Source organism: Alkalihalophilus lindianensis (assembly GCF_032843265.1).
Lineage (GTDB): Bacteria > Bacillota > Bacilli > Bacillales > Bacillaceae_D > Alkalihalophilus > Alkalihalophilus lindianensis.
Genome location: NZ_JAWJBA010000004.1, coordinates 1 through 57,671, shown reverse-complemented (window position 1 = coordinate 57,671; position 57,671 = coordinate 1). Strand labels below are relative to the sequence as shown.

General features: G+C 36.2%; 49 protein-coding genes, 3 pseudogenes and 2 riboswitches (1 of these 54 running past the window's edge). Of the genes and pseudogenes, 11 read left to right on the top strand and 41 right to left on the bottom strand.

Annotated elements, in window-relative coordinates; all coding sequences use genetic code 11:
* Positions 1–754, bottom strand: the 5' portion of a protein-coding gene (gene gnd, locus RYX56_RS12835) for a phosphogluconate dehydrogenase (NAD(+)-dependent, decarboxylating) (protein WP_317122445.1). Its footprint begins 149 nt before the window's first position; 754 of the gene's 903 nt are visible here — the first part of the coding sequence; it begins with the start codon at positions 752–754; its stop codon lies beyond the left edge, outside the window.
* Positions 755–947: 193 nt separating this feature from the next.
* Between gnd and RYX56_RS12830 the strand changes: the two genes are divergently transcribed.
* Together RYX56_RS12830 and RYX56_RS12825 are read left to right on the top strand one after the other, a co-directional pair.
* Positions 948–1,802, top strand: coding sequence for a MurR/RpiR family transcriptional regulator (locus RYX56_RS12830; RefSeq protein WP_317122444.1), 855 nt, complete (start codon positions 948–950; stop codon positions 1,800–1,802).
* A gap of 13 nt (positions 1,803–1,815) precedes the next feature.
* Complete coding sequence (locus tag RYX56_RS12825) at positions 1,816–3,351, top strand: gluconokinase (protein WP_317122443.1); 1,536 nt, start codon at positions 1,816–1,818, stop codon at positions 3,349–3,351.
* Positions 3,352–3,396: 45 nt separating this feature from the next.
* Here RYX56_RS12825 and aceA read toward each other — a convergent pair whose 3' ends face one another.
* The 11 genes from aceA to RYX56_RS12770 form a co-directional block, all read right to left on the bottom strand.
* Positions 3,397–4,689, bottom strand: a complete 1,293-nt coding sequence (gene aceA / locus RYX56_RS12820) for an isocitrate lyase (protein ID WP_047973790.1) — start codon at positions 4,687–4,689, stop codon at positions 3,397–3,399.
* Between the two features lie 401 nt (positions 4,690–5,090).
* Positions 5,091–5,624 carry a DUF4309 domain-containing protein gene (locus RYX56_RS12815; RefSeq protein ID WP_317122442.1) on the bottom strand — a complete coding sequence of 178 codons (534 nt, stop codon included), beginning with the start codon at positions 5,622–5,624 and terminating at the stop codon, positions 5,091–5,093.
* A 234-nt stretch (positions 5,625–5,858) separates the two neighbouring features.
* Entirely contained in the window at positions 5,859–7,070 is a 1,212-nt protein-coding gene (locus RYX56_RS12810; protein ID WP_317122441.1) for an MFS transporter, read from the bottom strand.
* Positions 7,071–7,247: 177 nt separating this feature from the next.
* Entirely contained in the window at positions 7,248–8,741 is a 1,494-nt protein-coding gene (locus tag RYX56_RS12805) for a glycine betaine uptake BCCT transporter (RefSeq protein ID WP_317122440.1), read from the bottom strand.
* Between the two features lie 134 nt (positions 8,742–8,875).
* Positions 8,876–10,027, bottom strand: coding sequence for a mechanosensitive ion channel family protein (locus RYX56_RS12800; RefSeq protein WP_317122439.1), 1,152 nt, complete (start codon positions 10,025–10,027; stop codon positions 8,876–8,878).
* 142 nt (positions 10,028–10,169) lie between these two features.
* Positions 10,170–10,505: a YtxH domain-containing protein gene (locus tag RYX56_RS12795; protein WP_317122438.1), complete on the bottom strand. Its 336-nt coding sequence runs from the start codon at positions 10,503–10,505 to the stop codon at positions 10,170–10,172.
* Between the two features lie 62 nt (positions 10,506–10,567).
* A complete protein-coding gene (gene bioB, locus RYX56_RS12790; RefSeq protein ID WP_317122437.1) occupies positions 10,568–11,569 on the bottom strand; it encodes a biotin synthase BioB in 1,002 nt (333 codons plus the stop codon).
* Between the two features lie 283 nt (positions 11,570–11,852).
* Entirely contained in the window at positions 11,853–13,097 is a 1,245-nt protein-coding gene (locus tag RYX56_RS12785) for a glutathionylspermidine synthase family protein (RefSeq protein ID WP_317122436.1), read from the bottom strand.
* Between the two features lie 20 nt (positions 13,098–13,117).
* Positions 13,118–13,534, bottom strand: coding sequence for a DUF350 domain-containing protein (locus RYX56_RS12780; protein WP_317122435.1), 417 nt, complete (start codon positions 13,532–13,534; stop codon positions 13,118–13,120).
* Positions 13,534–14,787 (bottom strand): glutathionylspermidine synthase family protein, encoded by a 1,254-nt coding sequence (locus RYX56_RS12775; protein ID WP_317122434.1) that lies wholly within the window; start codon positions 14,785–14,787, stop codon positions 13,534–13,536. Before RYX56_RS12775 ends, RYX56_RS12780 begins: the two co-directional genes overlap by 1 nt.
* Positions 14,777–15,256 (bottom strand): hypothetical protein, encoded by a 480-nt coding sequence (locus RYX56_RS12770; RefSeq protein ID WP_317122433.1) that lies wholly within the window; start codon positions 15,254–15,256, stop codon positions 14,777–14,779. Before RYX56_RS12770 ends, RYX56_RS12775 begins: the two co-directional genes overlap by 11 nt.
* Before the next feature lie 174 nt (positions 15,257–15,430).
* On the opposite strand from RYX56_RS12770, the gene RYX56_RS12765 reads away from it, so the two are divergent.
* Positions 15,431–15,856 (top strand): hypothetical protein, encoded by a 426-nt coding sequence (locus RYX56_RS12765; RefSeq protein WP_317122432.1) that lies wholly within the window; start codon positions 15,431–15,433, stop codon positions 15,854–15,856.
* Positions 15,857–15,883: 27 nt separating this feature from the next.
* Positions 15,884–16,150: pseudogene (locus RYX56_RS25825) on the top strand (GNAT family N-acetyltransferase); the annotation flags it as partial.
* On the opposite strand, the gene RYX56_RS12760 reads toward RYX56_RS25825, so the two are convergent.
* The 3 genes from RYX56_RS12760 to RYX56_RS12750 form a co-directional block, all read right to left on the bottom strand.
* A complete protein-coding gene (locus tag RYX56_RS12760; RefSeq protein ID WP_317122431.1) occupies positions 16,139–17,533 on the bottom strand; it encodes a cobyrinic acid a,c-diamide synthase CobB in 1,395 nt (464 codons plus the stop codon). The pseudogene RYX56_RS25825 and the gene RYX56_RS12760 sit on opposite strands and share 12 nt — an antisense overlap.
* 30 nt (positions 17,534–17,563) lie before the next feature.
* Positions 17,564–18,838, bottom strand: a complete 1,275-nt coding sequence (locus RYX56_RS12755) for an MFS transporter (protein WP_317122430.1) — start codon at positions 18,836–18,838, stop codon at positions 17,564–17,566.
* Positions 18,839–18,987: 149 nt separating this feature from the next.
* Complete coding sequence (locus RYX56_RS12750; protein ID WP_317122429.1) at positions 18,988–19,530, bottom strand: hypothetical protein; 543 nt, start codon at positions 19,528–19,530, stop codon at positions 18,988–18,990.
* A 231-nt stretch (positions 19,531–19,761) separates the two neighbouring features.
* On the opposite strand from RYX56_RS12750, the gene RYX56_RS12745 reads away from it, so the two are divergent.
* Positions 19,762–19,950, top strand: coding sequence for a hypothetical protein (locus RYX56_RS12745; RefSeq protein WP_317122428.1), 189 nt, complete (start codon positions 19,762–19,764; stop codon positions 19,948–19,950).
* A 47-nt stretch (positions 19,951–19,997) separates the two neighbouring features.
* On the opposite strand, the pseudogene RYX56_RS12740 reads toward RYX56_RS12745, so the two are convergent.
* From RYX56_RS12740 to gltC, 3 genes and pseudogenes are all read right to left on the bottom strand, one after another.
* Positions 19,998–20,639: pseudogene (locus RYX56_RS12740) on the bottom strand (MBL fold metallo-hydrolase); the annotation flags it as partial.
* 91 nt (positions 20,640–20,730) lie between these two features.
* Positions 20,731–22,917 (bottom strand): malate synthase G, encoded by a 2,187-nt coding sequence (locus tag RYX56_RS12735; RefSeq protein ID WP_317122427.1) that lies wholly within the window; start codon positions 22,915–22,917, stop codon positions 20,731–20,733.
* A 179-nt stretch (positions 22,918–23,096) separates the two neighbouring features.
* A complete protein-coding gene (gene gltC, locus RYX56_RS12730) occupies positions 23,097–24,002 on the bottom strand; it encodes a glutamate biosynthesis transcriptional regulator GltC (RefSeq protein WP_317122426.1) in 906 nt (301 codons plus the stop codon).
* Between the two features lie 161 nt (positions 24,003–24,163).
* Between gltC and gdhA the strand changes: the two genes are divergently transcribed.
* Together gdhA and RYX56_RS12720 are read left to right on the top strand one after the other, a co-directional pair.
* Positions 24,164–25,546 (top strand): NADP-specific glutamate dehydrogenase, encoded by a 1,383-nt coding sequence (gene gdhA / locus RYX56_RS12725; protein WP_317122425.1) that lies wholly within the window; start codon positions 24,164–24,166, stop codon positions 25,544–25,546.
* 218 nt (positions 25,547–25,764) lie between these two features.
* A pseudogene (locus tag RYX56_RS12720) lies at positions 25,765–26,053 on the top strand (BCCT family transporter); the annotation flags it as partial.
* Positions 26,054–26,697: 644 nt separating this feature from the next.
* Here the strand turns inward: RYX56_RS12720 and RYX56_RS12715 are convergent.
* The 18 genes from RYX56_RS12715 to RYX56_RS12630 all read right to left on the bottom strand — a co-directional run bounded on the left by RYX56_RS12715 (position 26,698) and on the right by RYX56_RS12630 (position 43,669).
* On the bottom strand, positions 26,698–27,705 hold the full coding sequence (locus RYX56_RS12715) for an ABC transporter substrate-binding protein (protein WP_317122424.1): 1,008 nt from the start codon (positions 27,703–27,705) through the stop codon (positions 26,698–26,700).
* Between the two features lie 18 nt (positions 27,706–27,723).
* On the bottom strand, positions 27,724–28,785 hold the full coding sequence (locus RYX56_RS12710) for a methyltransferase domain-containing protein (protein WP_317122423.1): 1,062 nt from the start codon (positions 28,783–28,785) through the stop codon (positions 27,724–27,726).
* 14 nt (positions 28,786–28,799) lie between these two features.
* Positions 28,800–29,615: an ABC transporter ATP-binding protein gene (locus RYX56_RS12705; RefSeq protein WP_317122422.1), complete on the bottom strand. Its 816-nt coding sequence runs from the start codon at positions 29,613–29,615 to the stop codon at positions 28,800–28,802.
* Positions 29,612–30,748 carry a FecCD family ABC transporter permease gene (locus RYX56_RS12700; protein WP_317122421.1) on the bottom strand — a complete coding sequence of 379 codons (1,137 nt, stop codon included), beginning with the start codon at positions 30,746–30,748 and terminating at the stop codon, positions 29,612–29,614. Before RYX56_RS12700 ends, RYX56_RS12705 begins: the two co-directional genes overlap by 4 nt.
* A 113-nt stretch (positions 30,749–30,861) precedes the next feature.
* Complete coding sequence (locus tag RYX56_RS12695) at positions 30,862–31,413, bottom strand: cob(I)yrinic acid a,c-diamide adenosyltransferase (RefSeq protein ID WP_317122420.1); 552 nt, start codon at positions 31,411–31,413, stop codon at positions 30,862–30,864.
* 108 nt (positions 31,414–31,521) lie between these two features.
* Positions 31,522–32,088 (bottom strand): nitroreductase family protein, encoded by a 567-nt coding sequence (locus RYX56_RS12690; protein ID WP_317122419.1) that lies wholly within the window; start codon positions 32,086–32,088, stop codon positions 31,522–31,524.
* Entirely contained in the window at positions 32,063–32,854 is a 792-nt protein-coding gene (cobA, locus tag RYX56_RS12685; protein ID WP_317122418.1) for a uroporphyrinogen-III C-methyltransferase, read from the bottom strand. The genes RYX56_RS12690 and cobA overlap by 26 nt, the downstream gene beginning before the upstream one ends.
* A gap of 66 nt (positions 32,855–32,920) precedes the next feature.
* The gene (locus RYX56_RS12680) at positions 32,921–34,297 is read right to left on the bottom strand and encodes a cobyrinic acid a,c-diamide synthase CobB (protein ID WP_317122417.1); all 1,377 of its coding nucleotides are present in this window, start codon (positions 34,295–34,297) and stop codon (positions 32,921–32,923) included.
* A gap of 14 nt (positions 34,298–34,311) precedes the next feature.
* Positions 34,312–35,436, bottom strand: a complete 1,125-nt coding sequence (locus RYX56_RS12675) for a cobalt-precorrin 5A hydrolase (RefSeq protein ID WP_317122416.1) — start codon at positions 35,434–35,436, stop codon at positions 34,312–34,314.
* Complete coding sequence (gene cobM / locus RYX56_RS12670; protein WP_317122415.1) at positions 35,433–36,206, bottom strand: precorrin-4 C(11)-methyltransferase; 774 nt, start codon at positions 36,204–36,206, stop codon at positions 35,433–35,435. The genes RYX56_RS12675 and cobM overlap by 4 nt, the downstream gene beginning before the upstream one ends.
* Complete coding sequence (cobI, locus tag RYX56_RS12665; RefSeq protein WP_317122414.1) at positions 36,206–36,907, bottom strand: precorrin-2 C(20)-methyltransferase; 702 nt, start codon at positions 36,905–36,907, stop codon at positions 36,206–36,208. Before cobI ends, cobM begins: the two co-directional genes overlap by 1 nt.
* Positions 36,907–38,118 carry a precorrin-6y C5,15-methyltransferase (decarboxylating) subunit CbiE gene (gene cbiE / locus RYX56_RS12660; protein WP_317122830.1) on the bottom strand — a complete coding sequence of 404 codons (1,212 nt, stop codon included), beginning with the start codon at positions 38,116–38,118 and terminating at the stop codon, positions 36,907–36,909. The genes cobI and cbiE overlap by 1 nt, the downstream gene beginning before the upstream one ends.
* Complete coding sequence (locus tag RYX56_RS12655; protein WP_317122413.1) at positions 38,108–39,223, bottom strand: cobalt-precorrin-5B (C(1))-methyltransferase; 1,116 nt, start codon at positions 39,221–39,223, stop codon at positions 38,108–38,110. The genes cbiE and RYX56_RS12655 overlap by 11 nt, the downstream gene beginning before the upstream one ends.
* Positions 39,224–39,225: 2 nt before the next feature.
* Entirely contained in the window at positions 39,226–39,873 is a 648-nt protein-coding gene (locus RYX56_RS12650; RefSeq protein WP_317122412.1) for a precorrin-8X methylmutase, read from the bottom strand.
* 21 nt (positions 39,874–39,894) lie between these two features.
* Positions 39,895–40,665, bottom strand: a complete 771-nt coding sequence (gene cobK / locus RYX56_RS12645; RefSeq protein WP_317122411.1) for a precorrin-6A reductase — start codon at positions 40,663–40,665, stop codon at positions 39,895–39,897.
* A gap of 5 nt (positions 40,666–40,670) precedes the next feature.
* Positions 40,671–41,555, bottom strand: coding sequence for a sirohydrochlorin chelatase (locus tag RYX56_RS12640; protein WP_317122410.1), 885 nt, complete (start codon positions 41,553–41,555; stop codon positions 40,671–40,673).
* A 21-nt stretch (positions 41,556–41,576) separates the two neighbouring features.
* Positions 41,577–43,160, bottom strand: coding sequence for a precorrin-3B C(17)-methyltransferase (gene cobJ / locus RYX56_RS12635; RefSeq protein WP_439108495.1), 1,584 nt, complete (start codon positions 43,158–43,160; stop codon positions 41,577–41,579).
* A gap of 119 nt (positions 43,161–43,279) precedes the next feature.
* The gene (locus RYX56_RS12630) at positions 43,280–43,669 is read right to left on the bottom strand and encodes a (2Fe-2S) ferredoxin domain-containing protein (protein WP_317122408.1); all 390 of its coding nucleotides are present in this window, start codon (positions 43,667–43,669) and stop codon (positions 43,280–43,282) included.
* 116 nt (positions 43,670–43,785) lie between these two features.
* A riboswitch (cobalamin riboswitch) is annotated at positions 43,786–43,969 on the bottom strand.
* Positions 43,970–44,083: 114 nt separating this feature from the next.
* Positions 44,084–44,274: riboswitch (cobalamin riboswitch) on the bottom strand.
* Between the two features lie 141 nt (positions 44,275–44,415).
* On the opposite strand from RYX56_RS12630, the gene RYX56_RS12625 reads away from it, so the two are divergent.
* Both RYX56_RS12625 and RYX56_RS12620 read left to right on the top strand, forming a co-directional pair.
* Positions 44,416–44,958: a cysteine hydrolase family protein gene (locus RYX56_RS12625; protein WP_317122407.1), complete on the top strand. Its 543-nt coding sequence runs from the start codon at positions 44,416–44,418 to the stop codon at positions 44,956–44,958.
* 177 nt (positions 44,959–45,135) lie between these two features.
* A complete protein-coding gene (locus RYX56_RS12620) occupies positions 45,136–45,546 on the top strand; it encodes a site-specific integrase (RefSeq protein WP_317122406.1) in 411 nt (136 codons plus the stop codon).
* Between the two features lie 907 nt (positions 45,547–46,453).
* On the opposite strand, the gene RYX56_RS12615 is transcribed toward RYX56_RS12620, so the two are convergent.
* The 5 genes from RYX56_RS12615 to RYX56_RS12595 form a co-directional block, all read right to left on the bottom strand.
* A complete protein-coding gene (locus RYX56_RS12615) occupies positions 46,454–47,122 on the bottom strand; it encodes a 4'-phosphopantetheinyl transferase family protein (RefSeq protein WP_317122405.1) in 669 nt (222 codons plus the stop codon).
* 82 nt (positions 47,123–47,204) lie between these two features.
* The gene (locus RYX56_RS12610) at positions 47,205–52,961 is read right to left on the bottom strand and encodes a non-ribosomal peptide synthetase (RefSeq protein ID WP_317122404.1); all 5,757 of its coding nucleotides are present in this window, start codon (positions 52,959–52,961) and stop codon (positions 47,205–47,207) included.
* Entirely contained in the window at positions 52,961–54,316 is a 1,356-nt protein-coding gene (locus RYX56_RS12605; protein ID WP_317122403.1) for a tryptophanase, read from the bottom strand. Before RYX56_RS12605 ends, RYX56_RS12610 begins: the two co-directional genes overlap by 1 nt.
* A gap of 20 nt (positions 54,317–54,336) precedes the next feature.
* On the bottom strand, positions 54,337–55,263 hold the full coding sequence (locus RYX56_RS12600; protein ID WP_439108491.1) for a DMT family transporter: 927 nt from the start codon (positions 55,261–55,263) through the stop codon (positions 54,337–54,339).
* Between the two features lie 150 nt (positions 55,264–55,413).
* Positions 55,414–56,253 (bottom strand): MBL fold metallo-hydrolase, encoded by an 840-nt coding sequence (locus RYX56_RS12595; RefSeq protein ID WP_317122401.1) that lies wholly within the window; start codon positions 56,251–56,253, stop codon positions 55,414–55,416.
* 220 nt (positions 56,254–56,473) lie between these two features.
* Here RYX56_RS12595 and RYX56_RS12590 point away from each other — a divergent pair, with 220 nt between their 5' ends.
* The gene (locus tag RYX56_RS12590) at positions 56,474–57,349 is read left to right on the top strand and encodes a helix-turn-helix domain-containing protein (protein ID WP_317122400.1); all 876 of its coding nucleotides are present in this window, start codon (positions 56,474–56,476) and stop codon (positions 57,347–57,349) included.
* Positions 57,350–57,479: 130 nt separating this feature from the next.
* The coding region (locus RYX56_RS12585; protein ID WP_317122399.1) for a hypothetical protein at positions 57,480–57,671 on the top strand (192 nt) is incomplete at its 3' end.

Here is a 57,671-nt window from a genome sequence, read left to right as displayed (position 1 = left end):
CCGTTTCTACTGTCCACTTACCTTCTCCTGATGAGTTCATTACACCACGAATCTCTGATAGCTTAGGATCTTTCTTAAAAGCATTCTCTGTTAATTCCATTAACCATGAACGAATAACAGATCCGTTATTCCACACCTTCGCTACCTCCTCATAGTTGTAATCAAAAGGACTCTTCTCCAAGATTTCGAAGCCTTCTGCAATCGCTTGCATCATTCCGTATTCAATCCCATTATGAATCATCTTAAGAAAATGACCACTTCCGACTTTACCACTTGCCAAATAGCCGTCTGTGACAGATATATCATTGAAAACCGGCTCTAAATAAGTAAGAACTTCCTTAGGTCCTCCAGCCATCATACATACACCATTTCTGGCACCTTCAACCCCACCGCTTGTTCCAACATCCACAAACGAAATTCCTTTTTCTGCTAATTTCTCTGCGCGAGTAAGTGTGTCCTTGTAGTTTGAATTGCCCCCATCAATCACAATATCTCCACTATCGAGCATATTTTCTAAACTAGATAATACATGCTCTGTTATTTCTCCTGCAGGAACCATTAACCAAATAACTCTAGGCTTCTTTAACTTTGAAACAAGCTCTTCTAATGAATAAGCAGGAATTGCTCCTTCGTTTTCAATTGAGCTCACTTGTGATAGATCGACATCATGAGCAACGACTTCATACTTGTGATCAAGTAAATTCAATACTAGGTTATAACCCATCTTGCCTAATCCAACCATTCCGATTTGCATGACTTCTCAGCTCCTAAAACTTTCAAGAAATTATTTTTCTTTTGTTTTATTGTTATTGAAACTTTATTCCCTTGGTTCTCATTATAGAATAAAATTTTTCTTTTACAATAAAAAATATGAAAAAATATTTTTTTGTTGTAAACTTTTATTATAATAGTTCTATAACCACTCATTTTTAGAGGAGCGTATTAGCATGACAAATGAATATATTCCATGTCTCACTAAAATACGAGCAACTTATTCATCTTTTAGTGAGAAAGAAAAACAAGTAGCCGATTACATCCTTTCAAATCCATCTGGCATGATTCATGCCACTATTAACCAAGTAGCTGAGGATCTTAGTGTAGCTGAAGCGACTGTATTTAGATTTTGTAAACGCCTTGGTTACACAGGGTTTCAAGCGATGAAAATCTCACTTGCATCTGAAGTCGTAACACCCATTCAAGACATTCATGAAACGATTAAAGAAGAAGATGATGAAAAAACGATTACTGAAAAAGTTTTCAAATCAAATATTCGAACATTAGAAGATACGTTACATGTCATTGAATCTGAGGCTTACAAAAAAGCTGTTCATGCTCTCGTTCATGCAAGAAGGATTGAATTTTATGGGAACGGTGGTTCTGGAATTATTGCGCTAGATGCTCATCATAAATTTTTGAGGACCGGTATCCCAACGGTTGCATACCAAGACTCTCACTTTCAAGTAATGTCTGCGTCACAGCTTACTAAAGAAGATGTTGTCGTTTTAATCTCTCATACAGGCACCAATCGAGATATGCTGCAAGTGCTTGATGTTGCTATAGAGCACGGTGCGACGACGATCTGCATCACGACACTTGGCAAATCACCTTTAAGTAAACAAGTAGATATCCCTTTATTCACCGTATCAAAAGAAACTGAATTTCGTTCTGAAGCACTTGCATCAAGACTAGCTCAATTAAGTATTATTGATGCCTTATACGTAAATGTTAGTATTGCTAGAAAAGAACAAATGAAAGATTCGCTTAGCCGAATGAGAAAAGCAATTTCAAATAAACGAATATAATGGAGTGTCAAACATGGAGTGTCAAACTAGTAAAGACTCAACATATGTTATGGGGATAGACATTGGGACTACTTCTGCAAAAGTAGTTTTATTTACAAGGTCGGGACATGTTGCCTCTGAAGCAGAAGCACCATATCCTACTTCATCACCTAAGCCTGATTACTCAGAACAAGATCCTCTATTAATTGAGGAGGCTATCGTACATTCTGTATCAGAAGTTATGAAAAAAAGTCGAATTAAACCTGACCAATTGTTATCAATTGGGTTCTCTGCTGCTATGCACTCGCTTATATGTGTAGACGACTCCAATAGACCGTTGTCTCCAATGATCACATGGGCAGATCGTCGAAGTATTAAGCAAGTTAATCATTACCTTAAGGAAGACCGTTCAGAGCTCGAGAAAAATGGCACACCACTTCATCCAATGTCGCCTCTATTCAAGCTGTTATGGATGAAGGAACATGCATATACACCTTACTTGAATGCTACTAAATTCGTTTCAATTAAAGAATTCTTTATCTCTCGTTGGTTTAATAGGTTTGTCGTTGATTACGGCGTGGCATCGGCTACAGGTTTATTCAATGTGCATACATTAGACTGGAATGAAACCGCTTTAAATATTGCGGGTATTACCCGTGATCAATTATCAACTCCTGTTTCTCCGACTTATGTATGTCAGGGACTTACTGAAGAATTTGCTCAACAATTAGGTATTCATCGCGATACACCTTTTGCTGTAGGATCAAGTGATGGTCCCCTCGCTAATATAGGGGTAGGTGCTATTAAAGAAGGAGATTTAACATTAACGATCGGGACAAGTGGCGCTATACGAAAGATCAGTTCTTCCCCAGCTCGCACATTAAAACAAATATTTTGCTACTCCATTTCAGAACGTCATTGGGTATTAGGCGGGCCTACTAATAACGGTGGAAATGTCTTACAATGGGCAATTGAAACCTTATCCCCTTCTAATTCAGATACTTCGTTAACTCGATTTGAGAACGCCTTAAGTCTTGCCCAAACTTCTCCACCTGGAGCAAACAGCCTTTTATTTTTACCTTACTTACACGGCGAACGCGCTCCACTTTGGAGAGCTGATGCGAGAGGAGCATGGTTAGGGATTAGTAGCACCCATACAAAAGCAGATTTCCTGCGTTCATGTATAGAAGGCATTGTCTTTAACCTCTATCAAATTAGTGCTATTGTCGAAAACGTTACAGGGGAAAATAAACGGATTTATGTTAATGGAGGTTTTGCTCGTTCACGATTCTGGTTACAACTTGTAGCTGATGTATTTGGTAAGAACTTGGAGATACCACTCACTCATCAAAGTGCCGCTTGGGGAGCTGCTTGGTTTAGCTTAATGGCGATCGGCGAAGAAGATAACCTTGAAAATATCGCTAATCATATCCCTATGGGGGATACCATTTACTTTAATCAAGAGAAACACAGCCTATACAAGGATCTCATTTCTTTATTTGTAGAAGCTCAAGCTTCACAAGAAGAGATTGCAGCTAAGCTATCAGCCTATCAAATTAAAACACCATAAAAAAAACGGTTCATCAGTTGATGAACCGTTTTTCAATTTGAGTGATTATTGTTTTTGGAATTGAGATTCTTCTGTTGAGCCTTTAAGTGCCGTTGTAGAAGATGTTCCGCCTGAAACTGCTTGTGAAATCTCATCAAAGTAACCAGTACCTACCTCACGTTGGTGACGAGTAGCTGTGTACCCTTTTGATTCACTTGCAAATTCAGCTTGTTGTAATTCTGAATATGCACCCATTCCACGTTTCTTGTAGCCATGAGCAAGCTCGAACATACTGTGGTTTAGAGCATGGAAGCCTGCAAGTGTAACGAATTGGAATTTGTAACCCATTTTCCCAAGTTCCACTTGATACGTTTCGATTGTTTCTTTATCAAGATTTGCTTCCCAGTTAAATGAAGGTGAACAGTTATAAGCAAGCATTTTACCTGGGAATTTAGCATGGATAGCATCTGCAAATGCTTGTGCTTCTTCAAGTGATGGTTTAGACGTTTCGCACCAGATAAGATCTGCATAAGGAGCATATGCAAGTCCACGAGCAATCGCTTGGTCTAGACCTGGATTTGTACGATAGAATCCTTCTGGAGTACGTTCACCAGTAATGAACGGATGATCAGCAGGATCAATATCACTTGTGATCAAATCAGCTGCATCTGCATCTGTTCTAGCAATTAATAATGTCGGCACGCCACTTACGTCAGCTGCAAGACGAGCAGAGATTAGGTTACGTACTGCTGTTTGAGTTGGAATAAGAACTTTACCGCCTAAGTGACCACACTTTTTCTCTGAAGCTAATTGATCTTCTAAGTGAACACCTGACGCTCCAGCTTCAATCATCCCTTTCATTAATTCAAATACGTTCAATTGTCCACCAAATCCTGCTTCAGCATCGGCTACAATCGGTGCGAAATAATCGATGTCACCCTCATCTTCCATATGTTGAATCTGATCAGCACGTTGAAGAGCTTGGTTAATGCGCTTTACAACACTCGGAACACTGTTTGCTGGATATAAACTTTGATCCGGATACATTTGCCCCGCTAAGTTAGCATCAGCTGCTACTTGCCATCCACTTAGATAAATCGCTTTCAAACCAGCTTTTACTTGTTGTACTGCTTGGTTTCCTGTAAGTGCACCTAGTGCATTAATGTAATCTTCTGTATGCAGATAGTCCCAAAGCTTTTCTGAACCACGCTTAGCTAATGTATGTTCAATTTGCACAGAACCTCTTAATTTAACAACTTCTTCTGCAGTATATGTACGTTCAATTCCTTGCCATCTTTTATCATTTTCCCATTGTGCTTGTAATTGTTCAGCTGCTAACTTTTTGTTTTCTTTTGTCATGATAATCTCTCCCTTTATTTAAGTTGATGTTGCTGTACGGAATGTACAAGATTCAGAAAAAACTTCTTTTCTCCCCTTCTGTTCAATAACAGAGTCTCCACTTGCACAAATGATTTCATTTGCTTTCCTTCAAACAGCTATGCACTTGATGTGTGATTACAGTTTCTCCCAATCTAACTCATCTTCACCATTCAACTTGTTAATTGCTCTGCTGCTTGTGCACTCTCACCCCTTCTGTTTTGACCCCTTTAACCTCTCTGTATTATTACAGTTTGTTTCTACGTGTTTTATAATATAACAGTATCAGAATAAAAACAACTGTTTTTTCTAATTTTTTTGAAAAATTATACTAATCATGCAAAAAAGCACTAACCTATAAGTTAGTGCTTCTGTTTCAACCTTTATTTACTTTTCATAAACCAAACAAATTCAAGCGAACTTCCTTCATCATGTGCTTCAAAATACAAAGTATAATCGTCTAATTCATAATGATACGTCCAATAACCGCTTAACTCGTCTATTTCACTTCGATCAGGTGTCCCTAAAGCACGCTTCATCTCATCTGCTGAAACCCTATAATCAGAAATATCCATTGTAATTGCTTCAAGTAAATCATCTTTCTTTGAGAAAATATACGTTGTACGGTCATATGCATAGAAATGACCACCTTCGTACGATCCTTTTTCATTTGGTTCACCCAATTGAGCCACTACTTCGGCTTGTGATTTTCCAATTGCTTGATCTGAAGGGGCAAATACACCGTTGAAGCCCTTCTCAATCCATGTGAAGGAAAGAAAAGATGGGGTCGCAGCAGAAACAACCGAACTTGGACGCTCCAATTCTTCAATATTCATTACAATTGAGTCACCTTGTCCACAACCTGCAAGAATGGATACCATATAGCCTATAAGAAAAAATTTAATAAATTTCATCATTCGCACACCTACCTTTAACCATTTAGAACGTTTAATTTAACGGGAACTATATCTATATATAGAGTTACCCTCCATTACCAGTTTTTAAAACGTTCTTTTGTTAAAAATAACTATTCGTGCGATTTTTTTGATTTCCTATCAAAACCTTTCTCATTTTTAAGACAGATATCTTCGTGGTCAGACACTAAATTTGCGATTAACTGTGTAAAATGTCGATACAATAACAATTAAGTCTTAATTTGCAGTGATTGAAGGAGATTCAACATGATCATTTACTTCAAGATGTTTCATATGGATGGTGATAATGGTTGTAATCATTAATACAATCATCGATCCTAAAACAACACCTAACCATCCAGCTCTCATCCAAAACCACCCTAAGTAGATCCCTCCAAGTCCTCCTCCAACGTAATAGGAAGTTAAATACAACCCTGAAGCACTTGCTTTAGCGACTGTAGAATATTTAGACACCCAGGCACTAGAGCAAGAGTGAGCAAAAAAGAAACCAAAACTTAATAACAATAAGCCAAGAACGATCATGAATAAATGAGAAATCAACGTAAAAGAAACTCCAATCGCCATAATGACGATACCAATTTTTAAACAGAATACTTGGGAATGCTTTTTTGAGAGCTTTCCAGCTAATGTAGAACTTACCGTGCCTGCCATATACGTGATAAAAATAAAACCAATCACAGTAGTAGATAAGGAAAACGGTTCTCCTAACAACAGAAATGCCACATAACTATAAAACCCTATAAAAAGTAGGAAGTGCAAACCACCTACAATGAAAGCTGGTTGTAATTGTTTATCAAGTAAATGATGCTTGTAATGACTAATGACAGACTTAAAATCAAACGATTGAGGCTCAAATTGCTTCGATTTTGGTAGTAAAATTAATACAAGAATGACTGAGACAACACTAATTAAACCCATAACCAAAAAGGCCATTCTCCAACTAGCCACATCAGTCACTACTCCACTCATAAAACGGCCTACCATACCACCAAAGCTATTTGCACTAATATATACACCAATAGCAACAGTCATTGCCTTTTTCGCATATTCTTCACTTATATAAGCTAAAGCGATGGTAGGTACTCCAGCTAGCGCTACTGCTTGTAGAGTACGAAGAACCAACAACCCTTCAAAGCTTGGAACGACTACTAACCCTAGTGAGATAATACAAGCAAAAACCATTGCAGTGTTCATTATCTTCTTGCGGCCTATCGTATCAGAAAGAGGACCATATACAAAAAAGGCAATGGCTAGGACAAATAATGGTACCGAAATGATGAGACTCACTACTACATCAGATACATGGAACTCGCTAGCGAGAACAGGTAAAATTGGTTGAGGAAAATGTAAGTTTGCAAAAATAAAAAAAGCAGCCACACTTAGAGCAAACGTTGTCCGCCGAAACTGCACGGTATTCTCTTCTATCATCGTTTCTCCACTCCTTAAAGTTGCCTAAAAACACATTCTTTTTCTCTTTCTCACCTCTATCCACCCATTATAAAGGATTCAGAATCATTTGAACATCTCAGAGCTTTTCTCACCTCACCACAATATACCTAAAAAAGCATAACTACGGATCAACGTAGCCATGCTTACATTTCATGATTATTTTTTTGTCGCCTTCATTTCTACCTTAAATACTTTTAACATACTGTAACTCATCGCTAACAATATAAACGTTAGTGGAAATGCGCTGACAATGATGGCTGTTTGGAGGGCATCAAGACCTCCAGATGCCATTAATACAACTGCTGAGGTACTTAGAATAAGCCCCCATGATATTTTTATCATAACAGATGGATTTAGGTTTCCTTCGGTCGTTTGCATACCTAGAACAAATGTAGCTGAATCAGCTGAAGTAATAAAGAACGTACTAATTAACAATAACGTAATAACAGACAAGACCCCACCCAATGGTAAGTAACGATACACATAAAAGAGACCCGTCTCGAGACTTTGTCCTGCTACATCTACCCCCTCGATTAAATCAAAGTAAATCCCAGTTCCACCGAATATTGCAAACCAAAAAGTACAAACCAAAGTTGGTACCACTAACACCGCGACGACAAACTCTCTTACAGTCCTTCCTTTTGAAACCCGCGCAATAAACATCCCAACAAAAGGAGACCACGATATCCACCATGCCCAATAAAAAATAGTCCAAGCTTGCGTCCACGCTGCACTCTCCTCATTAAAAGGTGAGATACGCAAACCCATCTGTGGTAAGTTTTGAATATATTGACCTAAAGTATGGGTAAACAAATTTAACAAAAACAAAGTAGGACCAACAATGACCATCATTAATAGAAGAAGAGTTGCTAAAATCATATTGGTGTTACTTAAATATTTAATTCCTTTTTTGATACCAGTTGTTGCGGATATAATAAACAACACCGTTATAATGCCAATAATGATGACCTGGACGGTGAAATTAATGGGAAGTCCTACTAAGTAATTCAATCCAGCATTGATTTGTTGAGCTCCCAAACCTAACGATGCACATACGCCAAATAAAGTTGCAAAAACCGCTACAATATCGATTGTATAACCTAATGGACCTCTCACTTTATCCCCAAATAACGGATAAAGCGTTGCACTCATCAAGCCAGGTGCTTCTTTTCTAAATTTATAATAAGCTAGAGATAAGGCAACGGTGGCATATATTGCCCAGGCATGAAACCCCCAGTGCAAGTATGTAAATCTAAGTGCAATCAATGCCGACTCCCTCGTCCTCTCCATACCAGGTCCACCATAAGGCGGTGCTGCATAATGAGAGATCGGCTCAGATACACCATAGAATAATAACCCAATTCCCATTCCAGCGCTAAATAACATCGCAAACCAAGTTAATCGATTGAATTCCGGCTTATCTTGGTCTTTACCAAGTTTTATCTTTCCATATTTACTGAAAACTAAAAATAAAGCAAACAAAAGAAAAAATGTAGCGGAAAGTTGATAGAACCAACCAAATGAAGTTAGAAAAAAAGTTTGAGCACTTTCCATTACGACGCCTAAATGCTTTGGAAAGAAAGTACCCCATATAACAAAGACAATTGCCATGACAATAGAAATTTTGTAGGTTACTGTTAACTTTTTCATGCATCATTCTTCCTCTCTAAAAGCATTGTTACACATACTCTTTTCCGAACGTTTTTCATGTGCTCATTTAGTGTGTGTAGATAATACTTTTATTATGAAAGAAGAAGCACAGGTCCAAAACAAAGAAGAGCTCATTATTTTGAGCTCTTCTCCTCTTGCCTTACATCCATTTTTTCTTCTTCAATTAAGTCCTCAAATACCGACTGTTGGTCCTTCTCTACATAAAGACTTCTACTTGGGAAGGCAATCACTACTTCTTCCTCTTCAAGAATGCTCATAATTTTAAAATTTATATCTTCTTTCACTCTATACCACTCGGTCCAAGCTGTCGTTTTCGTAAAGAAATAGACAAAAATATCGAGACTTGAACTATTGAAATCACTAAATCGAACCATAATTAGATCTTGATTGACATCCTCATGTTCTCTCAAAAGGATTTCAATTTTTCGCACACAACGTTCTAACTTCTGCTGCGGCGTTGAATACGTAACCCCTACTTTAAACGTAATTTGTCTCTTGTTCATTTTTGACCAGTTCGTGATAGGTTCATTCGATAAAGTCGAATTCGGTACAGTAACGATTGAATCTTCAAATGTTCGAATTTGTGTACTCCTAAATGTAATATCTTCAACAGTTCCTTCTACAGATGGTGTTTTAATCCAATCACCTTTTGAGAAAGGCTTTTCTGTAATGATTATGATTCCTCCAAAGAAATTGCCAATTGTATCCTGGGCTGCAAGAGCAAATGCTAAACCACCGAGACCTAGACCAGCCACAAAACCACTAATGCTATATCCCCATTCACCTGCGATAACAACAATTGTTAAAGCAATAACTGAAAAACGGAGGATCTTTGATAAGAAAGGGACCAACATACTATCTTCATCTAATTCTACTTTCCTTGCAAATCGGAAAAAGAAAGCTGATTGAGCGGACATATAGTTGTACAAGCCCCATCCAAGTATCATAATAATAAAAGTACGATAAATATGTTGGACAAACTCAGTCGTTGTAATGTTAAACGGTAAGTACAACATAGCTAAATATGTACCTAACACGATCCAAAAAAGCCGTAATGGTTTCTCAAAGGAAAGCAGTACGTTTGTAAACACTTCAGTTGGCGTCTTTCTTGTTAATGTGAGAATAAATTTAAAAATATATTTTGTAAATAGCTTTCTAAAAACTAAAAAGACCAAAAAGATCGCAATAGCAATGGTAATATCAATCCATTCTAAGCGTTGAAAAGACGCAAGAAGCATTCTCCAGCGCTCTATACCGTTATCCATGTAAAAGATCACCTCTTTGTATTGAAAGATCATTTTACCATAAAAGAAGTAAAGTAAGCTCCTATCAGAGTTAATACGAGAATCTTTTACAATTCCAGTATAGGATATCGTACTATCACCACAAAAAAGAGCAGTCAATAGACTACTCTTCCTCTAAAACACCTTGAATTAATTCTCCAATATCTGATTTCCTTTGATTATCAATGGTTTCTTTTTTTGCAACTTCTCTGTGCTGCGGATTTTTTGATTCACCTAATACTTCTTTAATATCCTCGCTCCATTCACTTCCAAATTCAAGCAATAAGTGGGACAAAGCCCCTTTTGACCCTGAACGTTCTGGCATTTTATTCACAAGATCTTTGCGGAGATGGTTGCCTTTATCCGTTGCAAGTAAGTAATAACCTGCAACTCCAACCATTCCCCCGACGATTGTGCCCATTAAGTAACCTGAACGAGATGATCGTTTCTTTTTAAACATTGTATCAACTCCTTTAGTGTCTTTCTTTAGTATGGAGTTAAAACAAATTCTTTATGAGTATATTAAGACTCGTTTGTTACAGGAAGTGCACATTCTTCAATTTCAAACCCTAAATCCTCTATCATGTGGTGATCTATTTCAACACTTTGACCTTCTGTTGTTAAATAATCGCCTACGAATATCGAATTTGCTGCATAAAGGGCCATTGGTTGCAATGTGCGTAAATTTAATTCACGTCCACCTGATACACGTATTTCCTTTGTAGGATTGATAAATCTCATTAATGCTAACACTCGAAGGGCTTTCATAGGCGCTGTTCGATTTCTCCCTTCAAGTGGCGTCCCAGGTACCGCATGTAAAAAGTTTACTGGAATAGAATCAGCATCAATAGCCCGGAGCTCATAAGCCATTTCAACAATTTGTTTATCTGTTTCTCCCATCCCAATGATGACTCCTGAACATGGTGACATTCCTGAATTTTTAGCATGCTCTACAGTCTCTACTCGGTTGTCATATGTATGGCTTGTTGTAATCGCCTCATGATGATCACGGTGAGTATTGATATTATGATTGTATCGATGAACACCTGCTTGCTGGAGTTTTTTAGCCTTCTCATCTGTTAAAATACCGAGACATGCACAAATTTTTAAAGGCATCGTTGCTGTAATTTCTTCTACCGCTTCAATTACTCCGTCGAGCTCCCGCTCAGTTGGACCGCGCCCACTAGCAACTATACAATATGTACCTGCTTTACGCTCCATTGCCTCTTTAGCACCTGCTAATAATGTTTCTTTATCCAGAAAAGAATATTTCTCTACAGGGGCTGTTGAAATAATAGATTGAGAACAGTACCCACAATTTTCAGGGCAAAGACCACTTTTTGCATTAATAATCATATTTAGTTTTACTTTTTTTCCATAATAGTGCTTCCTAACTTTAAATGCAGCTTGTAAAATAGGTAAAACTTCCTCATCATCTGCCTGTAATACGGCTAGCCCCTCCTCAAGTGTTAATTTTTCACCATTAATCACGCGATCTGCAAAGTGCATCCAAGAATTATTCATTATATATCACTCCTGTTTGTTAACTTATTTTTATTTTAAGTTAACATTAAAAAAGTGTTTAGACAAGTCAGATTACAATAAATAGTAGAATTTTTTAATAGAAAGGACATTCGATGGAGTTGAACTATTTATTTCCGGGGCAATTCTTCCTTCGAATAAAAAAAACAATGGTGCTGCATGCGCTAACGCATCACACCATTGATATATCAGAATAATATACCAAGATTCAATTTATTCTCAGTACCCATTCTGCACCTCAAAATACAATTGCTACCTTCTTCTATTATTTGATGATTGTGTATCCAACAAACATGGATAAATTTCCTGTGATATATTCTCCAACCCTAAAAAACAAGCCAGCAGGTACACCGTTTAAGGTATGTGAACCAATTAAGAGTTTTCCTGTATAAGGACCGTCCCATGTATCAATCGTTTGATCAGGCATCGGAAAATAATCTTGATAGACCATTGCTTGCTCTTGGTAATGATCGATGTCCTCATCTAGAATGGCGTTATTCTCTACAATTTGTATACCTCCACCCTCTCTTCCTAAAACCGGCTTCTTCACATACGAGAATAAACCAGCTTGCTCATCATATGTCCGTAGGAAATAGCGTTCAATAACCTCTTGTTCACTGCGAGTGTACCAGTCCCTTTTTTTCTCTGTAATCAAAGCCATTATTGCCTTAGATTGCATAAGTAGAGCCGCTGGAGGATTAAATAGCATCAATTTTCTATTCATCACATGAACAAGGAACTGCTCTCCAATGGATTCGCCCGTATCACTCTTTTCATTCAGAAAATATTCTAAAGGGTACAACCGATAAAGGTATGTAATCGTTTGTCCTTCCGGTGTAAATACTCCATCTTTTGTAACGACTATATCTTCAAGCGGAATATAGGTGGCTTGTTGTGGGAAATGTTTCATTAAATAACTCGCTGTTTGCTTATCTTCTTCATGCCAATTTGCTGCAGTAATATAAAGCGTATCGGTACTTCTCATATGGTAATCTTTAATAATCTGTTCCCACGCTTCTTTTAACAACTGATCGATTTTTTCATGCGGATTTGCCACTTGATGCTCCATTGCTAAGATCCGTTGGGCAATAGCTGTTTCAACTAATCCAACTGGTGTATCTGTATTTGCTTCAATGACCTTCAAGCCATTTTGAGAGGCAATGAAGTCATACCGAGTAAAGTAGGAAAAGCGTGTACTGTTATCCTCTAATAGCAAATCCCACAGCATAATTGGTATTCCAAGACGGTGAATTGTATTTGGATTTCTACGAATCATCTCAAACGTTTTTTTGTAAATATCTTCGACTGCCCTTGTAGCATCGATAATTTCTTGATGCATGCTATAAGGAACTTGAAGCAATGAATCAGTCATATATTGATGATCTTCGTAATTTTCATATAGAGTCGCCCATGTAAAACCAGCTTGAGCCATTTTTTCATATAATTGATCAAATCGCTCAACATATTTATTTTGGTCGAAAGGCTTTGTTAAAGAAAGGTAAGATAACATCGCTTAACCTCCACAGTTTGTTAATAACTAATAGTTGCAGCTACAATTAGACCAACTAAAATCGAGATTCCTCCAAGAAATAACCCTACCGCAACGTTTCCTTTTTCAACTTCTTTTGCCAAATTTGTTTTACGCGTGAAAACATGTTCAATGATAAGATGAAGAACCACTTGAATAACAATGGCAATCAGTGCCCATATCGCTAAATCAATTAGATTGATTGAACTTCGTATCGCCGACTGAAGTACGACAACAAGTCCTGCCATTTTCCCTAATAATTTTAACGAAACAGCAACATTCCCCGCTCGAATTAAATCTCTTTCTGAATATGGAGTGAGCCATTTGAATAAAAAAGTCCCTAAGCCAAATAAAAGTAACGAAGCGACTAAATAAATAATAAAATGATCAAACGTTTGTAAGTAATATAGAATGTCCACTAGTCTTCCCCTTTCACTCCGCATGGTAAGTAATAAGATAAATTATCTGTAATTGCAGCTCCTGCCCGAAAACCCATTGCACTTGCTCTCTCTCCCACAATAAAGCTACCAACTAAAAGATGGGCTTCTTTTTTTCCTTTTTCAGTTTGGATTAACGTTTTCGGCAGTTCAACATGCTGTTGGTAGGTTTTTAAAAACTGGTCGTACGTGTACTTATTTTGTTTTCCGATGTTGTTCCCTTTAAGCTTAACCTCTACTGTGTCGCCCTCCCTACCAAAGACGGGTTTCGATACATATTTCTCACCCGACTCCACTAACGGTTCCTCATCCAAATAAGTTGGCAAAAAATAACTTGAAATGTCTTGATGTTCTTCTGCCGTATAAAAGGGATGTTTTTGTTCATGCATACCCCAAATTAAAGCAAGAAGTGCCTTTGTTTGCATTAAGAAAGCAGAGGGCGGATTGAGCATAGCTACTTTTTTATTTTTCACAAGATGTAAGAAAGCCTCACCAATCGGATAACCATCACCTGTTTGATCATTGATTAATGCCTCAAGTGGGTATGTGTGACGGTAAAGAACATCAATTCGTTTACCTTTTGGATCATATACTCCCGTTTTCGGACCCTCTGAGGTGATAATCAATTCATTTAAAGGAATAAATAAGGCTCCATCAATTTTTGCAACTTGCATCAAATACTTCATCGTTTCACGATCTTCCATATCATCAACATGAGCAGTGAACACCACATAAGGATGAGAATGTTGACCAATTAACCGCGATGCTTGATACACAGCATTTCGGATTACTTCACCCAATCCTTCGTCTAACCCTTTATTCGGGTCTTTTAAGTTGAATTGGTTACTGACCTTACCATTCACATCAAAAAGTTCTCTAATAAAAGTTGGAGTATCCGCATTAAACTCTAGTAACTTTAACCCTTGATTTGTTTGGACAAAATCAAAACGTCCAATAACTGTTTCATAAGAGATCGTTTGTAATCGTAGAAAGGGAATGGTTTTGCTTGGGAAACCTAATTGTAAAAGCGTCTCATCAGAAGTTTCTCTAATGAGTTGATTGGTTTTTTTAAAGAGGGAATAGACCCTATTAGTTACTGTTCGGATCTCCTCTACTTCACCTTGATTGAGCTCTAAACAATCAAATAGGGCATACTCTTGTCCATAAAGACGATCCCAAAAACAATCTAATTGATGATAAAATTGATCTCTTTCAGCTTTAAATTTAGCCTCCAAAGAAACCACCGCCACCCATTCCTGATCGTAAGTTGGTTGATTGGTTGTTTGAATTAGAGTTAGATTGATTTTGCTGAGTCGACTGTTGATTTTGATTCGAGTTAGGGGTTGCATCTTGTCTTTGATTAGCTCCTCTAGAGGAAGTACCGGCTCCCGCACCACCTAAAGCGCGCCCAGCCATGAAAGCTGCAAAAGTAGGAAACCAACTCCCACCTGCATAATAATGACCATTATGTTCAGATCCTTCTTCTACACATTGATAAGCTTCTGCTTCTGCATCCCAAGTCCATGTCTCACAGCCAGTTTCCCGAGGGGAGGGTGGTTCTTCTGTAGGGGTTGAGACATTTTCGTTTTCTGGCACACTTACTAACTCTTGTGTGGAAGAGGTAGAACATGCTGTTAAGCTTGCTAAAGCAAAGCTTGTCCCAATCACACCTTTAAGTAAACGATCTGTTTTTGGCTTATTCATTCATTACACCTCCGCTACCTTTTACGTTGTAAAATAAAATAAGTTTCCCTTTTAATACAGAATGTCATTTTAGCACACTTTTTTTGAAAATAAGGTAGTTTTAATGATGAGGAAAAGGTATAGGGAGGGAGCTAGTCAATATCTTGTGACAAACCAAAAGAAAGGAAGAGTATTTTGCTCTACTCAGATGAACAGCTCTATGACTACATATGCGGCTTAGTTGCTTGTAGGTATACGTACGGTACAACGATCCTTCAGTCATCTACAGACACGCATGTGCAACACGGATATCCAATTAGCAATCGGATACATGAATTTTTTGTAAAACAAGATCACCTTCAAGATTTTCTCCAACAGCCCATTCCCACTGAACACTGGCTAACCATCATTTCAAGCTCTTCTATACCTCCCATCATTCCAGGGTATCAATTCCAAACCAATGAGTTTCTTATGGATCTAGAGACAAATGAGGACCTTCCTTCAAGCCATAAATATTCTCACGTTTCAACAAAAATAGAACAAGTTACAAGTTATATCGAGGCCCAAGAAATTAACACTCATTTTCAAGTGAAGGCCATTAATTTAGAGCAACTTGAATAATTCGGTATTCAGTAATACGTTTTATATGATGAGCATCTTCCAATTGGTTTTGGACGTATCTCTTCAACGAGAAAATCAAACCGCTCTTGTTTAGACAATGTTTACATCGAACCAAGTTACAGAAGACAGGGATTAGCCACCAAACTTTGTATCGCTATAGTCAAACAATCAAAAAATGGAGCTACTAGCTGTATCTTAGCCTCAAGTGAGATGACGTATCAGCTTTATATCAATCTTGGTTTCAAGCAAATTGCCTATCTTTATTCCTATGAAACCGAACAATCAGTTCATTAAATTTATCCGTTTTTCTTTATAGGCACAGCATGCCTTTACCCAGTTTTTAGCCACTTCTGGGTAGGAGGCAAAATGTAGGTGTACATAACTTGCTACAACAGAATCATTAATATAACCCTGTTGCTTTTCTTTCCCATTCCATGTTTTATATTTAAAACAAGATGTATCTCCTTCATTCTGACTACTTGAAGAATAATGAAATTCATGGCCTCGTAATATTGTTCCTTTTTCACCGAGAATAGTGCTTTCGATTGTAGTGACTTCTCGGTAACCAATTGCCGTTAGAGTGTTGTTCATTTGAAAGTGCATAAGTGTCACACCCGCCATTGGATACGTTACCCCGTTTGTTAATGTCAAACTTTCACCAAGAAGAATGTACCCACCACATTCCGCTAAAATAGGCATTTGATCATTAGCAGCCTTTCTTAATTGTTGAAACAGTTCTTTATTTAAAGACAGCTCCTTGGCATACTCTTCAGGAAAGCCTCCCCCAAGATAAACACCATCACAACCGTTAGGAAGCCCCTCTCCTTTTAATGGAGAAAAATACGTTAGTTTTGCCCCAGCTGCCTGTAGTAACCTCAAATTTTCATCATAGTAAAAATGAAAGGCTTCATCATAGGCAACAGCTATTTGAACGAGAGACCGAGGTTGTTCTTTTAGGTTTAACCAGCCATCATCATGCTTCACTGGATGAGTCTGTATAGCAAGTCCCCAAATTAAATCTAAATCAAATTGTTTTGAGATGGTCACTGACAATTCATCAATAAACGAATCATATTCCCCCTGTTTAAGAGCTGGTATTAGACCCAATTGGCGTTCAGGTAATAGAGGAGTATCTCCACGCTTTAAGTATCCTACTACAGGTATGTGGCACATTTGTTGAACCGCATCCTTACATAACTTAGCATGACCTTCACTTCCTGCTTGGTTTAAGATAACACCAACTATCTTGGCCCCACTCTCAAGTTCCTGGTAGCCTTTTACCATTGCAGCAGCACTTCTTGCAGAACCATTGATATTTATTACTAGTAAGCATGGACTATCTAATATCTGACTAATCTCATAGGTGCTTCCCTCATTTGAGAGGGGTGACCGTCCATCGTAAAAACCCATCATTCCTTCAATAATCGAAAGATCAGCATCTTCACTCCTCTTAACAAATGTTTCTTTTACCCACTCACAAGAAGTCATCCAAGTATCTAGTTGATAAGAGCGTCGCTTCGTTATGACTTCATGAAATGTTGGATCTATGTAATCAGGCCCACACTTAAACCCTTGTACTCGCTTATTTTGTTTTGCAAAGGCTGCCATCAACCCTAACGTAACTGTCGTTTTCCCTACACCACTATCAGTACCCGTAATTAAAATTCGAGGTTGCATCTATTCACCTTCATTTTCATTATCGATTAACTACATGTTAACATTGTTACTCTTTAAATAAAGTCTTTGCTTAGCATGTTGGATATAGTGCATCCTTAAGCATGTTAATCCACCTATCAAACTAATAACTGCAGAGAGTATGAATGCTCCAAAATATTGGTTTGTACTCTCTATAATTAGTCCAGTTACAATAGGAGATATAATTTGCCCTACGCTAAAGAAGATCGTCACAAATCCCATTGCAATTGGAACAGTTGATGAAGAAACAAAATCTGCGACACTTGCATTCATAATTGTTGGTACTCCCCAAAGTGTAAGCCCATATATCACTACTTCAGCTCCAATAACTACTACAGAATTGGTAAAAGACAAAGCAATGAGCATAGCAAATTGAATAATTAACACGACGGACAAAGCATACATTCTCCCTAAGATATCTGAGAGCACACCCCAGATAAAACCGCTCGCTATACTTGCGATACCAGCTATTGAAAAAAATAATCCCGCTAACTCTTTGGTATAACCTATATCGATCATTAAATAGTCAACCAAGAATGTTGAAAAAACTAAATAGCTAAAACCCCAAGATAAATAAATAAACCCTATCACCCAAACTTTTTTATTTCGATAAACTGTTTTGTCACCTCCACCTTCTATCGGAGACTCAACAGTAGAAGTGACGTTCCTTTTTACAACCTCACCTTCACCGACAGACTTTAAGCCAATATCTTCGGGTGCATTTTTCAAAAATAATGCATTAATAAAAATGAAGACACTCGTCACCAAAGCTAGAATGTACCAGCTAAATCTCCATCCCTCCACACTCATACTAACGATAGAAGGCACAAGCAAGCCGCTAATGACAATCCCTAAGCCTACTCCCCCCATCGCAATTCCAATAGCCATCCCTTTTTTCTTGTTAGAGAACCACTTCCCCGCAAGCCCCATCGCCGGAATTGAAGATCCGCCTGATCCTACTCCTAGTAATAAGCAACCAAGCAAAGCAAACGAAAATGATACAGCATTTGCACATATAACCATACCCATTATGATGATAAATAAAGAGATATTAATAACTAATTTAGATCCGAATCGAACCACAAAATAGCCAACGACAGCTACACTTATTAAATAACCAAAAAAAGCGGCCGAAGCTACGAAGCCCATTTCTTTATAATCAAGGCCAATTCCTTCTCTCATAAAGGGTAGAATAGCTCCTAATGAGAAGCGACCGAACCCTAGACTTGCTAGCATTGTAAAGAATAACAACGTTAAGATCATCCAACCCTTGTGTATACCCCTCATTTAACCTCTCCTTTTCACCTAGAGTTTTTTAATATCAGAAAATTCTCCTTAATTATACTTCGAAATCGTCTTTGTCGTCTCCTTCAAAGAAGATTCATTCTCCAGATTCAAAAAAACTCTAGTGAAAGAGTTCACTAGAGTTCGTTATATTAGATGATATTAGTTCGTTTAATCGTTTTATCATAAGTATTTTTTGTCATAATTAAATTTTCATCTAGGCCATTACATATTGCTAAGTATCCATCATCTAAATTAAATCCAATACCATCAATTACATAATCAATTGTTACTTTTCCACTCAACTGATCTTCTTTTAGATAAGAAACATGCACAGTACTTTCAATCAACTCAATTGAACGAATCCTTTGATTTAATACTTTATGTAGGCAACCTAATTTATTCTTTTCCCACTTTAACTTTTTATGATAGTCTTCTAATCCGGATGCGATGTTGATTTCATCAAACGAAATAGAATATTCACCTATGCGATTTGCACATAACTCAATTCGACAATTATCTACCTCTACTACAACAGGTAGCTCTTTGTACCATTCATCTTTTTTGTAGTCCCAGGCCACCCAAATATTTCTGATCTGCTTGCCCTTTTGAGCAATTAATCTATCTTTATGTTCAGCTAATAAATGAATGGGATCCCTGAAAAATTGAGGTTTGTATACTTTTACTTTTCCCATTCTGAACCCCCTTCGAACGTCAACAATCATTCTATTAATCACTCTAACTTTACCACAAATCTATACAATATTAGCATGATTTACCTACATTTCCATATTCAATTTTTAAGCTGATAAAAATATTCCATCAAGCTTTAAGATATGAATAATCATCTGAATCATGTAATCATCCAATCTCCTGTTTAAATTTACTTTCCTCTAGGGTATGGAGTTATAAAAGGAGGAATCACGATGTTGCAGAATGTGAATAAACATTTGTTTTTTTCAATCATTTATTTTATTGCAGCTGTAGCAAGTGGAATCGGATCATATGTGAATGACAACATTAGTATTTTGTTTATTATTTTAACTGGAGTATTTTTAATCTTAGCTATTCTTTCCCTCACCCGTTATATGATGAGCAAACCTAAGAAATTGTAAAAAAAAGCAAGCCCTCTACTGATCTGGCAGAAGGCTTGCTTTTTTAGCTAGCGAACAGCACAACGATTTGGTCCAATTTCCATCTCACGTTGATTTTCCTTATCTAGGTTGATTTCACCCATGTTTGTTTGACGAATTTCTTGATACGCATTAGGTTGTGGTGGTAGATTTTCTGTTACTACTTTTCTAAGTGTGCCTTCGGCTTCAATGTTTAAACCATGATTGTTAGCATATAATGTACCTAACGTTCCTGCTACACTACCATCCTCATTTAACTCCTCAATAATCATAAAGTGCGCTGGAAGTACGACCAAACTCATCTGAAAGCTCTTTATAACGTACATATAAGCTCTCTCTTAATTCTCCAACCCAATCTTCAGCCATCCCCGCTAAGTCAGGTCTTCCAATCGAGTCAATAAAGAGAATATCTCCTGATAATAGGTACTTCTCATCCACTACAAATGACGTTGAACCAATTGTGTGACCTGGTGAGTACAATGCATTAATAGTAATGGTTGTCTGACCAAATTTCACTTTATTACCGTCTTCAAGCGCTTGGTATGCAAATGTTACTTCTTCTGCATCTTTTGTGGTAACCAGTAAATGGCACCCATCTGTTCAGCAAGCTGACGTCCACCAGAAATGTGATCAGCGTGTAAATGTGTATCAAACACATGTGTGATGGTTGCATCAATTATGTCAACCCCTTTTATTAAAATGATTAAAACCGTAGTAAAAAGAAATCATCCCTCTTTTTACTACGGTTCGTTAAAAATTGATTTATTTTGTTTGTGCAACAGTACTGGCCTTTTGTTTTGCCTCAATACGTCGTCTATGCAAAATTGGTTCTGTGTAGCCACTTGGCTGTTCGCTTCCTTTAAAAACAAGCTCGCATGCTGCTTGGAAAGCAACTGAATTCTCATAATCTCGAGCCATCGGAAGATATTCTGGATCATCCGCATTTTGTTTATCTACTACTTTCGCCATTCGCTTTAATGTTTCTAATACCTGTTCTTCTGTACATATGCCATGATGAAGCCAATTTGTTACATGTTGACTAGAGATACGTAAAGTTGCACGATCTTCCATCAAACCAACATTGTTAATATCTGGAACCTTAGAACAACCTACCCCATGTTCAACCCACCGTACCACATATCCTAAAATGCCTTGTGCATTATTATCTAACTCTTGTTGGACTTCTTCCTTGCTCCAATTTTGCTCTTTTGCTATAGGTATTTCTAAGATTTGATCTTGAAGATCCTCTATGCTACTTCTTAAACTTTGTTGAACTTCAGAAACATTCACTTTATGGTAGTGAAGTGCATGAAGGGTTGCTGCCGTTGGGGATGGCACCCAAGCCGTGTTCGCACCAGCCTTTAACTGACCGTCCTTTTGCTTTAACATATCGGCCATTAAGTCAGGCATTGCCCACATTCCTTTACCTATCTGAGCACGCCCTGGTAGGCCACAACTTAGACCAGTATTGACGTTAGACTTTTCATATGACTGTAACCATGTGGATGATTTCATATCATTTTTACGAATCATCGGCCCTGCTTCCATCGACGTATGCATCTCATCCCCTGTTCGGTCTAAAAATCCCGTATTAATAAAAGCTACACGCTCTTTTACTTCTTTAATACAAGCTTTTAAATTTAACGAAGTACGACGCTCTTCATCCATTACGCCAATTTTAAGGGTGTTACGTTTTAAGCCAAGCAAGTCTTCTACACGAGCAAATAATTTATTTGAAAATGCTACTTCTTTTGAGCCGTGCATTTTAGGCTTAACAATATAAATGGATCCCTTAGCGGTATTATTGAGCTTACTATTGCCTAGTAAATCATGCTTGGCAATCAAACTTGTAATCATACAATCTAAAATACCCTCAGGGACTTCCTCGCCATTTGAATCAAGAACTGCATTATTTGTCATTAGGTGACCTACATTGCGCACAAACATTAATGATCGTCCAGAAAGAGTCATTGAATCTCCCGAGAGAGTTGTGTAAGTGCGGTCTTCGTGAAGGGAACGAGTAACAGATTTCCCTCCTTTTGAAAAGGTTTCTTCTAAATTCCCTCTCATAAGACCTAACCAATTTTGATACACTCCCACCTTGTCTTCAGCATCTACAGCAGCTACAGAGTCCTCACAATCCATAATCGTTGTGATTGCAGCTTCCATTAAGACATCTTTCACACCAGCTTGATCGGTTTTACCGATTGGATGCTCACGATCGATTTGAATTTCAAAGTGTAGACCATTGTTTTTCAATAGAAGTGTAGATGGATCTTCAGGATGACCGTGGTAGGCAACCAATTTAGAAGAATCCTTAAGTTCTGTGGTTTTACCCTTGCTATGTACGACTAATCCCCCATTTTCAATAGAGTATTTCTCTGCGTCCTTATGAGAGCCTTCCTTCAATGGTACTGTATCATCTAGGAAGTCCTTAGCCATTGAAATAACCTGATCACCACGCACTGGATTATATTCTTTACCCTTTTCAGCACCATTGTCTTCTGAAATCACATCTGTTCCATATAATGCATCATATAAACTTCCCCAACGGGCATTAGCAGCATTTAATGCATAACGTGCATTGTTAACAGGAACGACAAGTTGCGGACCTGCTTGTAGGGCTATTTCTGCATCAACATTCTCTGTTGTAATTTCAAAGTCCTCCACTTTCGGTTCAAGGTAACCGATCTCTTGTAAGAAAGATTTGTAACTTGCAAAATCAACGTTCTCTTTATTTTCCTTATGCCAGTTATGGATTTTTTGTTGCAGCTCATGACGACGCTCTATTAATTCCTTATTTTCTGAAGCGAATTCAGAAATTAATGTCTCTAAGTTTGCCCAGAATTCTTCACTTGTAAGTCCACTTTCCGGTAATACCTTGGTATTAATAAATTGATAGAGTACTGAAGCTACTTTCAAATTCCCAACTTTAACATAGTCTGTCATAGTGTTAGCCCTCCTTGAATTTTGTTCCATTTTTACCTATTTCAATACCTAAGTCTGTTATATAACATTGCGTTTTTATTATATAACATAATAGATCAAAAATAAAGAATTCTGAAAACATATTAGTTGAAAATTTGATAAGTAGGAATTTTATTGAATCTAACTTTTAACCAAGCCTATTAATTTTTAAAACCATCTAACCTTATAAAAAACTTTTTTAGAAATTCATAAAATAAATTCTCTGCCGGAAGTAACTGACGTTCACTTGATCTAATCACCCCTACTGTACGTGGTACTGTAGGCTCTACGATTGGTATTTTAACCGTAGTATGAGGGATATTATCAACTAGTGTAATTTCTGGTATTAGTGTGATACCTAAACCTGCGGATACCAGCCCTTTTAAGGCATCAATATCATCACCTTCAAATGAAACTTTCGGCTTAAACCCAAGGCTTGAACAAGCATTGATAATCAGATCTCGCAAAATATATCCATCTGGCAACAAAATAATTGATTCCTCTTTTAGTTGATTTAATTTTAACGATGTATGATTGGCTAGCGGATGATTTATGGGTAGAAGTGCAACGATATTTTCGGTAAATAAAATATCACTTTTTATCTTGGGGTCGTTCTTTGGTACTGGACCAATCAAAGCCATATTAAAGTCTCCATTTACTACCCCATCTATGAGGGCTCGATAAGAGGCTTGTTTGAGCTGAAACTTCACCTTAGGGTATTTTGTTCGAAATGAAACAATTGCAGTGGGCAATGTATATGCTGCCATACTAATTGGGAAAGCAATTCGAATTGTCCCTTGTTCCGGATCTAAGTACTCTTCTACTTCTAACCTCGCATTATCAATTACATTCATTGCTTGATTCATTCGATTAAGAAATACTTTTCCAATTGGCGTAAGCTTAACCCTTCGTCCCTCTCTTATAAACAAATCAACTCCTAATTCCGATTCTAAATTAACAATTTGACGGCTCACAGCGGATTGAGCCACATGCAAAGCGTCTGCAGCCTCAGTTACATGCTCTCGTTTCGCTACTTCAATAAAGTATTTAATTTGCCTTAACTCCATTACACTCACCTCTATTTCCGATTCATCTCATTTCGGCATTGAATCTATCTATTTTCTATATTGTTTAGATCATTTATAAATAATAAACTACACTATAAGAGAAAATCTAACAATAAGAGAAAAAATATGCTTCATTATTTTTGAATTGGAGGAGAGATAAAATGGCAACACTTGAAAAAATACTTGATCCAAAACTTGAAGCGGCTAAAGGTTATGTAGATGATGTATTTAACATGGTTCAATTAAGAAATCCAAATGAAAGTGAATTTCATCAGGCTGTTAAAGAAGTTTTTGATTCCTTGATCCCTGTATTAGCTAAACACCCATCCTATATTGAGCATGGGATCCTTGAGAGAATGGTGGAGCCTGAAAGGGTTATTAACTTTCAAGTTCCTTGGGTAGATGACCAAGGAAAAGTGCATGTGAATCGTGGATTTCGTGTGCAATTTAACAGTGCAATTGGTCCCTACAAAGGTGGTCTCCGTTTTCACCCATCGGTTAATGCTAGCATCGTTAAATTTCTTGGTTTTGAACAAATCTTTAAGAATTCCTTAACCGGGCAACCAATTGGCGGCGGAAAGGGTGGATCAGATTTTGATCCAAAAGGAAAATCTGATAGAGAGGTTATGCGATTCACTCAAAGTTTCATGAGCGAACTTTGTAAACATATTGGTCCAGATATTGACGTTCCAGCAGGTGATATTGGTGTCGGTGCTAGAGAAATTGGATATATGTTTGGTCAATACAAAAAAATTCGCGGTCATTTTGAAGCTGGGGTATTAACAGGTAAAGGATTTTCTTATGGGGGCAGTTTAGGAAGAAAAGAAGCGACTGGATATGGGACTGTTTACTTTGTAGAAGAAATGCTAAAAGATAGGGGACTTAGCTTTAAAGATAAAACCGTCGTTGTTTCCGGGTCTGGAAATGTCTCCATATATGCTATTGAAAAAGCTACAAAGTTAGGAGCAAAAGTAGTAGCATGCAGTGACTCAAGTGGATATATTTATGATACAGACGGTATTAACCTATCTACCGTTAAACGTTTGAAAGAAGTTGAGAATAAACGAATTAGTGAATATGTAAAAGAACATCCTAAAACACAATTTATTGAAGGTTGTTCAGCTATATGGTCGATTCCTTGTGACATCGCTCTGCCTTGCGCAACGCAAAATGAAATCGATGATATAGCTGCAAGAACACTCATTTCTAATGGAGTTATTGCTGTTGGTGAAGGTGCCAACATGCCATGCACCTTAGAAGCAATTGAAATATTTCTAGAAAATGATATTCTTTTTGGTCCAGCCAAAGCAGTAAATGCTGGTGGGGTCGCTGTGTCCGCTTTAGAAATGGCTCAAAACAGCATGCGACTTTCTTGGACATTTGATGAGGTTGACCAGGAACTACATCAGATCATGAAAGACATCTATCGTAATAGCATGAATGCTGCTGATGAGTATGACACTCCAGGAAACCTTGTGGTTGGGGCTAACATTGCAGGATTTAAAAAGGTAGCTGATGCCATGATTTCTCAGGGAGTTATTTAGAAACTAGCTGATAAAAAAGTTGCTTCCTCCATATCTTTTAAACTCAAAACAATGTAAGAAATATTTAACCAACAAACGCGCCTTCACCAATCGGAGAAGGCGCGTTTCTACTTTCTTTCTAGAAGCTATCTAGGAATTTCCTTTCTTAAAAAGGACTAACTAATCTGCTTTCTTTATAAGGGACAAAACTATCTATCTCCTTAGTCAAGGTGATCATTATAATCTTTGCAATCGTAACAATGGTTTTCTTAACGACAACGCTAGATTCTACGACCTTACACGATTGCAGCCTATACAAGTACAGCAGATATGAGTAAAACGGAGCCTTCGAAATATTTACGAATTACAGTTGCATTAATCATTACCACTTTCGCGCTAATATTAGTGAGAATAGGTGGTTTAGCTCCACTAGAGGTTATTTCTGGACTCCTGGGATTACCAATCATTATCATTCAATTCTTAACACTCTTTGCAGCTAAGAAAATGATGGACCAAGATAAAGCTTGAATTAAAAATGTAAGGGTATAAGTACGTTTAAATCTCTACATTATAGTCCTTTATGTCTCTTTTAAAAGCCCATAAAGGACTATTTTAAAATGAATAGGGATGAGGGTAAAAAACCTCATCACATAGCACGTGAAGAGGTAAGCCTCCCCTTTTTAATCATGATGAGCTTCATTATCGTGTTTTTCTTTTGAAAGTTTTTCAGGAAAGTGACAGCTCCTTTATTAGATTCTTGTTTAATAAATGTGGCTATAACTTTTGATAGTTCCTCTGGTGGGTATGGGTTTGTTATATACTTGTCAACATTATATTGTTTCACCTTTTCATCGGACAGCATCTTCAAAGGCATTTTGAGGTTGAGTGTGATGATTAACCAACTTGTATCTTTCGAATCTAAGTAGTGTGTAACTGCTGAACCCGAGTCTCTAGTGAATTGCTTCTAAAAATAATAAAATATATAAAAATGTGATCAAAAACCTTCATTCCCCCTATACCAATTCAAAAAGACACACACCTCCTTAACTGAGAGTGCGTGCCATACTAAGCTTCTTTCGGTCTGACCCGTACTTGGCTCGAACCAGTGACCTCCACTACTAAGTTAGAGGTATGATTATGCAATTTTATATAAAACTTATTCTACTAACTACTTACCCTTCCTCATACAATCCATTTACTAAAATTTCAAGAGCTCGAGGGACACGAATACCTTCTGCAGCTGCTGAAAGCGGGATAATAATGAAGTGCTCGTCCTTTATTGCTGTTACATCTGTTAAAGCAGGATGATTCAACAATTGCTCTCTCTTTTCTTCTGCTGTTGTTTCTCCATAATCCATAATTACAATCACTTCTGGATCACGCTCTACTACCTCTTCCCAACTTACTTCTCCCCAGTTACTATCAATATCATTGAATATATTTTCCGCTCCAGCCATTGAAATAATTGTATTTAAAAAGTTTTGTCCAACTGTAAAAGGGGCTGTATCTCCACTATCAAATACAAAGACTTTTAAGGGTTTTTGACCTTCAGGAATCTCTGCTTTAGTGTTTGATATCTCCTCATCTATCTGACCAATAAGTTCTTCACCTCGGTCAACCACATTAAATATAGTAGCTATGTTACGAATATCTTGATAAATATGATCAATTGTCGGTCCTACTACAGTAGATGATTCATGTAAGTAAGCGTTAATATCTAATTCGGTTAATTGGTCTACAGTTCCTATATTATCTTCACGGAATGCACTTCCCCATCCTGCATAGGCAAAATCAGGTTCTTTTGCTAAAAATACTTCTTGTGAGGGGTATTGATTAGAGAGAACTTCGATTTGCTCATATGCTTCTTTATATTCTGGTAAAATTTCATCATCTAGATATGCTGATCCTACCATATTTTCTTCTAAACCAAGCGCTAGCATAACCTCTGTGACATGTTGGTTTAATGAAACAGCTCTCTTTGGTACTTCAGTAAACACCATTACATGATCATTGTTTTTTATTTCTACCGCTTCATATGTATCTTGCGTTTGTTCCTTTTTCTCTGAAGAATTATTTTCTACTTGCTCATTACTTAAATTAGCTTCTTGAGTTCCTCCACAAGCTACTAATAATAATAAAATTGCAATGCTATACATAATTCTTAACTTGATTTTCCTCATCTTTTATACCCCTTTATTTTAGTTAGATTTTGCGATAATAGTCCACTTTGTGGGGTAGCTTTGCTCAAAAGCACTTACTCCAAATGGGTATCCACCTTCATTCCAGCTATCTAATTGATAGGGCTGTAAGATCCCCTTATTTATTTCGTCCGACTTTAGTTCCAGTGTATCATTCACACCTAAATAAGCTGATTGATAATTTATTTCTGGAATCTTCATCGTTTCAGATAACTTTATACTAGGTTGATAATTTTCAACCATATCGAGTACAAAGAAACCTTCTAGCATCAATAAATAAATCAGCTCTCGTGGTGTAAGCAAACTAAGTTCTCGTTCTACTCGATATTTTGATTGACATACTCCTTCTCGAAAACTCTCGTAAGTAGCAGTATAATGAATGAGTTGACCATGTAATGCTGTTGTTCCTTCTACTGTATAATAGATTGTTTTTTGGTTTGTTACTTGTTTTCGTTGCTGAACTTTCCATGTAGGATTTGTTGGTGGAATGACAAGATCAATAGCGACAAAGCCATCTTTTTTTAAATGCTTACGAACCCTAGCTAAAAGCTCTTTTTGTTCTAGAACAGTTGTAAAATGCTGAAAGAATCCATCCGTTAATAAAATATGACTGTACCTTTCATTTTGATTAAAGGTTAAAGCATCTTCTTCTATGAAATTCACTTCGTTATTCATTCGTTCTACTTTTTTTCTTGCAACTGCTAACATCTCACTACTCCAATCCACACCTGTAATAGGAATACCTAAGTTAGACAGTTCTAAAGCAAATCTTCCTGTCCCTGTACCTAAATCTAGTACATTGGGAACCTTATCTGATTGCAAAACCCAATTTCTATAAAAAACATTTCCAGATTTACCCACGAAAAAATCATAATATTTTGCTTCAAGCCCAGCATATTTAGGATTACTTTGCCTTTTGTGTCGCTCTCCTTGTAGCCCACATCTTGAACACAAGGTACCCGCTAATGCTGAGTAAGATGTCCCTTGTGGCACCCCGTTTTTTGTATCCCCATGCCATTCGTTATATTGAAAGCTACAATATGTACATTTATAATGTGCCATTTCGTCTCCTTCCTCTACCCTACTGTGGTATCGGGTGTCTGTGAAAGAGTTGAACCTTTATACATTCCCTCAGATACGTAAGAAATCTGTAACTTTCCTGTTATTGGGTGAGTAGTAACTGTACAATCAACTTTAAATATTTCTTTTAACATAGATCTAGTTACCACTTCGGATGGCGTTCCATGTTTGACAATTTCCCCTTCGTTTATAACGTAAATTACATCACAATAAGCTGCTGCCAAATTCAAGTCATGAATGGCAGCTAATGTACTAACTCCTAATTTTCTGATGATATCAAGAATATGTAGTTGATGATGTATATCTAGATGATTAGTGGGTTCATCTAGTATAAGGAAAGATGCTTTTTGAACGAGAGCCCTAGCTATTAAAACACGTTGTTTTTCTCCTCCTGACAATGTGGAGAAACTTCGATCTGAGTAGCCTTCTAAACCAACTTTAACTAACGCAGTCCTAGTGAAGTAGGCATCTTCAAGTGTATCCCTTTCAAAGAATCGTTTATGAGGGCTTCTTCCCATCAAAACAATTTCTTCTACTGTAAAATCAAAAGGTGCCGAACCTTCTTGCGCAACAACTGCCATACTTCTTGCAAATTCCTTATGGGAAAACTTCAAAATATCCTCATTATTTAATGAAACAAGTCCCGCATTAGGGCGTAAAATCCGATAAATTGTTTTCAATAATGTGGATTTCCCACTACCATTTGGCCCGATAATTCCAACAAACTGACCAGATTCTACGAACATCGTAATTTGGTCAATAATACTTTTTTGTTCAATTGTTGTTGAAAGCTGATCAACTGTTAATTTCATTTTCCATCACCTTCTCCAAAAGAATAGGAATTACGTCTTAGAAGCCAAATAAAAAAAGGACCTCCACATAACGCAGTAACAATGCCTATTGGTAACTCTTGTGGGGCAACAATTATCCGCGCCACAACATCCGCCCAAATGAGGAAAATAGCACCGATAAGAGCACTTACGGGCAAAACATAGCGATGATCTGAACCTACGAATAGACGAACAACATGGGGGACCATTAACCCAATAAAACCGATAGCTCCACTTACTGCGACTAAGACTCCTGTAAGCAATGCAGTAACTAACATCAGTATCTTTTTAAAAATATCAATATTCAAACCGAGAGTGGAAGCAGTTTGTTCACCCATTAAGAGCAGGTTAAGAGGTCTAGCGAAGAAGAGAAGTAAACCTATGCCCATTAATAAGGAAAAAAACGGAATAGATAATTGCTCCCATTTAGCTCCTGCTAAACTACCCATCATCCAAAATAAAGCATCTCTCATGCCCTCCTCCCGAGGAGCTGAAATGACGATATAACTCGTCATAGCAGAGAGCATCATCGAAATAGCAATACCTGACAACAAAAGTCTCACCGTGGAAATTCTACCATTTACCTGTGCTACTAAAAATACTAGGAAGACCGATATCATTGCTCCTAGAAACGCAGCTAAAGATAGAGCATATTGTCCGAATAACTTAAACGCTCCAAAAATGATTACAAGAGTTGCGCCGACAGAAGCTCCAGATGATACACCTAAGATAAATGGATCTGCTAAGGAATTACGCACCAATGCTTGGATTGCAACACCTACAATAGCCAACCCTGCCCCAACAATTGCTCCTAATATCACTCTTGGAAAACGAATTTCCCAAATAATTTGTTCTTGAGCTTTTGCCCAGTCCTGGATGATCAAATTCTCAATGAACGGAACCTTAGAAAGAGCAATTTTCCACACTGTGAATGGAGAGATTGATATAGGTCCCAACATAATAGAGACTGTCATTGAAAAAAGTAGAAGTAGAATAAGTGTTGCGAATAGCACTTGGTAGACTTTTTCTTTTCCTTTTCTTCCTCTATCCTCTTTATTTTTTTCCTCTTCATTAAATAAGAGATCACCCACATCATTTTTTCGCAAGCTTTCCATTTATCCACCCCCCTTTTAAGTAGACTACGTTAACAATGTTGAGATACAACTTCCTCCCCTTAAGTAGCCTTTTTCACTAGTAATGTAAGTCTCATTGATTTCCCCAAAAACGACTAAAATTCTATCCCTTTGACTGCTTGAATACCTTCATTGTAGTAGTGCTTTTCTGCTTCAGTAACTGAAACAAGGTCAGCTAATTCTTTTATTTCTTTCTTCGCATTCCTACCAGTAATTACCAAATGGACATGCGGAGGTTTGTTTTGAAGTAAATCAATCACTTCATGTAGTGGTAAGACATCCTCTATTGGAAATTTATCGATTGCTAAAGCATTATTTAATTCATCTAAAATTATTAAATCGTAATCGCCACTCATTACGGCTTGTCTTGCAATAGGCCAGCCCTTCCTTAACGCTTCTCTATGCTCATCGGGTGTTTTCGTCCATGTAAACCCTACCCCAAGTTGAATCATCTCTACTCCGAGTCTCTCTAAAGCAATTTTTTCCCCATATGTTCGCTCTGGTGACTTGATAAACTGATAAATTTTCACTTTAAATCCTCTTCCTATTCCGCGAAGAGCTAGGCCTAAAGAAGATGTCGTTTTGCCTTTTCCATTACCTGTATAAACTAGAGTTAACCCTCTTCTATTTGGTTTATCCTGAATCATACTAACCTCCCTCACTTGCTTTCAAAATTAGATCTCCTAAAGACCTATTAAATTAATAGGTCCTCGAAGATTTTCTCTAGTAAGATGTATGTTAAAAAACTCACAATGTTATAGCCAAACTGCTTTATCTTCAAATGAAGTCCTTCTTTTTTCTTTCTTTTCATCCAATTCTTCCTGAGTTGGATAGCCAATGAAAAGGGTGCCAACCACCTTTTTTCTATCTGGAGAACCGATAAACTCATAAGAGCGTTTGTCATGAACAAGTCCAACCCCTCTCGTTCTCCAAACAAAGCCAAGTTCTAGTTCTTGTGAAGCTAACCACATCGAGTGAATGGCACAGCAAACTGCATATTCGTTATCCTTCGAATCTGCTTCGTTTGAAGCTATATCAGCGGTCACCATTATAATGACTGGCGTATTTTTAACCACTTCAAATGAACTTTCAATTAGGCTTGGTTTTGAAGGAAAGCGCTCCTGAAGATACTCGTAGACAACCTTTTCGTAGCTTCTCTTTGCTTCTCCTTGAATAACAAAAAAGCTCCAAGGCTCTCTCATTCGATCGTTTGGTGCTAGCGTAGCCGCTTGCAGCAAACGTTCGATCTTCTCTCTTTCTACTTCATCCTTGGTATAGTTCCGAATCGCTCTCCTATTATGGAGTAACTCTATCACGCTCATCTTTAACCTCTCCTTTCTCATCAAACCAATTTAATTTATTTCTAAAGCTCACGACATTTCCAACAATAATCATTGCAGGATGTTGTATTTTAGTTTTTGTAACGATCTTTGATATCGTTTCTAATGTACCAGTCACACTTTTCTGGTTGGGGGTAGTCCCCTCTTGAATCACGGCTACAAGTGTCTGAGAATCTTTCCCATGTATAATTAATTGATGACAAATATAGGATAGATTACGGGTTCCCATATAAAAAGCAAGCGTATCACTTCCCTTTACTAGAGCTTCCCAGTCCAATTCATCTGTGCCGTTGTCATAACGGCCAGCACCATGTACCATAGTAAAAGAGGTAGCGTAATTACGATGGGTAACAGGAATTCCAGCATAAGTAGGAGCTGCAATCCCAGAGGTAATACCAGGGACAATCTCAAATGGAATCTTAGCATTTGAAAGCACCTCAGCCTCTTCCCCACCCCTGCCAAATACGCAAGGATCTCCACCTTTTAATCTCGTCACGTTTTTTCCTTCTAGTGCTTTTGTAACTAGTAATTGATTGATTTCATCCTGAATAAGACTATGATTCCCAGGAGCTTTCCCACAGTAAATCAATTCAGCCCCTTTTTTCGAGTGGCTTAATAACTCTTTATTAACTAAGCGATCATAAGCTATAACATCTGCTTTTTGAATACATTCAAGACCATACACTGTGATTAACTTTGGATCGCCAGGCCCTGCCCCCACTAGAAATACTTTTCCTTTTTTATTCATCCTCTCACCTTAACTCTCTAAGTTTTGCCTGATCGTTTACTAGACCTTCGACCTATTTAATTTCTTTTATACACTCACTTTACTTCTCAAGCATTTATCAACCCATTTTTCAACCATAGATTTACATGAAGCAAAGTGAAAATGAGTATATCCAGCTACTAGATTATGATTCAAATAGCCTTCCTGCTTGGTGCCTCTCATTCCTTTTGTAACATATGCCGGTCGCACTTCTTGATCATTATGGTAGGTGGAGTAATGAAATTCATGACCTCTAGCTTTTTCATTTTTACCTAATAAGAAGTTACCTTCTTCTCCACTAATTTCTCGATAACCTAATGCAGCTAGTTTCATTTGCATTTTCACTTTCCCCGGAATAATGCCTACCATCGGAAACTCTAAATGACCTGTTGTTTCAATTGCTTCAGTCAAATACATAAAACCTCCACATTCCGCAAGAGTTGGTAATCCATTTCCAATCGCAACCCTTACAGAATCTTGAACATCTTTGTTTTGTGAAAGTTCCTTAGCATATTCTTCTGGAAAACCGCCTCCTAGATATAAACCATCAATATTTTCAGGTAATGGTTCATTTGATAGCGGTGAAAAATAAACCAACTTAGCTCCATAGGACTGCAAGAGTTCTAAGTTTTCTGGATAATAAAAATTAAAAGCAGCGTCTTTCGCAACTGCGATTCTTATATTCTCCTCTTTCTTTTTATTAAATATTGATTTTTTCTCACTTAAAGGTAGGTACGGGGCTTTTGATAGCTCAATAAGTTGATCGACATCCACGGTCTCTAGGATCAAGTCCCCTAATTTATTAAAAAATGGATCTAGCTCCCCTCTTTCAATAGAAGGAACCAGCCCTAAATGTCTTTCAGGGATTTTTATGTCAAGCTCTCGTTTTAAGTAACCGATTACTGGTACATCACATTCTTGTTCAATAGCCGTCTTTACAATCTTATAATGTCCTTCACTTCCGACTCTATTTGCAATAACACCGACAATGTTGGGTCCTTTAGCAAGCGCTTGAAAGCCTTTTACAATAGCGGCTGCACTTCTTGCCATACTTGCACAATTTACAACAAGTAAAACAGGACTCTCAATAATCATACTTATATCCGCTGTACTACCTTCATTATTCTTCGGATTCTTACCATCAAAAAAACCCATAACCCCTTCAATAATCGATATATCTGCTCCTTGACTTCCACGTGCAAAAATATCTAATACTGTGTCTTTTTCAAGCATCCAACTATCTAGATTTCTAGAAGTGCGATTCGTGACGGCAGTATGATAAGAAGGGTCAATATAATCAGGACCACATTTAAAGCCTTGTACCGTTAACCCTCTTTTTTTCAGTGCAGACATTAAGCCAATTGTTAATGTTGTCTTTCCAACGCCACTCCCTGTCCCTGCTATGACGATTCGATGATCCTTCATTCAAAACCCCTCCGCTAGTACGGAATTATAGCAACTGAAATCGTTACATTTCCTGATTTTTTCTTAATAAGAGAAAGCGTTTTTGCGCCACTGTATAACATAGCAGCTGGTTCACTAACACCATATGCACCTGTAAATTTGTATACTGTTTCAGAAGGGTCCTGAATTGACATGCGGTTTAATTCTTTTGCCGAATAACAAATAAATTCCCAGTTGTATTTATGAGCCACGGCAAGGAGACCTTCTTCGTCCTTTTTTAAATCGATTGAGCAAATTGCCTTGACACTTTTTATTGAAAATTTCAATTCATTTAGTGTTTGTTGGATAACTTGTTCAATTTCTTCGGTAGAGGTACCTCTATTACATCCAACTCCCAGAACAATGACCTTTGGCCGATATAAAACACCATTTTTAAGTATATCTTTTTCTGTGTTTTTTAAATTTCGGTGGGTCACAACTAATGCTGCTCTCGGTTTTGCTTTCATTGCATCCTCAATCGTCGAGTAAACCTTAATCGACTCAGGGAGGGGGTGTTTATAATGCCACCATTCCTTTTCACCTGACTCTTGAACCACTGCAACTTGTTCTTCATTCACAACTGAGGCGCTTACAGGTGTTAAGTTCTTAGCAGATTCCCACTCCCAACCAAATCGACTCCCAAATAAATCAACTGCAATCGTTTGTTGCACATCTGATGCTGTTGTAATGACAGGTTTAGCGTCAAGTATGTTAGCTACTTCCTTCGTTAATTCATTAGCCCCACCAAGATGCCCGGATAATACACTAATGACATGTTCACCTTTATCATCTATAACTAGGACAGCCGGATCCGTTTTTTTGTCTTTTAAAATTGGAGCAATCATTCGGACAACCGCGCCTAGGGAAACAATCATGATAATTCCTTTATATGATTGGAAAAGGGACGGTAACAAAAGGCGTACATTCCCTTCAAATAATTGGATGTGACGTCTATGTTCATCTCCTCTTTCAAATTTACTCATATAGAACAAATCTGATTGATGGAATTTTGAATTTAAGTCTCGAGCTAGTTCTACGCCATGTTTAGTGATCGCGACGATTGCAAAACTCCCTTTTCTATCAAGTTCTACCTTCTTTCCTTCCTCTAAAACGAGTGTCATGGCTTCACACCTTTTCGAAATCCATGAGTAAATTCTTTATCATATAGCTTTGATTTAAATTCCTTATCATGGATATTTTTATCTAATGCCCAACCAGCTAAAATCATAGCTTGTTTTCGAATCCCGTTTACACGCATATCCTCATCCAAGTGTTCCAGTGTAGAGCGAACAATTTTTTGGTCTGGCCAAGTTGCTTTATATACCACCCCTACTGGGGTATCCTTGCTCCAACCTGCAGTTAAAAACTCTTTTACAATTTTCTTCGTCAAAGTTGCACTTAAAAACAAAGCGACTGTACAATTATGCTTTGCTAAGTCGCTTAACTTCTCCGCTTCAGGAACAGGAGTTCGCCCTTCTGCACGAGTAAGGATAACGGTTTGAGTTAAATCAGGAATCGTTAACTCAGCACCTAGTGCAGCTGCAGAAGCAAAGACTGAGCTAACACCGGGGATAATTTCTATACTTACTTCTTGCTTATTCAAAATGGATATTTGTTCCATTATCGCACCATAAACTGCGGGATCCCCCGTATGAACACGCACAACTCGCTTTCCTTCTTTCAGGCGCTCAACCATTACTTGCACCATTTCTTCAAGATGCATCCCAGCCGTTTTAATAATTTCTGCTTCTGAGTTTGCTTGTTCTATTAAAGCTTCACTAACAAGTGAATCAGCATACAAAACAACATCTGCCTCTTTCAGTTTTTTTAAGCCCTTTACTGTTATAAGGTCTGGGTCTCCAGGTCCTGCTCCAATAATTGTTATCTGCATTATTTTCTCACCACCATTAGAGTTAAATATTCTAGTTCAGCTCGGTCTAGTTCGTGAATATCCCAAACGATTTCTTCATCAGAAGTTACCTTTGTCACAACTGAGGCTTTATCTAGCAAATCTAGCTCGCTTAATACTTCAAGCATTAAATCTATAACTTTAGCTACTTTAATAAAAACGACACAATCGTTTTCAATAAGAACTTTTTTCATTGCTTCATAGTCAGCCCTCGCTGGTACTATAGCTACATGATCATCCCCTTCAGCTAAGGCTATACCAAGTCTTGAAGCAGCACCATTAACTGAGGATATGCCTGGAACTGTTTGGATTTTCACTTCAGGATGACGCATTTTCACTAGTTTCATCATGTGGATAAATGTACTGTATAAAAGAGGATCCCCTTCTGTAACAAAGGCCACATCCTTCCCCATTTTAAGGTGCTCCCACACTTGATCAACTGTATTGGACCATTCACGCTCTAAAATAGTAGGATCTTTTGTCATCGGAAATACAAGACCTAGCATTTCTTTTTCTTCTGGTTTTATGTAAACATCAATAATTCGATGAGCATAGCTTTTGCTACCCTTTCTTTTTTTCGGATACGCAACGACATCTGACTCTTTGAGCTTGCGAAATGCTTTAATTGTGAGTAATTCCGGATCTCCTGGACCGACTCCTAAACCATACAAAGTTCCAGTCATTATGATTCTCCTTTCTTATGTTGAGCTGTGATTATATATATAGGGTTTAAAGCATCAAAACGTGTTAAATTTAAAATCGGTTTGCTCCTTGAAATTTGAGCAAGTGTAATCGTTGTCTCAAGTCCGTTTCGCTTAAACCCTTCTACTGCTTGCATTAAGTTTTCTATCGTAACGGCATTTAAAACAATTCTTCCACCTTCTTTTAAGCGAGAACAACAGGCCTCTAAAATATCCCCCATATTTCCTGCCGTTCCTCCAATGAAGACTGCATCTGGGTCAGGGAATGTATGTAAGTGATCTGGTGCTTTCCCATGAATAGCAATAAAATCCGTTCGAAATTTAACTTGATTTAAATAACAGTTTTCTAAATCATGTTCGTTCTTTTCAATGGCATATACTTGTCCTTTTTTTGCAATGAGACAGGCTTCAATTGCAACTGAGCCAGTACATGTACCGATGTCCCATATAATGCTATTCTCGTTTAGATTTAACGCCATAAGACTAAGACTTCTAATTTCCTTTTTCGTAAGCAGTCCTTTTTCAGGTTTCCTTTGATGGAATTCATCATCCTCAATGCCAAAACTCCAGGTTTTAACTGCCTCTACCTTTTTAAGAATTACCACATTAAGAGGAGAAAACTCCATTTTTTCCATCTCTACAAGTTCATAGTAGCCACAACGTTCGTTTTCTCCCCCAAGATTTTCAGCAACAAATGCACGGTATTCGTTTACTTCGTATGACCGCATGTAGCGGGCGATTTCCGCAGGGGTGTTTTTTTCATCTGTTAAAAGTACTATTTTTTCCCTACCATTTATTCGTTGGACCAAGCCTTGGATACTTCTTCCATGAACACTCGTTACATAAGCATCCTGCCACCCTTCATTCATGCGGGCAAATGCAAGTTGAATTGAGCTCAAATATGGATAGATTTCAATATCTAATTTTTTTCCTAAATAGCTGCCAATCCCATAAAACAATGGATCTCCAGAGGCTAATATAACCACCTTCCGTGATTCCTTATGTAAATCATCTACAAGCTCTTTTAGTCCTCCCTTAATCACCCTTTTTTCTCCAGGATAATCACTAAATGATTTTAGTAGTCTTTCTCCACCTACTAATAAATCACTTTCGTAAATGTATTTTTCATAGAGAGGAAGGAGACCTTGTTTTCCTTCATCACCTATTCCAATGACCTTAATCTTATGCTCTATCATCTTTTCCTGCCTTCCCAAGAAATGTACCCTTCATCGAGTACAAACTTGTTTCAATCAAGATTCCACCTCGCACCTCTTTTAACCCTGCGGTGCAGCAATAGTTACAGAGAATGGTAAAGAAATCATCATAGCCATTTGTAAGCATTAAATCACCTACTTGTGAAGCTGTATTCGCTCCCCTCACTTCTTCAATTAAACTTTGATCCGTTACCCCGGCTTCACATGCCACACTCGTTAAAAAGTTGAAATCAACAGGTGCGCTTTTGGAGTGAACCATCATCACACCCTGAGCAACTTTTGAAAATTTTCCCATCATTCCCACAAGTGAGACCTTTTTTACACCTTGCTTTTTGCATTGTTTTAAAGTAAAGCCAACAAAATCCCCCATTTCAATAAAGGCTTCTTCCGGAAGTTCTGGATATTGTTGAATGCCATACTTTTCGCTCCTTCCTCCTGTAGAAATCACGACATGTTCACACCCACTTGCCCTAGCAACACTTACCGCTTGAACAATACTTGCCATATAAGCGGAACTAGAAAAAGGAATCACGGTCCCCCTTGTCCCAAGAATTGATATGCCACCAATGATTCCAAGACGTTTGTTTAACGTTTTTTCCGCCATCTTTTCTCCAGCAGGTACTGAAATGATAATTGTAATCCCCTTTTTGATTCCATATAATTGAAGGATCTCTTCAGCAGTTTCACAAATCATTTTTCTAGGCACTGGATTAATTGCTGCTTCTCCTACTGGCACAGGGAGGCCTTCTTTCGTGACACGCCCAACTCCAACTCCTCCGTCTAAATGAATTCCAGGTTTCAAAGACCAGCAAACTTTTGCCTGAATCAAGGCACCATGCGTGGCATCTGGGTCATCCCCTGCATCTTTAATCGTTTCTGCTTCAGCAAAATCAGAACCAATGTGACATTTTTCCATCTCGAAGGTGGCAAATTTCCCAATTGGCAAGTAAATTGTAGATTCTAGTTGCTCTTCTCGTGTGATGAGAGCAACTAGTGCTGCCTTTGTTGTAGCTGTAGCACACGCCCCAGTTGTATAACCAGAACGCATCTCTTTCTTATCTTTCTTCTTTACTTTCGCTTCCATTTTTATGCCTTTTCAGCTAAGAGGGATATTGCATTCAAAGCCGCAACTGTAACCGTACTACCGCCTTTTCTACCAACATTTGTAATGAAAGGCACATCCAGCTTTGCTAATTCTTCCTTTGATTCAGGTGCTGATACAAACCCAACCGGAAGACCAATTACTAAACTAGGCTTTGCATACCCTTCCTTAATCAATCGAATTAACTCAAGTAATGCAGTAGGTGCATTTCCAATTGCAAAAATGCCCCCCTCAAATTGTTGAATTGCTTTTCTTACAGAAATGATTGCGCGAGTTGTATTTAACCTTTTTGCTTCTTTCATTACATCTTCATCCGAAATATAAACGTTCACACTTCCCCCATGTTTTTCAATCCTTCCTTTGCTAACCCCGCTTACAATCATTTGAACATCCGCATAGACTTGTTCACCATTCCTAATGGCTTTGATCCCTGCTTGTATTGCTTTTTCATGAATAAGCATGCTATGACCAAGTTCAAAATCGGCTGAGGCATGAACGACTCGTTGCACAATTTTATATTGCTCTTCTGTAAACGAATGCTCACCAAATTCTTCGTCAATCATATTGAAGCTCATGCCTTCAATCTCCTGTGGCTGTACTGTTAAAGGTTTAAAATCTGTAAGAAAGTCCATTTTATTTTCCTCCGTTCGTTATTATCTCTCTACTAATAAATTTTTGATATGTGCTAACACACCGGAAAAATCTGAGTAAAGATTTTTATAATCAACTTTTGGTCTTTTAATCATAATTGTTTCAATACCAAGCTCTATTGCTGCTTCAACTTTCTCATCGACTGATCCAACTTTTCCACTTTCCTTTGTAATCATTGTGGTTACACCATATTGCTGATAAAGGACTTTATTAAACTCCTTTGTAAAAGGTCCTTGAATAGCTACAATATCTTTTTGTGGAAAACCTAATCGTTCACACTTTTCCATATTATCTTTGCGAGGAAGCATCCGAGCAATTACCCGAATATCAGGTTGATGCAACAGTATCTCGGTAAAGATTTGAAGAGTTTTGCTTCCAGTCGTTAGCATAATGACTCCTTTTTTTTCAAAAGCTTGTTGTGCTGCAATAGCATAGCTATCCACCTTTGTGATACCTTTACCGTCATGAGATTGTTTTTCACGTTCATATCGAATATAAGAAATTCCAGCTTCAGTTGCAGCGTTTAACGCATTCAGACTTGCTTCTTCTGCAAATGGATGACTGGCATCAACAATGGCTTGAAATCTTTGTTTTTTGATCATCCTTACAAAATCTTCTTTTTTTAATCGTCCAACATAAACATCAAGTCCAGCCTTTTTCAATTCGATCGCTGCATTATCCGTAACAACTGTTGTAACCAAAGAATGTCCTTCATTCTTAAGTAATATTGCTAATTCTCTTGCATCACTTGTGCCAGCTAAAAAGAGAATCATAGCTTCTAAACCTCTTGGTGTTGGTGGTCATGATGATGGTCGTGATCATGGTCATGGTCATGATCGTGATGATGGTGGTGATCAATATGTTCCATCGCCTCGATTCGGTACTGACACGTATCGCAGTTCATTTTAACCTCACCTTGGAGTGCCTCTTCAATTCGATCTTTAATAATCGTTTGTAATTTCCTATGAAAACCAAAATAGCCTGCTAGTTTAAATTCAATGCCTGAATACTCCTGTTCAAACTCTTCAACCATCGTTTCTAGGCGTTTGATTAATATGCCTGTAAATAAGAAATATGGTAAGATAACGATTTTTTTGGCCCCCAGTTTAATACATCGTTCAACACCTTCTTTAATAAGTGGATCAGTTACTCCCATAAAGGCAGGTTCTACTAACTTATAATCGAGCTTTTCCCACAGCAAGCGAGTAATTTTATACAAATCACCATTAGCATCCGGGTCACTACCACCTCGACCTAATAAAAGTATTGCTGTACTAGGGTCCGCATTTGCTAAATTTTCCCCTACTTCCACTAGGCGATCTTTACAGATTTCCATTGTTTCCTCGTGGATGCCAAAAGGTCTTCCATAAATGAATTGCACTTGAGGATATTTCTTTTTTGCCTCATCAATTGCGGCTGGGATATGAATTTTTGAGTGCCCAGCAGCGAGTAGCATAAGCGGAATTACAAACACGCTTTGTGCCCCTTTTTCTACACATGATTGAATGCCTTGTTCTATTGTTGGTTTGGCAAATTCTAAATAACAAGTTTCAATTAATAGACTTGGATCTAACTGAGTAGATAGTTCCTCTATCATTTTCCTAACTTGTTCATTTCCTTCAGGATCTCTACTTCCATGTCCTACTAGTAAAATTGCTCTCATTTTATTCTCCCCTTATGATTATTAATCTCCGCATGGAGCCGGCTCAATTTCAATTTTGGGTGTCATGTCTTTGTATGTATAATTTCGAATCTTGCCAACACGTTTAAAGTACTTAAACAAGCGTTCGTTAGGGTGACCCTTTTCTTTATATTCATATATAATCTTTTCAATAACATCCACGATTTGATCAGGCTCAATGCCTTCGGCTACCGGTTGACCAGCATGAGCAGTACGCCCAACTGTCTTTGCACCTAAAAACAGATCAAATTTTCCTTTTCTAAAAATTACACCAATGTCATCATTCACTGCTCCATAACAAGCCATCCCACAACCATTAAACCCAACTTTCAGCTCTTTTGGCAGTTCAAGTCCACTAAGCTTTTCATGGATCTCTTCTGCGTAAGTAATGGAATCTTTTTTCTCACCATCACAGAAATCACAAGCTTTCAGTTGAAAAACATCTCCAAGTGGTTCAAGAATAAATCCTGCCTCTGTTAGTTTTTCTGTAATAATTTCAGGCTGAGAGGTCGGGATTCGCAAATGGATTTGATGATGTGGTGTATATTCCATTTTCCCTTCATCTCCAACAACTTCTGCCAAAGTAATCATTTGTTTGGGAGTAAAATGCTTATTGGCTACTCCAGGACTTATTGCAAACTCAAATACAGAGACAACGGGATGATGAACCGTCGTTGTATGTTGAATTTTATTAGAATCACCTCTTACTTTATTCAAAGCCTCCAAAGCTAACTCTAAAGAAGTCTCTTCAGGTACTAATTCTTCCGTTGTTGCGGAAACTTCTATTTCTCGTTCGCCATCTTTTTTTCCTTGATGGAGTGCCCAAGGTTCATTTTCGTTTCGTAAGCGTTCATGAGGTTTTAAACGTTGTTCTGTTGTATCTAACGTATATTTCCTTTGATATCCTCTAGGAGTAATCATTTTTTCATCATAAAGAAAAGTAGATGAATTCCCTATGACAACTGTTGTAAGCATTCCAATATCATGATCTAACATATTTTCAAGATCTGTGATCACTACATGTTGACGTTCACGAAAAGCACTTTTCACTAGACCGACTGGCGTTTGGGGCGATCGGTATTCGAGGAGGATTCTCTGAGCTTCTTGAATCTGTCTTGTTCTTCGTCCACTTTTAGGATTGTATAAACTAATAACAAAATCTGCTTGTGCTGCCGCATCAATTCTTTTTTCAATGAGTGTCCATGGAGTAAGGTGATCACTTAAACTTATCGTACATGCATCGTGCATAATCGGGGCACCTAATAAAGAGGCACAAGAGTTACTCGCAGAAACTCCTGGTATTACTTCTACACTCACACCAGTTGCTTCTGACCATCCTTTTTCAATTAGCACCTCATAGACGAGTCCAGCCATCCCGTAGACCCCAGCATCTCCACTAGAAATAACCGCTACTGTTTTTCCTTCTTCAGCAAGGCGAACAGCTGCTTGGGCACGACTTACTTCTTCTGACATTCCTGTGCTAATAATCTCTTGATCTGTTAATAACCCTTTAATGAGATCGACATATGTTTTATATCCAATGATGCAGTGACTCTCTTGAATTGCAGTTAGTGCCCTATTTGTCATATGATCAAAACTACCAGGCCCGAATCCAATAACCAGTAATTTACCTAGCACTTTACATCCCTCCTTATATCCAACAAGCTAAACATCCGTATTTAATCATCAAATGTAAGCCGTTTCATCTAACTCTTTGCTCCTTCCAATTCAACTTTAGATATACCCTTAATACATTTATCTGTGTTGATTGCTTTCATTTCATCATTATCAAAGCTGTAAATTAGAGAATCTTTCAAGTTAACTGTTGAATCTTGATGACTCTTTATAAGAGACCTCCCTACTTCACTTGAAGTAACTGAATACCAGTTTCCTTCAGGGTAGACAACAACCACACATGCATCTTTACAACGTCCATTACACCTAGTTCTCGATGTATGAATTTGTTGATCTAGTTCCCTAATTTTAATCTCATCTCGTATCGCTAACGTAATTTCTTCACCTTCTTTTCGCATACAACTTGAGCCATTACAAATCAATACATGCTTTTTTGTACCATTCAAATTCCAAGTAGTCATATCCTCACTCCTAATTTCAAAAAAATAAAAATACACCCCTAGGTAGAGGTGCATTAAACGCCATACTTATAATAAGCAGCATCTATTACACTTCTCTACCTATGACCCGTAGGTATTGAAGAAAAAAAATCAAGGCAGGTTTCCTGACTTGGGTTCATCATTTCATTGTGTCTTCCCGAATTACCAGTGACCTTCATACAATGAAACTTCCCCTTACAGTGGCGGGACCGTGACGGATTTACACCGTGCTTCCCTTTTAAGCATAACGAAAAATTATGCACCTTGTTTTAACTTGTGATAGAAAATAAAAAAACCTTAGCTTCATTTTCGAAGTTAAGGTAGGTAGGCATGTCCAAAGTAGAGTTCTACTTACAAGAACTCTAATATGATCATCCCACATCCTCCCTCCGAAGATTGGATACAATATTAAAAGCAGGTTTCCTGGCTTGTGTCTAAATCTTACTCATGTCCCTTCCTAGAGTAGAATACTCCAGTGGTTTGACATTTTCATCAACACTTACAGTAGCGGGGGCTGCATCAGACTTTAACTGATTTCCCTATTATCCCAAAACAATATCTTGGGCACTTTTAATATACTGTCTATTAAACTATGATTTATTATATATGGCAACCATTATTTTAATTCATCTGTTTTTTTAAAAAGTTAAAAATTTATTATTATTTTTCTTTTTTACTTTGAAACTTGTATATTCTTATACTATATAAAATTTTAAGAGGTGAAGAAAATGACAACAGCTATATTAGTGATTGATATTCAAAATGACTATTTCCCAAATGGAAAGATGGCTTTAACAAACCCTGAGCAAGCAGCACAAAATACGGCTAAACTGCTTTCACACTTCAGAGAAACAGGCGCACCAGTCTTTCATGTACAGCATATCACAGAAGGTGAAGTCGTTCCTTTTTTCCATCCAAATACAGAAGGTGTCGAAATTCATGAGTCAGTACGCCCAATAGAAGGCGAGACAGTCATTGAAAAACATATGCCGAATAGCTTCTTCAATACAAACTTAAATGAAAAACTACAAGAGCAAGGGGTTAAAGAATTAATCGTTTGCGGTATGATGTCTCATATGTGTATTGATGCAACAGTACGTGCAGCAGTTGAACAAGGATATACATGCCAAGTGATTGAAGATGCTTGTGCAAACACAACATTACAAATTGAAGATAAAATCATTCCCGCTGATCATGTTCATTACGCATTTATGGCCGCATTAAATGGCATCTATGCAACAGTGAAAACAACAGAGGCATTTTTAAAATAAAAGAGATTCTTTTGGGACTATAATGTCTTTATCTTTACAAGAATGATGTTTTCAATAACTTAATAAAGGGTGCCCAGAACAAATAACTTCGGGACACCCTTTATTCATTATACTTAATTTTGTTGTTGGGAACTCTTAAACATTTATCATTCTTTAAAAGACAAAACTTCAAATCCTTTGTTATATGTTGAGGTCATTATATTTATTTTTAGCCAACTCAAACGATATAAGCAAATAAAAAATAGAGAAAGACTACGCGCAGGAGACACTTGGGAAGGGGAGGATCGCTATTTATTATTTAGCACAGACCTAGGGAAACCAATGCATCCATCAAGCATTACTTCATGGTGGAGTAAAAGACTAAAAAAATATGAGCTGCCACACATTACGTTTCATCAACTTCGCCATACGTCAGCTACTTTACTTATCAACCAAGGTGTTCATATGAAAACAATTAGTACTCGTTTAGGACATTCAAAAATTGGAACAACTATAGACATATATGGACATGCCCTAGAAAGTGCTGACGAAGCAGCAGATAATCATTTTGATAATTTATTTGAACAAAACAAAAAAGAACAAGCCTAAGCCTGTTCCATATGATTTAATATGATTTAGTTTGAATTAATTTGCCACCAATCTGCCACCAATCTGCCACCAATTCATCAGTACTACTCCAAAAAAAAATTCCTGTTATACAAAAAAAGCCCTCTATACCAAGGACTTTTCTCGTTCTGTTATAATGACCCGTACTGGGCTCGAACCAGTGACCTCCACCCTGTCAAGGTGGAGGCACTAGTTCACTTAAGTTACTTTAAGTACATACAGCCTATCTTAGTAGACGTTTTAAAGGGTGATTAATATTTCTATTTCACTTTACAAAACTTAAATTACTTAATTGTGTGATCAAAATGTGATCACGTTTTCACTACTAATATCTTATCTACTTATAATGCGTTGTCAAAATGCCGTAATAAAAATTATCCTAATTGACCTCTTCACTGCCAGAGTAGGGATAGCAAAACGATCAAGAGGAAAGTAGTGTTTTAAGGCTATTTAAGTGCTAATTTTAACTGTAACAAGTAACTTTAAAACACTTTAATTTATTTGTTTTTATTAAGTCTGTGATCAAATTGTGATCACAGACTTTTAACAATACGTATGGTCACTTACTTGGTTCCTCTTTTTAATGTAAGTTTTCGTATCCCCCATTCTAATGCAGATTCTGACTCAATAAATATCCTCTCTTACATGTATCACACTTAATTTTATATAAATTATTTAATTCGCTATCAAAACGTTATCAGATAGCACCGTGCTTTTGTTCATATGTCTTTGTAGGGGGAAGGGTTCTTATTTTGTTCAAATAGAAAGGGATCTACTAATAACTTGGCATTTAATTTTTCAAATTCCTCCAATAATAATTATTGTTTATTATCATTACCTGTAGTTGCTACACTTAAAGTAGCTTACTTTCTTTATCTTATCTACTTATTTAAATAATATTGCTATGTTCCATTAATTTGACATGTGTATTAAAATGTTCTTTCTTTGTACATAATGAAACCACATAATTTTCATCAAATGAGATTTGTTTGAATTTGAAATTAGTGTCATAGTCAAATAAGTTTGATTCTAAATTCCATTTTTTATCTACTTTATTAAAAGTGAGTTCGTGTAAGGGGACTGACAACCCTATTCCTAAAGCTTTTAGATAACACTCCTTCAAGGTCCATATCTTAAATAACCTATCAATACTATTCGGTTTTTCTTCAATATATCTTCTTTCAATGTCTGAGAGCATATTGCTTAAATAATGTGGCTCTAGAGGGTAAATATACTCAATATCTATCCCAATTTCTTCATTATCTATAACACATACTACCCAACCTGTTGAGTATGAGATATTGAATTTTAAATCCAATATATTTTTAAGATAGGGTTTCCCAAAATCATCTGTGTTTATTTCTATTTCTGAGGTTTTAATATTAAAAGTATCACTGATTAATTTTCTAATCATTAATTCACCCATGAGCATTCCATTTGCACGGTTTATATTCCCCATCCTAATAACCCTATCAAATTTCTTTTTAGATATTTTCTTTTCAAAATATTTAATGCCATACCTTGAAATTATATCAGTAACTTTCATAGCAAAAATCATCTTACTTCACATTGCCTCCTCTATAATATAAGAATAATGAAAAGCCTCATTTAAGAGGCTTTCCCCAATGTTTCTTATTTACTTACTTTTTCATAAAATTATTAATGTGATTACTTAACATTTGACTAAACATACTGGTATTTGGTTCTTGGAAGATAGAATCATGATCACCATTTACTTTGAAATAGCGAATTGGATTTAAGCAATAATGTTGCCAATTTTCTTTGTCAGGTATTTCATAATCTTTTGCTCCATAATAAATAACTTCTGCTTTCAATTTCCTTTCAGGTAAATAAATGTCCCTCATACTAACTAGACTTCTAACACTATTCATGGATTTGATATTCTCTATAATGGATCCGTTACTTTCTTTTATTTCAATTATTTGACTTAACTGAGATAAGGCTATATCGTTCTCCGTTATAATTCTATAAAACTCTTCCCATAATTCATAAATATTGTTAAAGTTTTGTTTTTGCATCTTATCTTCAATTCCTAATGACAAAAGTAGCGCTCTAACATAAATTGTTTCTTCCTCAAGCAACTTTTCTGCGTCAAGAGGCTTATCAGTTTGAGGATTAGGCGGTTCCGAGCTCGCTAAAGCAATAAAGATCTCATTCTCACCTTGCGCTTCTAATCTATTTGCAATTTCGAACGCGATAGTTCCTCCTATACAAGTTCCAAAGATATAATATGGCCCCTCTTTTTGAATACTTTTAATTTGATCAGCATATAATTTTGCGAGCTCACCCGCTGATATAAATTCCCTACTAATACTGCTTTGTGTATTCTTTTGAATTCCAATGCAATTGAAATCTAATATACCTTTCCTACAAAGTTCAGCATAAGTGTCTGCTTTACCGTTACCACCATGTATAAAAAATATATTTTTATCTTTACTTCCTTCTTTCAAGATAACGGTTTCTTTAAAATTAGTTTGACTACCTAAATACAAGTCTTGTTCAATTTTTTCTGCCAATTTTTTAATAGTACTATTTCTGTAGACATCTAAGAATTCCAAATGTGTATCAAAAGTTTTATTAATTTCTGAAACTAGTAATGTGACTTTTAATGAATGTCCTCCTAACTCAAAAAAGTCATTATAAATACCAACGTCATTTAAGTTTAAATTATTACACCAGATTTTTTGCAATTTAATTTCTGTAGGTGTGCTCGGCGATACGAAGCTGATACCTGTATTAATATTCTGTTTTGGATTTGGTAATGCTTTATGGTCTAACTTCCCATTAGTAGTAAGAGGCCATTTATCAACTTGGACAAAATAAGATGGTATCATATGGCTAGGTAGCTCATTATATAAAGTTGATCTCATTTGAGAAGTGTTTAATGTTTGGTTACTGGAGAAATAAGCACATAGAGCTTTTTCTCCATTCTCATCTTTCACCACTATTACAGCTACATCTCCAATTAATGAGTTCTTATTTATCTTATCTTCGATCTCAGCAAGCTCTATTCTGAAACCTCTTATCTTAACTTGATGGTCTTCACGTCCCAGATATTCCATTTCACCATTCTCTAAGTGCCGCACAACATCACCCGATTTATATAATATTTCTTCAGGGTTAAATGGGCTCTTAATAAATCTCTCATTAGTTAATGCTTTGTTATTATGATAGCCTCTCGTAACTCCGGCTCCTCCTACATACAATTCCCCGGATACTCCTACTGGAACAAGTTTTTTATTTTTATCTAAAATATAAGTTTTTAATGTTGAGATAGATTGACCAATATTACTCTTAATGTGCTCCAGATCCTCGTCTCTCAGCTCTTTAAATGTTACATGCACCGTGGTTTCAGTTATCCCATACATATTAATCAATTTGATATAAGGATATTTATCCTTCCAATCCTTTAGTTTTTGCGGATTTAGTGCTTCTCCACCAAACACAATGTACCTTAACCTCAAACCTAGTTCTAGATTATTTTTATCACTTTCAATTAGTGAGTAAAAAGCAGAAGGGGTTTGATTGAGGACAGTAATCTCCTCTTCAACTAATAAACTCATAAAGTCTTTTGAATTTTGGGCAGTGATTTGAGGAACTACCACTAAACTTCCTCCGTATAACAAAGCACCATACATTTCCCAAACTGAAAAATCAAAGCAATATGAATGAAACATCGTCCATCTGTCATCCTCAGAAAACTCAAACTCTATATCATCATTTAATAGTAAGCTAATAACATTCCTATGTTCTACCATGACTCCTTTCGGATTACCCGTTGACCCTGATGTATAAATTATATATGCCAAATTATGAGATGATACATCACTTTCAAAATTACACTCATTAGTACTGTAGTTTTGATTATTCTCCATATCAATAATAATTCCGCTAAAATTAAAATCATTAGGTAGATTCGAATTTAAAAGGAGTACACTCGCTGCTGAATCATTAAGAATATAATTAATTCTTTCACTAGGATATTTAGGATCTATAGGCACATAAGCTCCACCTGCTTTTAAAATAGCCATCATACCCACAATCATATCTATAGAGCGATCCGACACTAGGGCAACAAGCGTATCAGCTTTCACACCTTTTTCACGAAGTGTTCTAGCTAACATATTAGCTCTTCTATTTAATTCACTATATGTCACAGATTCACCGTTATATCGAACAGCTTCCTTATTTGGGAATTTTAACACAATATTTTCAAATGCTTTATTTAGAGTTAAATTCTCTGCATAAGTCGCTATAGGTTTACTTCCAATTATTTCTTCCTTATCTTTTATAGATAATAGATCTATTTCTCCAATAGGTATCATTGGTTTATTTGAAACAATATCTAGAATATTTAATAAATGCCTTGCCATTCTTTTGATAGTCCTGTGCTTAAATATATTTGTATTAAAGTTAAATTCAAATTCAATACCATCATTATTTGGTGTTGCTATTAGTGAGATATCAAATTTACTACTATAAGTAGGGATAAAATTAGACTTATACTCAGTTCCAGCAATATTTAGAACAAATTCGTCCATATTTTGACATGAGAAGGTAGTATCAAAAAGAGGGTTTCTACTAATATCTCTTTCAATCCTTAACTCTTCCATCAACAAGTCTATCTGATAATCATCACTTTCTAATCCTGATATAGAAACTTCTTTCACATCTTTTAACAATTCATTAAAACTGATACTGCTTTTAGGGTAACAACGTAGAGGTAATGTGTTTACAAACATACCAATAAGGCTATCACTACCTTTACCCTTACGTCCTGCTACAGGGGTTCCGATTATTATATCTTCTTGTGAAGTATACTTGGCCAATAATACATAGTAAGCCGAAAGTAAAAACATATTTAATGTAATACCATTTTCGAGATTTTTTTCAATTGCACTCTTTTTGTCACTGTTCATTGAGAAAACAAATCTATCACCCTCAAAAGATAATTGTTTAGGTCTCATAAAATCAGTTGGAAGGTTTAGTATGGGAACTTCACCGCGATACATCTCTAACCAAAATTTCTCTTGTTCTCTTCTTTTATTGGTGTCGATTAAGAAGTCATTTTGTCTTACATTATCTTTGAATTGATAATCTAAAAGAACTAAATTCTCACCATTTATGAGACTGCTTAGCTCATTTAATAAGATATTTTTGGATACCCCATCAAACACTATGTGATGAAGGTCCAATAAAAGCAGTTTGTGCTCGGACTTATCTGTAAATTCAAGTAGAGAGGCCCTAATAAGAGGAGATGTATTTAGATCAAAAGGCTTTACAAAATCACCTAAATATTCAGCAAAGTTATCCTTTCTTACTTTAAATGATTTTATATCAATCTTTAATTCACTATGAACTTTCTGATATACTTCCCCATCTGTTAGAGTAAAAGATGATCTTAATATTTCATGTCTTTCAATTATAATGTTTAACACTTTGCTAATTTTAGAAGCTTCCAATTCGCTCGGAATCTTAATGTAAAATGGATTATTATAACTTTTTTTAAGGTCATATAGTTTGTTTAATACGTATAACCTTTTTTGGTTAGCTGACACTTTAAAATATTCTTTTTCTTCTTTAAGATGTGGTTCTTCACTTAGAATAACTACATTCTTGCTATTAATAATTTTCAGGAGTTCTTCGGTCGTTGGGTGTTCAAAGATTTCTCTTAATGTCACCTGTACACTGAATCTTTCTCTAATTTTTTCTTTTAAAATGGCCGCTTTTAACGAATGACCACCTAAATGAAAGAAATTACATTTTACACCTATCTTATTATTAGCTAGCAGATCTCTAAAGATAGAAATTAGCTTCTTCTCATCGTTTGTTTTCGCTTCTATTATTTCGGATGAATCATCTTCAATTGTAGGGTTTGGTAATGAATGACGATCAATCTTCCCATTTATACCAATCGGTAGTTTTTTCATTTTAACAATATAATCTGGCACCATATATTTAGGTAATTCTTGATTTAAATAAGTCCTTACAGCCGCTTCACTTAATTCTTCACTGACCATATATGCTACTATATATAAATCACCGTTCTCTCGCTCTCTTGTAACAACAATTGCTTCGCCAATACCACTATGATCTAACAACTTAGCTTCAATTTCATTTAGCTCTATCCTGTGTCCTCGTATCTTTACTTGAAAATCGATTCTACCTAAATATTCAATATAACCATTTTCTAATATTCGGCCTAAGTCCCCTGTTCTATAATACTTCTGCGAGTCCTTGCTTCTAAAAAATTTTTCTTCAGTTAATTCAGGTGCATTAATATATCCTCTAGAGAGACCTAATCCTGACACGCAGATTTCTCCAACGTCACCTTTCTTCACTACATTATTATTTTCATCTAAAAGAATAACGTTATTATTATCTATCGGGACACCTATTAAATGTATTTTATCCGCTGTAACATCTCTACAAATTGTTGTTGTAACACTATTTTCAGTTGGGCCATATTCATTTATCAATTCAGTATTTGAGTTAAGCTTTTTAGTATAGATTAAATGATTTAAACCTAATTTTTCTCCCCCGAGTGTAACTCTTTTAAGAGATTTAACATCTGATTTTTTTAATATATTTAATAAAGAAGAATATAAAGTAGGGACCATAAACAAAGTTGTTATTTTTTGCTCTGAAATAATTCGACGTAATGCATAAGGATCTTTTGCCTCTTCCTCGCTTACAATTACAACGGTGGACCCAGATATTAAAGGGGTCAATAAACTAGTAACAAAGCCATCGAATGAAAAAGAAAATGTTTGCAATATTCTATCATCACTATTTAGACCATATTCATTCTTTCGCCATTGTAAGGTGTTACAAATAGCTGCATGTTCAATCATTACACCCTTAGGTTTACCAGTTGTCCCTGAAGTATAAATAATATATGCAAGGTTCTTAGGCTTAATTTCCCTGTTAAGGTTTCCAGTTTCTTCGTTAAAGATAAGTTCTTCTATATTAATAACTTTTTGTATATTGGATTTGTTAGTCTCACCTTTCGTGACTAAGTATTTCAGATTACTATTAATATATAAGTACTCTTTTCTGCTGTCAGGATGTAGAGGATCTATAGGTAAATATGCAGCACCGGCTTTCAATATCCCTAAGATAACTATCACCATTTCAATAGATCTTTCCATCTCAACTCCGATAACCTCTTCTTCTTTTAATCCCAATTGATCTAAATATGAAGCAACTTGATTGGCTTTTTGATTAAGCTCATTATATGTAATTTTAGTTTCATTAAAAATTAAGCTTGTATTTTCTGGTTTTTTTTCTACTTGTTCTTCAAACAATTTACATATATTCACATTACTCTTTATACTTTCTAATTTTTCATTACGCGTTAAAATTTTTACACTCATTACTGTGTCACCTCATTTACAAGTTTAGGCTCATAATCACATAACAAATTTTCAATTATTCCCTCTACTTTTGCATCAGTTGATTGGATATAATCTATCCAATGTTGCTCAGAATTTATAACTTCAGCCACAGACTCTCCAATATAATCTATATGAGACTCAACAAACAGCCTATGCGGTATAGCTAATCTTATTAACTTAGTAGTTGAACCGTTTATTTTGGGGGTTTCCGCTCCTACTCTTATACCTTTCTTTAGATATAACAGGTTTTGAAATGACAATTGAATGTTTGTTATATTAGTTTTCTCAAATGAAATATTATCTAGATTTATCCATACTCCATGACCAGAATGTGGTTTAAGTACTGGCACCCCCTTGTTAAGTAGAATATTATATAACCTAATCGTTTGATTAAATCGATAGGTCATATGATTCTCATTGTATATTGCCTCTTTTATGCCTTGTAGCAGTACTTCTTGATCAGAACCTGTAATCTCTTGGCCACTTACTAAATTAAAATCTGAGACCTTTCTGAATAAGACCTCATCCCTAAGACCTGCCATCCCTCCATTTTTGGTCAAAAAATCTTTTTTAAAGCTCATTACGCAACCGTGGGAGTAGTTACAAATCTCGGTAATAATTTCGTGAATTAATTTTTCTTCATAACCCTTTTCGTACATTTGTATGAATTTCGCATTTTCTAAAATACGTGTCCCATCTAAAATTAAAGGAATATTATAGACGTCCGCCAGTTCATAAACTTGTTTTAGATTATCTAGTGATATAGGGTATCCACCGAGTGCATTAGAACACATCTCAATATTGATGTACGCTACTTTTTTAGTTTTAAGAAAGTGAGAACATTTATCCAAATCTATGTTCCCTTTAAAAATATTAGTATCTTCCAGATTATTACATGATGAAACACTTACAGGGATACCCCCAGAAGAAATCTGATGGTGCTGAGAAGTAGAGAAGGTCATATTACCTAAGATATGATCATCTTTATTTATAATAAATTGATTAAAAGATTGTTCAGCAGCACGACCTTGGGTAAATAAAGAGATGAATTGATAACCAAAGATTTTCGAAATAGTATTAATTAATCTTTCATATGATTCCCCCATAGTAATTGGTGCATCATCTCCTAATAGATAAGAAGATGATTGCATATTACTCACCGAACTGTTCCCACTATCTGTAAATAAATCAAATGCGATATCTTTTGGCTTAACTTTAAAGATGTTATATCCCGCTTTCTTTAAACAATCTGCTCTCTCTTCATAAGTTAAATTTGGTATTGCTTTTACAGTACTCATAATATATGGGGCGTAAATTTCTTTATATTCGCTCATAATATCCTCCATTTTTCTACTTATCTGTTCATTGGTGTTTCACTCTTAATTAATAAAGACTTCTTTTTAAATTTTAAATTTAAGTTAATTAGCATAACCCCTGCAATCACAAAAATACTACCTACATATACTCCAATATTTAATTGTTCATTAAGGAATAGCGAACCTATATATAAGGCGATAATTGGAGATATATAAAGATGGGCCGTTGCCTTAGATATATGCCATTTTTTTAGAAGGTACATGTTAATAGCAAAACCAATCATTGAACCTACAACCGCTAAGTAAAGTAATGAAATAAGGCTTATACCTCCGAAACTCCTACTTCCAGTTTCAAACAACAAACTTGAGATTGTTAATAGAGCGCCTCCACTCAACATTGCAAAGCAAGTAAAGTTTATAATAGGGAAATGATTAAGTTTTTTCTTAACACTTACTGTAATAATTGCAGAGCCCAGCATTGCTAATAGAATCAGAAACATAGAAATCACTTCAAAAGTAGTTACTTCTACATACATTTGATTACTAAATACGATTGCTATGCCTAGAAACGCAGCTATAGTCCCTAAGATTTGAGAAGGGGATGGAATGCTTCGAATTACCATACTGCTAACAATTAGAGCAAATACTGAAATACTTGCTGCTAGCACAGATATTAATCCTGTAGGTAGGTGTAAGGAAGACCAATAAATCACACCAAAAGGAATTGTAAAATACATCATTCCATAAAGAAATGAAACAATCAGCAGCTCCTTCTTTACTGTTACTTTTTTTAGTAACAATAAAATGACAAGAATGACTGACCCTGCTATAACAAACCTCATTCCTGCAGACCATAATGGCAAACTTCCTTCTAAACCTACCTTTTGAAATGCCCATGTAGTTCCACCGATCAAACATTGAAATAAAAACAAAATATAGAGATAGTTAGCCTTCAAAGCTTTCACCTTCTTTGTAATTTATAAAATATAATGATAATTATATATTACATATAAAATATACACAATAATTATTTATAGACAAATAAAAAAACCGCTTATTACATATTCAGTAACAAACGGTTTTTATATAAGCCCTAAAGATTATGCTATTTCTTTTCACTCAAATTTCAACTTTAAACCTACCCCTACCTCTTTTAAGTTAGCAACTCTAGAAAGAGCTATTTTAGAGTTTAAATCTGTGCAATGACTAGCATGTAAACTGGTAGGTTTAATTTCACTTATATAGTTACAAGTATTTATCAATTGATTCTCGGTTGGATTTAACAAATGAAATCCGCCGATGATATCTAATATTCTATCTTCCCCACACACTTCTTTGGCGTATTCTATAATGTTACAAATCCCTGAATGCGCACATCCTACTATTATAACTAAACCTTCTTTTGCTCTGTACACCAAGGCTGTATCGTCAAGAATATGATCATCATATTCCTCATTATCGGTAGATACTTTTCCAATTATCTCATGACCTTCGTAATCAAATTTCCTTTTAACCTCTCCTAGAAAAACTAATTTATCTGATATCCAATATGGTTCTCTAGATAATAAAACTTTAAAACTCTTTTTAAGCTTGTTGTATGATAAAAGACTTCCTAACTCCCCAGCTTCATCGTGCAGCTTACTCTCAAAGGTAATTGGGTGCCCGATTATCTTAGGGAATACCACTCCCTCTTTCATATTCTTAGCTTCCATATAAAGCTTAAATAGGTCTGCCATCCCCCATGTATGGTCTGGATGTCCATGAGAAAAGGAAATAAAATCTAAGTCAGTTAAGTCAATTCCCATTTTATGTGCATTTTTAATAAATGCATCACTATAGCCTGTATCGAATAAAATTCGATTATTACCTTCTTGTATAAAAATTGATAAAGCTGGTTCGCCGATGTAATAATTGTCAATTAAAGTATTATTATCCACTAATATTCTTAGTTCCATTAGCTCATCTCCTTAAAAATAATTAAAACCCACTTGACCAATAGGTGAAATATAATTAATTTAATATTATAGACCTTTGTATATTATTATATTTTTATTTAATTAAAATCAATATCTAATTAATAAATTGGGAATTAGTAATCATGAGAAATTCAAATCAGATATAGCGACTTTGAATATCTCATTGCCGTGAAAAAATTAATTTTTCAGGAGGTACAGCTTGAACAATAATATTGGTGAGAGAATTAAAAGAAGACGAATGGAAGTTGGAATAACACAGAAAGATTTATCGGAAGGTATCTGTACACAGGCACAAATTAGTAATATAGAAAAAGGATTACTTAAGAATCCATCTAGTACATTACTTTATGAAATAAGTAAAAAATTAAAGGTAAGCTTAAATTATTTTTTTGAAGATAATGTTAGTCACACGAGTAAAGAATTTGAAGAAATACAAAATATGATTAATCAACTAAAAACAGAAAGAAACTATTCCTCAATTAGATATATAGTTGAGAATGAGTTAACTAACAATGCTAGTGAATATGGTAATTATGAGATTCGTTATTTAAACTGGCACAAGGGAATATGCAATTACTATCTTAATAATGATTTAGATAATAGTATTAAACTTTTAAAAGACCAATTGAATTCCTATAAAACAGTATCTTCTCGAGATAGTCTTTTGACAGCTGAAATTAAAACGAGTATAGCTGTTATCTTGCAGGAAGCAAAACTATTTCAAGAGGCTCTAAATTATTATAATGACGCAAGTAACGATATAAATTTATTAAATACAGAAGATTTGTTTAAAGTAAGAGTAAAAATACTTTTTGGCCTTGCTCAAACTTACACTTATTTAGATCAGTTCAAAGACTCTATAGCTTACGGTTTAAGGGCTATTACTATATGCAACCAAAATTATTCAACCTATCTTCTCGCCGACCTCCATTATCAAATAGGTTATAACTACTTAAGGTTACAAAAAAAAGAAGAAGGGATGGAATATATTAATATAGCCCTTTGCATATATAAAGTACAAGGGAATACAAAAATGATCAATATAGTTAATGAACAGATTTCTCTTTTTAGTTAATAGAAACGGAATAGAGAAATAATAATATTTATGATAAGCAATAAAATATATTGAATAATTATATAAATTCCTTTAAAATATAGAAGTGTTAAATATTTCAAGTACAAATTTATATTTTAAGGAGAGCATCATGAAAAAATTTCTAAAAGCTACATTACTAAGTTTCGGGATATTAGCTTCGACGTATTTTTTGGCAGAAACATCAAATCATAACACGGAGAATGGGCAGACCGCTCAAGACTTAAATAATATTCCTGGTCATCATTCCATTGCTTTTGATCTCTATAATATCCCTGGTCACCATTCTATCGCTTATGACCTT

Coding starts and splice junctions, on each gene's coding strand:
- RYX56_RS12830 (WP_317122444.1), top strand. CDS start 948: ATGACAAATGAATATATTCCATGTCTCACTAAAATACGAGCAACTTAT.
- RYX56_RS12825 (WP_317122443.1), top strand. CDS start 1,816: ATGGAGTGTCAAACTAGTAAAGACTCAACATATGTTATGGGGATAGAC.
- aceA (WP_047973790.1), bottom strand. CDS start 4,689: ATGACAAAAGAAAACAAAAAGTTAGCAGCTGAACAATTACAAGCACAA.
- RYX56_RS12815 (WP_317122442.1), bottom strand. CDS start 5,624: ATGATGAAATTTATTAAATTTTTTCTTATAGGCTATATGGTATCCATT.
- RYX56_RS12810 (WP_317122441.1), bottom strand. CDS start 7,070: ATGATAGAAGAGAATACCGTGCAGTTTCGGCGGACAACGTTTGCTCTA.
- RYX56_RS12805 (WP_317122440.1), bottom strand. CDS start 8,741: ATGAAAAAGTTAACAGTAACCTACAAAATTTCTATTGTCATGGCAATT.
- RYX56_RS12800 (WP_317122439.1), bottom strand. CDS start 10,027: ATGGATAACGGTATAGAGCGCTGGAGAATGCTTCTTGCGTCTTTTCAA.
- RYX56_RS12795 (WP_317122438.1), bottom strand. CDS start 10,505: ATGTTTAAAAAGAAACGATCATCTCGTTCAGGTTACTTAATGGGCACA.
- bioB (WP_317122437.1), bottom strand. CDS start 11,569: ATGAATAATTCTTGGATGCACTTTGCAGATCGCGTGATTAATGGTGAA.
- RYX56_RS12785 (WP_317122436.1), bottom strand. CDS start 13,097: ATGTTATCTTACCTTTCTTTAACAAAGCCTTTCGACCAAAATAAATAT.
- RYX56_RS12770 (WP_317122433.1), bottom strand. CDS start 15,256: ATGAATAAGCCAAAAACAGATCGTTTACTTAAAGGTGTGATTGGGACA.
- RYX56_RS12760 (WP_317122431.1), bottom strand. CDS start 17,533: ATGCAACCTCGAATTTTAATTACGGGTACTGATAGTGGTGTAGGGAAA.
- RYX56_RS12755 (WP_317122430.1), bottom strand. CDS start 18,838: ATGAGGGGTATACACAAGGGTTGGATGATCTTAACGTTGTTATTCTTT.
- RYX56_RS12750 (WP_317122429.1), bottom strand. CDS start 19,530: ATGGGAAAAGTAAAAGTATACAAACCTCAATTTTTCAGGGATCCCATT.
- RYX56_RS12745 (WP_317122428.1), top strand. CDS start 19,762: ATGTTGCAGAATGTGAATAAACATTTGTTTTTTTCAATCATTTATTTT.
- RYX56_RS12735 (WP_317122427.1), bottom strand. CDS start 22,917: ATGACAGACTATGTTAAAGTTGGGAATTTGAAAGTAGCTTCAGTACTC.
- gltC (WP_317122426.1), bottom strand. CDS start 24,002: ATGGAGTTAAGGCAAATTAAATACTTTATTGAAGTAGCGAAACGAGAG.
- gdhA (WP_317122425.1), top strand. CDS start 24,164: ATGGCAACACTTGAAAAAATACTTGATCCAAAACTTGAAGCGGCTAAA.
- RYX56_RS12715 (WP_317122424.1), bottom strand. CDS start 27,705: ATGAGGAAAATCAAGTTAAGAATTATGTATAGCATTGCAATTTTATTA.
- RYX56_RS12710 (WP_317122423.1), bottom strand. CDS start 28,785: ATGGCACATTATAAATGTACATATTGTAGCTTTCAATATAACGAATGG.
- RYX56_RS12705 (WP_317122422.1), bottom strand. CDS start 29,615: ATGAAATTAACAGTTGATCAGCTTTCAACAACAATTGAACAAAAAAGT.
- RYX56_RS12700 (WP_317122421.1), bottom strand. CDS start 30,748: ATGGAAAGCTTGCGAAAAAATGATGTGGGTGATCTCTTATTTAATGAA.
- RYX56_RS12695 (WP_317122420.1), bottom strand. CDS start 31,413: ATGATTCAGGATAAACCAAATAGAAGAGGGTTAACTCTAGTTTATACA.
- RYX56_RS12690 (WP_317122419.1), bottom strand. CDS start 32,088: ATGAGCGTGATAGAGTTACTCCATAATAGGAGAGCGATTCGGAACTAT.
- cobA (WP_317122418.1), bottom strand. CDS start 32,854: ATGAATAAAAAAGGAAAAGTATTTCTAGTGGGGGCAGGGCCTGGCGAT.
- RYX56_RS12680 (WP_317122417.1), bottom strand. CDS start 34,297: ATGAAGGATCATCGAATCGTCATAGCAGGGACAGGGAGTGGCGTTGGA.
- RYX56_RS12675 (WP_317122416.1), bottom strand. CDS start 35,436: ATGACACTCGTTTTAGAGGAAGGAAAGAAGGTAGAACTTGATAGAAAA.
- cobM (WP_317122415.1), bottom strand. CDS start 36,206: ATGCAGATAACAATTATTGGAGCAGGACCTGGAGACCCAGACCTTATA.
- cobI (WP_317122414.1), bottom strand. CDS start 36,907: ATGACTGGAACTTTGTATGGTTTAGGAGTCGGTCCAGGAGATCCGGAA.
- RYX56_RS12655 (WP_317122413.1), bottom strand. CDS start 39,223: ATGGAAGCGAAAGTAAAGAAGAAAGATAAGAAAGAGATGCGTTCTGGT.
- RYX56_RS12650 (WP_317122412.1), bottom strand. CDS start 39,873: ATGGACTTTCTTACAGATTTTAAACCTTTAACAGTACAGCCACAGGAG.
- cobK (WP_317122411.1), bottom strand. CDS start 40,665: ATGATTCTCTTTTTAGCTGGCACAAGTGATGCAAGAGAATTAGCAATA.
- RYX56_RS12640 (WP_317122410.1), bottom strand. CDS start 41,555: ATGAGAGCAATTTTACTAGTAGGACATGGAAGTAGAGATCCTGAAGGA.
- cobJ (WP_439108495.1), bottom strand. CDS start 43,160: ATGACAAATAGGGCACTAACTGCAATTCAAGAGAGTCACTGCATCATT.
- RYX56_RS12630 (WP_317122408.1), bottom strand. CDS start 43,669: ATGACTACTTGGAATTTGAATGGTACAAAAAAGCATGTATTGATTTGT.
- RYX56_RS12625 (WP_317122407.1), top strand. CDS start 44,416: ATGACAACAGCTATATTAGTGATTGATATTCAAAATGACTATTTCCCA.
- RYX56_RS12615 (WP_317122405.1), bottom strand. CDS start 47,122: ATGATTTTTGCTATGAAAGTTACTGATATAATTTCAAGGTATGGCATT.
- RYX56_RS12610 (WP_317122404.1), bottom strand. CDS start 52,961: ATGAGTGTAAAAATTTTAACGCGTAATGAAAAATTAGAAAGTATAAAG.
- RYX56_RS12605 (WP_317122403.1), bottom strand. CDS start 54,316: ATGAGCGAATATAAAGAAATTTACGCCCCATATATTATGAGTACTGTA.
- RYX56_RS12595 (WP_317122401.1), bottom strand. CDS start 56,253: ATGGAACTAAGAATATTAGTGGATAATAATACTTTAATTGACAATTAT.